At 33.8% G+C, this 57,196-nt stretch carries 68 protein-coding genes, 1 other RNA gene, 2 pseudogenes and 1 riboswitch (2 of these 72 only partly in view); of the genes and pseudogenes, 13 read left to right on the top strand and 58 right to left on the bottom strand.

Features of this window, described 5'->3' with window-relative positions; translation table 11 throughout:
* Positions 1-319, bottom strand: the 5' portion of a protein-coding gene (locus JJJ02_RS06260; RefSeq protein WP_240838052.1) for a DUF86 domain-containing protein. The gene continues 119 nt to the left of window position 1, outside the view; only the first 319 of its 438 coding nucleotides appear in the window; the start codon lies at positions 317-319; the stop codon falls past the left edge of the window.
* A gap of 81 nt (positions 320-400) precedes the next feature.
* On the opposite strand from JJJ02_RS06260, the gene JJJ02_RS06255 reads away from it, so the two are divergent.
* On the top strand, positions 401-664 hold the full coding sequence (locus JJJ02_RS06255) for a DUF3055 domain-containing protein (RefSeq protein WP_133422729.1): 264 nt from the start codon (positions 401-403) through the stop codon (positions 662-664).
* A 153-nt stretch (positions 665-817) separates the two neighbouring features.
* On the opposite strand, the pseudogene JJJ02_RS06250 reads toward JJJ02_RS06255, so the two are convergent.
* The 5 genes and pseudogenes from JJJ02_RS06250 to JJJ02_RS06230 form a co-directional block, all read right to left on the bottom strand.
* Positions 818-1,195, bottom strand: a pseudogene (locus JJJ02_RS06250) (YutD family protein); the annotation flags it as partial.
* A 10-nt stretch (positions 1,196-1,205) separates the two neighbouring features.
* Complete coding sequence (gene lipA, locus JJJ02_RS06245; RefSeq protein ID WP_240838050.1) at positions 1,206-2,120, bottom strand: lipoyl synthase; 915 nt, start codon at positions 2,118-2,120, stop codon at positions 1,206-1,208.
* Between the two features lie 73 nt (positions 2,121-2,193).
* Entirely contained in the window at positions 2,194-3,522 is a 1,329-nt protein-coding gene (locus tag JJJ02_RS06240) for a bifunctional metallophosphatase/5'-nucleotidase (RefSeq protein ID WP_240838041.1), read from the bottom strand.
* Positions 3,523-3,537: 15 nt separating this feature from the next.
* Positions 3,538-4,371 (bottom strand): sulfite exporter TauE/SafE family protein, encoded by an 834-nt coding sequence (locus JJJ02_RS06235; RefSeq protein ID WP_240838033.1) that lies wholly within the window; start codon positions 4,369-4,371, stop codon positions 3,538-3,540.
* An 11-nt stretch (positions 4,372-4,382) separates the two neighbouring features.
* The gene (locus JJJ02_RS06230) at positions 4,383-5,231 is read right to left on the bottom strand and encodes a DUF72 domain-containing protein (protein ID WP_240838031.1); all 849 of its coding nucleotides are present in this window, start codon (positions 5,229-5,231) and stop codon (positions 4,383-4,385) included.
* A gap of 57 nt (positions 5,232-5,288) precedes the next feature.
* On the opposite strand from JJJ02_RS06230, the gene JJJ02_RS06225 reads away from it, so the two are divergent.
* Positions 5,289-6,005 carry an ABC transporter ATP-binding protein gene (locus JJJ02_RS06225; protein WP_240838029.1) on the top strand — a complete coding sequence of 239 codons (717 nt, stop codon included), beginning with the start codon at positions 5,289-5,291 and terminating at the stop codon, positions 6,003-6,005.
* Complete coding sequence (locus JJJ02_RS06220; protein WP_240838027.1) at positions 6,002-6,775, top strand: ABC transporter permease; 774 nt, start codon at positions 6,002-6,004, stop codon at positions 6,773-6,775. The genes JJJ02_RS06225 and JJJ02_RS06220 overlap by 4 nt, the downstream gene beginning before the upstream one ends.
* A gap of 30 nt (positions 6,776-6,805) precedes the next feature.
* On the opposite strand, the gene sufB is transcribed toward JJJ02_RS06220, so the two are convergent.
* The 5 genes from sufB to sufC are packed head-to-tail and all read right to left on the bottom strand — an operon-like array spanning position 6,806 to position 12,018.
* Positions 6,806-8,203, bottom strand: a complete 1,398-nt coding sequence (sufB, locus tag JJJ02_RS06215) for a Fe-S cluster assembly protein SufB (protein WP_111714332.1) — start codon at positions 8,201-8,203, stop codon at positions 6,806-6,808.
* A gap of 14 nt (positions 8,204-8,217) precedes the next feature.
* Positions 8,218-8,652, bottom strand: a complete 435-nt coding sequence (gene sufU, locus JJJ02_RS06210) for a Fe-S cluster assembly sulfur transfer protein SufU (RefSeq protein WP_111714331.1) — start codon at positions 8,650-8,652, stop codon at positions 8,218-8,220.
* Positions 8,642-9,877 (bottom strand): cysteine desulfurase, encoded by a 1,236-nt coding sequence (locus tag JJJ02_RS06205; protein ID WP_111714330.1) that lies wholly within the window; start codon positions 9,875-9,877, stop codon positions 8,642-8,644. Before JJJ02_RS06205 ends, sufU begins: the two co-directional genes overlap by 11 nt.
* Before the next feature lie 29 nt (positions 9,878-9,906).
* Positions 9,907-11,211, bottom strand: coding sequence for a Fe-S cluster assembly protein SufD (gene sufD, locus JJJ02_RS06200; protein WP_240838026.1), 1,305 nt, complete (start codon positions 11,209-11,211; stop codon positions 9,907-9,909).
* Positions 11,212-11,241: 30 nt separating this feature from the next.
* Positions 11,242-12,018 (bottom strand): Fe-S cluster assembly ATPase SufC, encoded by a 777-nt coding sequence (gene sufC / locus JJJ02_RS06195; protein ID WP_239242314.1) that lies wholly within the window; start codon positions 12,016-12,018, stop codon positions 11,242-11,244.
* Between the two features lie 238 nt (positions 12,019-12,256).
* Here sufC and JJJ02_RS06190 point away from each other — a divergent pair, with 238 nt between their 5' ends.
* The gene (locus JJJ02_RS06190) at positions 12,257-12,640 is read left to right on the top strand and encodes a DUF1304 domain-containing protein (RefSeq protein ID WP_240838024.1); all 384 of its coding nucleotides are present in this window, start codon (positions 12,257-12,259) and stop codon (positions 12,638-12,640) included.
* Positions 12,641-12,663: 23 nt separating this feature from the next.
* Here JJJ02_RS06190 and JJJ02_RS06185 read toward each other — a convergent pair whose 3' ends face one another.
* The 7 genes from JJJ02_RS06185 to JJJ02_RS06155 form a co-directional block, all read right to left on the bottom strand.
* Positions 12,664-13,482 carry a MetQ/NlpA family ABC transporter substrate-binding protein gene (locus JJJ02_RS06185; protein WP_240838022.1) on the bottom strand — a complete coding sequence of 273 codons (819 nt, stop codon included), beginning with the start codon at positions 13,480-13,482 and terminating at the stop codon, positions 12,664-12,666.
* A gap of 12 nt (positions 13,483-13,494) precedes the next feature.
* On the bottom strand, positions 13,495-14,187 hold the full coding sequence (locus JJJ02_RS06180; protein WP_240838014.1) for a methionine ABC transporter permease: 693 nt from the start codon (positions 14,185-14,187) through the stop codon (positions 13,495-13,497).
* The gene (locus tag JJJ02_RS06175; protein WP_240838012.1) at positions 14,180-15,205 is read right to left on the bottom strand and encodes a methionine ABC transporter ATP-binding protein; all 1,026 of its coding nucleotides are present in this window, start codon (positions 15,203-15,205) and stop codon (positions 14,180-14,182) included. The genes JJJ02_RS06180 and JJJ02_RS06175 overlap by 8 nt, the downstream gene beginning before the upstream one ends.
* Before the next feature lie 79 nt (positions 15,206-15,284).
* Positions 15,285-15,388, bottom strand: a riboswitch (SAM riboswitch).
* Between the two features lie 39 nt (positions 15,389-15,427).
* On the bottom strand, positions 15,428-15,739 hold the full coding sequence (locus JJJ02_RS06170) for a thioredoxin family protein (RefSeq protein WP_396614724.1): 312 nt from the start codon (positions 15,737-15,739) through the stop codon (positions 15,428-15,430).
* Positions 15,711-16,100, bottom strand: a complete 390-nt coding sequence (locus tag JJJ02_RS06165) for a toprim domain-containing protein (protein ID WP_099580397.1) — start codon at positions 16,098-16,100, stop codon at positions 15,711-15,713. The genes JJJ02_RS06170 and JJJ02_RS06165 overlap by 29 nt, the downstream gene beginning before the upstream one ends.
* 92 nt (positions 16,101-16,192) lie before the next feature.
* Positions 16,193-16,561, bottom strand: a complete 369-nt coding sequence (gcvH, locus tag JJJ02_RS06160) for a glycine cleavage system protein GcvH (RefSeq protein WP_111714323.1) — start codon at positions 16,559-16,561, stop codon at positions 16,193-16,195.
* Between the two features lie 72 nt (positions 16,562-16,633).
* Positions 16,634-16,987, bottom strand: coding sequence for a Spx/MgsR family RNA polymerase-binding regulatory protein (locus JJJ02_RS06155; RefSeq protein WP_111714322.1), 354 nt, complete (start codon positions 16,985-16,987; stop codon positions 16,634-16,636).
* 143 nt (positions 16,988-17,130) lie between these two features.
* Between JJJ02_RS06155 and JJJ02_RS06150 the strand changes: the two genes are divergently transcribed.
* Positions 17,131-17,451 carry a thioredoxin family protein gene (locus tag JJJ02_RS06150; RefSeq protein ID WP_096077065.1) on the top strand — a complete coding sequence of 107 codons (321 nt, stop codon included), beginning with the start codon at positions 17,131-17,133 and terminating at the stop codon, positions 17,449-17,451.
* A 45-nt stretch (positions 17,452-17,496) separates the two neighbouring features.
* On the opposite strand, the gene JJJ02_RS06145 is transcribed toward JJJ02_RS06150, so the two are convergent.
* Both JJJ02_RS06145 and aroD read right to left on the bottom strand, forming a co-directional pair.
* Complete coding sequence (locus JJJ02_RS06145) at positions 17,497-18,030, bottom strand: nitroreductase family protein (protein WP_239242318.1); 534 nt, start codon at positions 18,028-18,030, stop codon at positions 17,497-17,499.
* 63 nt (positions 18,031-18,093) lie between these two features.
* Entirely contained in the window at positions 18,094-18,822 is a 729-nt protein-coding gene (gene aroD / locus JJJ02_RS06140; RefSeq protein ID WP_239242319.1) for a type I 3-dehydroquinate dehydratase, read from the bottom strand.
* Positions 18,823-19,016: 194 nt separating this feature from the next.
* Between aroD and JJJ02_RS06135 the strand changes: the two genes are divergently transcribed.
* Complete coding sequence (locus JJJ02_RS06135) at positions 19,017-19,277, top strand: hypothetical protein (protein ID WP_111714320.1); 261 nt, start codon at positions 19,017-19,019, stop codon at positions 19,275-19,277.
* 88 nt (positions 19,278-19,365) lie between these two features.
* Positions 19,366-19,723, top strand: a transfer-messenger RNA (tmRNA) gene (gene ssrA / locus JJJ02_RS06130).
* 117 nt (positions 19,724-19,840) lie between these two features.
* Here the strand turns inward: ssrA and JJJ02_RS06125 are convergent.
* The 18 genes from JJJ02_RS06125 to JJJ02_RS06040 form a co-directional block, all read right to left on the bottom strand.
* Positions 19,841-20,068 carry a hypothetical protein gene (locus tag JJJ02_RS06125; RefSeq protein ID WP_240838008.1) on the bottom strand — a complete coding sequence of 76 codons (228 nt, stop codon included), beginning with the start codon at positions 20,066-20,068 and terminating at the stop codon, positions 19,841-19,843.
* Positions 20,069-20,604: 536 nt separating this feature from the next.
* Entirely contained in the window at positions 20,605-20,811 is a 207-nt protein-coding gene (locus tag JJJ02_RS06120; RefSeq protein WP_240838006.1) for a hypothetical protein, read from the bottom strand.
* A 93-nt stretch (positions 20,812-20,904) separates the two neighbouring features.
* Positions 20,905-21,258, bottom strand: coding sequence for a hypothetical protein (locus tag JJJ02_RS06115; RefSeq protein ID WP_240838003.1), 354 nt, complete (start codon positions 21,256-21,258; stop codon positions 20,905-20,907).
* Entirely contained in the window at positions 21,251-21,760 is a 510-nt protein-coding gene (locus JJJ02_RS06110) for a spore coat protein (protein ID WP_240838001.1), read from the bottom strand. Before JJJ02_RS06110 ends, JJJ02_RS06115 begins: the two co-directional genes overlap by 8 nt.
* A gap of 13 nt (positions 21,761-21,773) precedes the next feature.
* Entirely contained in the window at positions 21,774-22,007 is a 234-nt protein-coding gene (locus JJJ02_RS06105) for a hypothetical protein (protein ID WP_240837999.1), read from the bottom strand.
* Positions 21,994-22,548 carry a terminase small subunit gene (locus JJJ02_RS06100; RefSeq protein WP_240837998.1) on the bottom strand — a complete coding sequence of 185 codons (555 nt, stop codon included), beginning with the start codon at positions 22,546-22,548 and terminating at the stop codon, positions 21,994-21,996. Before JJJ02_RS06100 ends, JJJ02_RS06105 begins: the two co-directional genes overlap by 14 nt.
* A gap of 64 nt (positions 22,549-22,612) precedes the next feature.
* Positions 22,613-22,855 (bottom strand): hypothetical protein, encoded by a 243-nt coding sequence (locus JJJ02_RS06095; RefSeq protein ID WP_240837996.1) that lies wholly within the window; start codon positions 22,853-22,855, stop codon positions 22,613-22,615.
* A 13-nt stretch (positions 22,856-22,868) separates the two neighbouring features.
* Positions 22,869-23,108, bottom strand: coding sequence for a hypothetical protein (locus JJJ02_RS06090; RefSeq protein ID WP_240837994.1), 240 nt, complete (start codon positions 23,106-23,108; stop codon positions 22,869-22,871).
* Between the two features lie 2 nt (positions 23,109-23,110).
* Positions 23,111-23,692: a hypothetical protein gene (locus tag JJJ02_RS06085; protein ID WP_240837992.1), complete on the bottom strand. Its 582-nt coding sequence runs from the start codon at positions 23,690-23,692 to the stop codon at positions 23,111-23,113.
* 140 nt (positions 23,693-23,832) lie between these two features.
* A complete protein-coding gene (locus tag JJJ02_RS06080; RefSeq protein ID WP_240837990.1) occupies positions 23,833-24,186 on the bottom strand; it encodes a hypothetical protein in 354 nt (117 codons plus the stop codon).
* Positions 24,187-24,340: 154 nt separating this feature from the next.
* Positions 24,341-24,574, bottom strand: a complete 234-nt coding sequence (locus JJJ02_RS06075; RefSeq protein ID WP_240837989.1) for a hypothetical protein — start codon at positions 24,572-24,574, stop codon at positions 24,341-24,343.
* Positions 24,575-24,877: 303 nt separating this feature from the next.
* Positions 24,878-26,398, bottom strand: a complete 1,521-nt coding sequence (locus JJJ02_RS06070) for a DNA primase family protein (RefSeq protein WP_240837987.1) — start codon at positions 26,396-26,398, stop codon at positions 24,878-24,880.
* Positions 26,399-26,402: 4 nt separating this feature from the next.
* Positions 26,403-27,269 (bottom strand): primase alpha helix C-terminal domain-containing protein, encoded by an 867-nt coding sequence (locus JJJ02_RS06065; protein ID WP_240837985.1) that lies wholly within the window; start codon positions 27,267-27,269, stop codon positions 26,403-26,405.
* Positions 27,270-27,322: 53 nt separating this feature from the next.
* Positions 27,323-27,628 (bottom strand): hypothetical protein, encoded by a 306-nt coding sequence (locus tag JJJ02_RS06060; protein WP_240837983.1) that lies wholly within the window; start codon positions 27,626-27,628, stop codon positions 27,323-27,325.
* The gene (locus tag JJJ02_RS06055) at positions 27,629-27,928 is read right to left on the bottom strand and encodes a hypothetical protein (RefSeq protein ID WP_240837981.1); all 300 of its coding nucleotides are present in this window, start codon (positions 27,926-27,928) and stop codon (positions 27,629-27,631) included.
* A 1-nt stretch (position 27,929) separates the two neighbouring features.
* Positions 27,930-28,124, bottom strand: a complete 195-nt coding sequence (locus tag JJJ02_RS06050) for a hypothetical protein (protein WP_240837980.1) — start codon at positions 28,122-28,124, stop codon at positions 27,930-27,932.
* A gap of 2 nt (positions 28,125-28,126) precedes the next feature.
* Positions 28,127-28,300 carry a hypothetical protein gene (locus JJJ02_RS06045; RefSeq protein ID WP_240837978.1) on the bottom strand — a complete coding sequence of 58 codons (174 nt, stop codon included), beginning with the start codon at positions 28,298-28,300 and terminating at the stop codon, positions 28,127-28,129.
* A 1-nt stretch (position 28,301) separates the two neighbouring features.
* A complete protein-coding gene (locus JJJ02_RS06040) occupies positions 28,302-28,508 on the bottom strand; it encodes a helix-turn-helix transcriptional regulator (RefSeq protein WP_240837976.1) in 207 nt (68 codons plus the stop codon).
* 246 nt (positions 28,509-28,754) lie between these two features.
* On the opposite strand from JJJ02_RS06040, the gene JJJ02_RS06035 reads away from it, so the two are divergent.
* On the top strand, positions 28,755-29,594 hold the full coding sequence (locus JJJ02_RS06035; protein ID WP_240837974.1) for a helix-turn-helix domain-containing protein: 840 nt from the start codon (positions 28,755-28,757) through the stop codon (positions 29,592-29,594).
* Positions 29,595-29,597: 3 nt separating this feature from the next.
* Positions 29,598-30,680, top strand: a pseudogene (locus tag JJJ02_RS06030) (site-specific integrase); the annotation flags it as partial.
* 532 nt (positions 30,681-31,212) lie between these two features.
* Here the strand turns inward: JJJ02_RS06030 and smpB are convergent.
* The 11 genes from smpB to JJJ02_RS05975 form a co-directional block, all read right to left on the bottom strand.
* Positions 31,213-31,674 (bottom strand): SsrA-binding protein SmpB, encoded by a 462-nt coding sequence (gene smpB, locus JJJ02_RS06025; RefSeq protein ID WP_099580384.1) that lies wholly within the window; start codon positions 31,672-31,674, stop codon positions 31,213-31,215.
* A gap of 10 nt (positions 31,675-31,684) precedes the next feature.
* The gene (rnr, locus tag JJJ02_RS06020; protein ID WP_239242320.1) at positions 31,685-34,021 is read right to left on the bottom strand and encodes a ribonuclease R; all 2,337 of its coding nucleotides are present in this window, start codon (positions 34,019-34,021) and stop codon (positions 31,685-31,687) included.
* 16 nt (positions 34,022-34,037) lie between these two features.
* Positions 34,038-34,778 carry an alpha/beta hydrolase gene (locus JJJ02_RS06015; RefSeq protein WP_111715497.1) on the bottom strand — a complete coding sequence of 247 codons (741 nt, stop codon included), beginning with the start codon at positions 34,776-34,778 and terminating at the stop codon, positions 34,038-34,040.
* Between the two features lie 93 nt (positions 34,779-34,871).
* Entirely contained in the window at positions 34,872-35,105 is a 234-nt protein-coding gene (gene secG / locus JJJ02_RS06010; RefSeq protein WP_096077071.1) for a preprotein translocase subunit SecG, read from the bottom strand.
* A gap of 118 nt (positions 35,106-35,223) precedes the next feature.
* Positions 35,224-36,528, bottom strand: coding sequence for a surface-displayed alpha-enolase (gene eno, locus JJJ02_RS06005; protein WP_096077072.1), 1,305 nt, complete (start codon positions 36,526-36,528; stop codon positions 35,224-35,226).
* A 108-nt stretch (positions 36,529-36,636) separates the two neighbouring features.
* Positions 36,637-38,169 carry a 2,3-bisphosphoglycerate-independent phosphoglycerate mutase gene (gene gpmI, locus JJJ02_RS06000; RefSeq protein ID WP_239242321.1) on the bottom strand — a complete coding sequence of 511 codons (1,533 nt, stop codon included), beginning with the start codon at positions 38,167-38,169 and terminating at the stop codon, positions 36,637-36,639.
* Positions 38,169-38,918 carry a triose-phosphate isomerase gene (tpiA, locus tag JJJ02_RS05995; RefSeq protein ID WP_099580378.1) on the bottom strand — a complete coding sequence of 250 codons (750 nt, stop codon included), beginning with the start codon at positions 38,916-38,918 and terminating at the stop codon, positions 38,169-38,171. Before tpiA ends, gpmI begins: the two co-directional genes overlap by 1 nt.
* Before the next feature lie 16 nt (positions 38,919-38,934).
* Positions 38,935-40,125 carry a phosphoglycerate kinase gene (locus JJJ02_RS05990; RefSeq protein WP_111714315.1) on the bottom strand — a complete coding sequence of 397 codons (1,191 nt, stop codon included), beginning with the start codon at positions 40,123-40,125 and terminating at the stop codon, positions 38,935-38,937.
* A 116-nt stretch (positions 40,126-40,241) separates the two neighbouring features.
* A complete protein-coding gene (gap, locus tag JJJ02_RS05985) occupies positions 40,242-41,255 on the bottom strand; it encodes a type I glyceraldehyde-3-phosphate dehydrogenase (RefSeq protein ID WP_111714314.1) in 1,014 nt (337 codons plus the stop codon).
* A gap of 188 nt (positions 41,256-41,443) precedes the next feature.
* Entirely contained in the window at positions 41,444-42,487 is a 1,044-nt protein-coding gene (locus tag JJJ02_RS05980; protein WP_111714313.1) for a sugar-binding transcriptional regulator, read from the bottom strand.
* 156 nt (positions 42,488-42,643) lie between these two features.
* The gene (locus JJJ02_RS05975) at positions 42,644-42,895 is read right to left on the bottom strand and encodes a glutaredoxin family protein (RefSeq protein WP_240837972.1); all 252 of its coding nucleotides are present in this window, start codon (positions 42,893-42,895) and stop codon (positions 42,644-42,646) included.
* Positions 42,896-43,160: 265 nt separating this feature from the next.
* Here JJJ02_RS05975 and clpP point away from each other — a divergent pair, with 265 nt between their 5' ends.
* From clpP to JJJ02_RS05955, 4 genes are all read left to right on the top strand, one after another.
* Positions 43,161-43,754 (top strand): ATP-dependent Clp endopeptidase proteolytic subunit ClpP, encoded by a 594-nt coding sequence (gene clpP / locus JJJ02_RS05970; protein WP_099580368.1) that lies wholly within the window; start codon positions 43,161-43,163, stop codon positions 43,752-43,754.
* Between the two features lie 244 nt (positions 43,755-43,998).
* Entirely contained in the window at positions 43,999-45,369 is a 1,371-nt protein-coding gene (locus JJJ02_RS05965; RefSeq protein ID WP_111714311.1) for an alkaline phosphatase, read from the top strand.
* A gap of 79 nt (positions 45,370-45,448) precedes the next feature.
* On the top strand, positions 45,449-46,174 hold the full coding sequence (locus JJJ02_RS05960) for a hypothetical protein (protein ID WP_240837971.1): 726 nt from the start codon (positions 45,449-45,451) through the stop codon (positions 46,172-46,174).
* Positions 46,175-46,276: 102 nt separating this feature from the next.
* Positions 46,277-47,680, top strand: coding sequence for an alkaline phosphatase (locus JJJ02_RS05955; RefSeq protein ID WP_240837969.1), 1,404 nt, complete (start codon positions 46,277-46,279; stop codon positions 47,678-47,680).
* Between the two features lie 49 nt (positions 47,681-47,729).
* Here JJJ02_RS05955 and whiA read toward each other — a convergent pair whose 3' ends face one another.
* The 9 genes from whiA to uvrA form a co-directional block, all read right to left on the bottom strand.
* Complete coding sequence (gene whiA / locus JJJ02_RS05950) at positions 47,730-48,680, bottom strand: DNA-binding protein WhiA (RefSeq protein WP_096077083.1); 951 nt, start codon at positions 48,678-48,680, stop codon at positions 47,730-47,732.
* A gap of 2 nt (positions 48,681-48,682) precedes the next feature.
* Positions 48,683-49,675, bottom strand: coding sequence for a gluconeogenesis factor YvcK family protein (locus JJJ02_RS05945; RefSeq protein WP_240837967.1), 993 nt, complete (start codon positions 49,673-49,675; stop codon positions 48,683-48,685).
* Entirely contained in the window at positions 49,662-50,603 is a 942-nt protein-coding gene (rapZ, locus tag JJJ02_RS05940) for an RNase adapter RapZ (protein ID WP_255724805.1), read from the bottom strand. The genes JJJ02_RS05945 and rapZ overlap by 14 nt, the downstream gene beginning before the upstream one ends.
* Before the next feature lie 49 nt (positions 50,604-50,652).
* The gene (gene trxB / locus JJJ02_RS05935) at positions 50,653-51,579 is read right to left on the bottom strand and encodes a thioredoxin-disulfide reductase (RefSeq protein ID WP_240837965.1); all 927 of its coding nucleotides are present in this window, start codon (positions 51,577-51,579) and stop codon (positions 50,653-50,655) included.
* Positions 51,580-51,634: 55 nt separating this feature from the next.
* The gene (locus tag JJJ02_RS05930; RefSeq protein ID WP_240837963.1) at positions 51,635-53,053 is read right to left on the bottom strand and encodes a tetratricopeptide repeat protein; all 1,419 of its coding nucleotides are present in this window, start codon (positions 53,051-53,053) and stop codon (positions 51,635-51,637) included.
* A gap of 32 nt (positions 53,054-53,085) precedes the next feature.
* Positions 53,086-53,568, bottom strand: coding sequence for an acyltransferase (locus JJJ02_RS05925; RefSeq protein ID WP_240837961.1), 483 nt, complete (start codon positions 53,566-53,568; stop codon positions 53,086-53,088).
* Positions 53,546-54,388, bottom strand: coding sequence for a prolipoprotein diacylglyceryl transferase (gene lgt / locus JJJ02_RS05920; protein ID WP_240837959.1), 843 nt, complete (start codon positions 54,386-54,388; stop codon positions 53,546-53,548). Before lgt ends, JJJ02_RS05925 begins: the two co-directional genes overlap by 23 nt.
* A gap of 1 nt (position 54,389) precedes the next feature.
* Positions 54,390-55,319: an HPr(Ser) kinase/phosphatase gene (hprK, locus tag JJJ02_RS05915; protein ID WP_240837957.1), complete on the bottom strand. Its 930-nt coding sequence runs from the start codon at positions 55,317-55,319 to the stop codon at positions 54,390-54,392.
* Between the two features lie 108 nt (positions 55,320-55,427).
* Positions 55,428-57,196: the 3' portion of an excinuclease ABC subunit UvrA gene (gene uvrA, locus JJJ02_RS05910; protein WP_240837955.1), read on the bottom strand. 1,054 nt of this gene lie beyond the right edge of the window; the window shows 1,769 of its 2,823 coding nt (coding positions 1,055-2,823); the start codon falls outside the window, past its right edge; it ends in the stop codon at positions 55,428-55,430.

Raw genomic sequence — 57,196 nt, 5'->3', positions numbered from 1 at the left:
TGCGCTTTACTTCTGCATGGTTAATATCAGTATAGTTTCGAACAAACCATTGACGTGTAGGTAATGTCTTACTAATTTCATCTTTAGATATCGAAGAAATCACCATTTCCATCTCTAAAATATCAATGACATCCTGATAACTACCAGGATCACGCATAACAAATCCATCAATAATCATGTTTCCTACATCAACAACTGCTTCTATAAGCATATGACATACACGTTCTAATGCGAATCCTTCAGAATTTACTACTTCTTTTGATAACTTATCAATATACACGAGTTTTTCTTCTAATTCATCTCTATCTACAAAATACATCTGATCGCCTCCACCACTATTCTATCAAATTTTGAAAAGCAATACACAACATGTATAATAAAATTACTGGAGGAATGCTTAATGATAGATATGTTTTTATACGATGATACTGAAAAGGCAAATATACGATTTGTTAGCTTTGTTGGTGAAAATCGACATGACTTAGCACTGATTCAAACAGATAGACATTATGGCAAAACGATTGTGCTCAATACTCAGTCGAATAAATTCGGTATTATTGGTCGCGATGACCTCGATGAAGAAGGTTATATTGCCCATGTATTTGGCATTAGTGACGCTGATGCTATAGAAATCACTGAATTCCTTAACGAAGTGATCCATTAAAAAATTCCAGCTTACCGAAGTAAGCTGGAATTTTTTTTATTTAATGAAATTACTAAATGTCTTCATATTCTTTTCTTTTAATGCATGATGACTTTCGTCTGCAATTTCATTGTCGGCAGTCGGTTTTGAATCATCAGCAACTTCATCTACAACGCTATCTTCTATTTCCTCTTCAACTATCACTTCAGTAAGATCATCATGTTCATTTGATTCTATATCTGTTATTAATTCTGGTTGTGTTAATTTCACAACTTCACTTTCAGTTAAACGTTTTAACACGAAATAGGCACAACCAAAATTGCAGTATTCTAGTAAGTAATCTTGAATTGCAGAAAATCTCTTACTAATATCTGCACCTTTTTTCTTATCATCAAAGAATCCTTTTAACCTTAATTGTTCAAATCCGATATCTCCTACGATATATGGATATCGGTCTAAAATTTCTGAGTAACGTCCTTCGAACATTTCCTGATTAAATGCATCTTTATGATTTTCTATAATATGAAAGTAATGTTGATTCACGTTAATAATCATAAGTCACCTACTCGCTTGCAGCTTCACCTAGTCTTTGTTTTTCTTTTGCAGCAGCATTAACTTGTTCATCGGCATGGTAAGAACTACGTACCATCGGTCCAGCCTGACAATGTTTAAATCCTTTTTCCATTGCTATTTTACGCAATTTACCGAACTCTAATGGTGTATAATATTTTTGAACTTTTAGATGCTTACGTGAAGGTTGTAAATATTGACCAATTGTCATAATATCAACATCATTTGCACGTAGATCATCCATAACTTCTAAAATTTCTTCCCAAGTTTCACCTAAGCCAACCATTAAGCTTGATTTAGTAGGAATATCTGGTTGCAATTCTTTTGAACGACGTAATACTTCTAATGAACGATCATATTTCGCACGCGCACGAACTCTTGGCGTTAAACGACGCACTGTTTCAATATTATGATTCAAAATATCAGGACGTGCATTCATTAAACGTTCCCAGTTATCAAAACTTCCACCCATATCTGATGGTAAGACTTCTATTGTTGTATAAGGATTTACTTCACGTACTTTACGAATCGTTTCAGCATATACTTCAGAACCGCCATCTTTTAAGTCATCACGTGCAACTGCAGTAATTACAACGTGTTTAAGATTCATTAGACGAACAGATTCTGCAACACGTTCCGGTTCGTTTAAATCAAGTTCATTGGGTAAACCTGTCTTAACGGCACAGAAACGACATGCACGCGTACAAACTGCCCCTAAAATCATAATCGTAGCTGTACGACGTTCACCCCAACATTCATGAATATTAGGACATTTTGCTTCTTCACAAACTGTATTTAAATTATGCTCACGCATCATTTTCTTCAGGCCAGTGTAATTCTTATTTGTATTTAACTTAATTTTAAGCCATTCGGGTTTTCTTAAGATTTCTTCGTTCTTAGTCGCCAATTCAATCCCTCCAATTAATTATTCTACAATTATAACATAAAGTTATTATTTTGAAATTCTAAGATTTTATTGTTCAAAAATTGTACTCATTATTTTCAATTGCTGTTTGCATTAAATCACGCAAAAATTCAGGCATGAAATATTCTTTTTCATTTTGAACAAACTGTGGGAAAAATCGGCCAAAAGTATACATATCTAATGTTGCTAATTTGTAATTTTGATGATTATCAATTTCTTCTGTACCAATAAAATATCTTTGCTGTGATTGTATGTACCCGATATTATGTAATACATACATACCAAATAAATCGCCTCTAAAACCAAACCCTTTAACGATCTCATCTTTATATTCATGTTGTTGACTAACATTTATCACTTCTTTTAACTCACGTCCGGTCAAAGTAATTTTTACAGGATTAATCGGATGTGGCAACATTTTATGCAGTTCATATTTTGTAAATTGATTGCCGGTATATCCATTAACGATAAGTCCGGTATTGATTAACGCACATTCTCCACCAGTAAATTGCATTAGTTTATCCGCTAATATGTATGTCGTATATGATGCACTATATAATCTTCTCGGTAAATCAATTTGCCTTTCTGTAATCGGTTCTGATAATAACGTTTTACCTTGCGCATAATAATCATCTTCAGTATTACGTATATCATCTGTGTTAATTAATCTCGCTTTTTTATTCACAAGCTTCTTACCATCAAAAGACAATGTAACTTCTCCTAAATACTCACCGTATCTTCCTGCAGCTCCGATTAGAACTCCGTTAACTTGCTCACCATGTTCAAAATAATGATGTGTATGTGCACCGAGAATCAAATCGATTTCCGGATGACTTTCTGCAAGCGTTCTATCAAAGAATTTACCTAAATGACTTAAAACGATAACGACATCGACATTCGGTCGTAAATTTTGAATTTCTTCTGAAATAGCCGACATCGGATCAGTAACAATCCATCCTAAAGCCTTATAAAAAGGTGTGAATTCCGCCGTAGCACCAACGATACCAAATTTGATACCATTCTTTTCATAAATCACAGATTTATCAATATTGTTAGGTAAATGTCCAGCTTCATCAAATAAATTACAGCATGTCACTTTAAAATCTGCATTCTGATAAAGTCGATTGAAATCCTCAAAATTTAAAGTAATTCCTTCATTATTACCAAGTGTTACGACATCCACCTGCGCTTCGTTTAACAACTGAACATTTGCCTGACCAAGCGTTGCTTCTGTAAATGGATGACTTCTATCAACATGATCACCTAAATCTAAATAAATCATGTTTTGTGATTCTGACTTTATGTCCAGAATATATCGTGTGATTTTCTTATAGTTTGATAAATAACTATGCATATCATTCGTATGAAATATTTTTATATCCATTCAATTGCCTCCTTATCATCCAGTGAAGCTTTTAATAATTAAATATATTCCTAATAGCATTAATATAATACGTAACATCAGTACAACTGTAGCTGATTTCATGCGCTTATTAATCTGCACACCGATCTTTGCACCAATAAAACTAGCAATAATTAGCATAATTGCATATGACCATATAATATTTCCTTGTATTATATGACTTGTAGCGCCACTGACACTCGATACAAAAATCATAATCATGCTCGTGCCTACTGCAATATGAGGCGGAAATCTAAAGATAATGATCATCAGAGGTGTCATCAAAGCACCTCCTCCGATTCCAAAAAGGCCTGTTAAACATCCTACCAGAAATGTTAATAAAACAGCTGGTATTGGTGCAATACTATAATGATAAGTATCACCTTTTATATCGGTATATGATTTTTCATATTTTTTATTCTGGAAGAATTTAATCGGTTTTATTTTATCTCTTACCATTAAAACAATACTCATAATAATTAAGAAGATACCGAAATAAAGATTAAAGCGGTGAATCGTTAAATACTGACTTAAATGAGCACCTACTAATGCTCCGGGAATAATACCCACCATAAAGATAACAGCATTTTTAAGATCTGCCTGTTTATTTTTTATATAACCAAGAGATGCTGATAAACCTGTTGAAATTAAAATCACAGTAGATGTTCCAATCGCTTTCTGTGGTGTAATACCATCTATTAATCCAATTTCCATACCTAAATATATTAATGCCGGCACAATAATGATACCACCACCGATACCAACGATTGAGCCAATAATACTTGAAAATAAACCTAAAAATATTAAAACAAAAATTGCAGTCATACTCATTTCAACACTTCCTAAAAAAGTTTTAGTTGTTTAAAGTTTAAACCTATATATTCGATATTTAAAATTTCACACATCCGTTTCGCATTGCCGGCTGCATGGCCACCTGAATTATTATTAAATACAACATATACATTTCTGGCTTTTTGATCGAGAATTTGAAGCTCTTTCGCTAAAAATTTTAATTCAGTTTCGTTATAATCATAAAGATAGCGTACATCTCGCCATTCCTGGTCAGACAAATCTTTTTTCGTCCATCCGCCAACATTTCTTCCGTGAAAGCGAACAAGCGCATCCTCATGTGTGATACGATTTACGAATGGTATACTGCCATGACCCGCTTGTGGTTCATCACATACAGAATGGATTAATTGATGTTCATATAGAAAATTAAGTGTATGTTCTTTCATGTCAGTTGTAAACCAGCTATCATTTCTAAATTCAATGCAAATAGGAAATTGTTTAAAATGGTTTTTCAAGTAAATAATATAATTGATATTCACTGTAGTACAATCATACCAAGGTGGAAACTGAATGAGTAAACATCCAAGCTTTCCAGCGTCATATATAGGTTGAAGCATTGTTTTAAATTGTTCAATGAGCTCCATTTTCGATGCAGCAAAATCTTCTACTGCAGCATGTCCTGTGAGTGCTTGATGAATTTTAACGATAAATTTAAAATTATCCGGTGTTTCTTTTATCCATTTTTGAATATTGCGTTCAGGTTGAACAGAATAATACGTAGCGTCCAGTTCAACTATCGGAAAATGCGCACCATAATGATAAAGCTTTTCATTTTTATTTGTGAGATCTGCATATAATAAATCATGATCTCCCCAACCAGTAAGTCCTATATATATCATTTCATCACCTAACTGTTATTTTATCATAAACTTATCAAAATATAGATTGGAGAACTTATGACTACCATTACCCTTAATGATGTAAATTTTTCTGTTAATGATAAACATATTATAAAAAATGTATCGACAAATTTTCATTCCGGTAAGATCACCGCTTTAATCGGTCCCAGTGGTGCCGGCAAAACGACTATTTTAAAAATGATCAACGGATTAATCAGTCCAACTTCCGGTGATATATTAATTGATAATCAATCTATTCAATCACTTGATTTAGTTGAGCTGAAAAAACAAATTGGATTAGCACTTCAAAGTGCACCAATGATACAAGGCACAGTATACGATAATATCAATCTACCTAAGACGCTTTTTAATCAGAAGTTACCCGTTGAAGCAGCATCGAAACTGCTCGACCAGCTAAATTTAGATACAATTGACCTCAATACAAATGTAAAAAGTCTTTCAGGAGGACAACGTCAACGTCTTTCTATCGCACGAACATTAGTTAACCAGCCTAAAGTCTTATTACTCGATGAAATTACATCGAGCTTAGATCCACGAAGTGTACGTGAAGTAGAAGCATTAATCCACAAAATCAATGAAAGATATAACGTCACGGTTATCTGGATAACGCATGACGTTGATCAGGCGAAACGGGCTGCAGACTACTACTGCATGCTTAAAGATGGTGAAGTTGTTACTACAGGTGAAGCAAGTCAATTATTTGAATCCAATAATGAAACCTTGAATGCTTTTCTGAAAGGAGAAATAGAATGACATTAACACAACTGGCATTAACACTTATATTCGTACTGATACCAGTAGTCTTAAGTTATACATTGAAACTCGGGCTTGAAAAAGATATTATCATCGCAACGATTAGAAGTACAATTCAGCTTATTTTCATCGGTTATTTACTAACTTTCGTTTTTGATGGCAATCACCCAATCTACATCCTGCTGATGATATTATTAATGATTACAGCCGCAACGCAAAATATTATAAAAAAAGGAAAAGGAATAAAAGGTATCACCTGGAAGATCGTGCTGACTTTAATCACAGTAGAAGTAGTAACGCAAACCATTCTACTAGGCTTTCATATCATACCATTTGAAGCGCGTTATGTTATACCGATTAGCGGAATGATGATTGGTAATGCAATGGTATTATCATTACTATTTCTCAATCGTTTCTTAAGTGAACTTGATCAAAATGAAGAACAAATCGAATTAATTCTCTCACTTGGAGGAAATCCAAAACAAGCCATTCATAGAGTGCTTATGGCATCTATAAAAAATTCAATGATACCGACAATCGAAAGCCAAAAGACAATGGGGCTCGTGCAACTTCCCGGAATGATGAGCGGACAAATTATCGGTGGGGCAGATCCTATCGTTGCTGCACAATTCCAATTACTTATTCTGTTCTTATTATTGACAGCAGCAACACTTTCAAGTGTGATGGTCGGATTTTTAAGTTATCCGACTTTATTTAACGACAAACAGCAGTTCATTGGTAAATATTACAACACAGAAAAAAATGCCTAAGACATAGCGTCTTAGGCATTTTTTTATATTTTAACCGATAGAACCTTCCATTTCGAATTTAATTAAACGGTTCATTTCAACTGCGTATTCCATTGGTAATTCTTTTGTAAATGGCTCAATGAAGCCCATTACGATCATTTCTGTCGCTTCTTCTTCTGATATACCACGGCTCATTAAGTAGAATAACTGTTCTTCTGATACTTTAGAAACTTTCGCTTCATGCTCTAAAGAAATATTATCATTTAACATTTCGTTATATGGAATAGTATCTGAAGTTGATTCATTGTCCATGATTAATGTATCACATTCAATGTTTGAACGCGCACCAGTCGCTTTACGTCCGAAATGAACAATACCACGGTAAACTACTTTACCACCTTGTTTAGAGATCGATTTAGAGACGATAGTTGAAGAAGTGTTTGGTGCCATGTGCATCATTTTCGCACCAGCATCCTGAACTTGTCCTTTACCTGCTAAGGCGATAGATAATGTCATACCACGTGCACCTTCACCTAATAAGTAACATGCAGGGTATTTCATTGTTAATTTAGAACCGATGTTACCATCAATCCATTCCATCGTTCCATTTTCATAAACGAATGTACGTTTTGTAACTAAGTTGAATACATTATTTGCCCAGTTTTGAATTGTCGTATAACGGCAATATGCATCTTTTTTAACGATGATTTCTACTACAGCTGAGTGTAAAGAATTCGTCGTATAAACTGGAGCTGTACATCCTTCAACGTAGTGTACACTTGCGCCTTCGTCAACGATGATTAATGTTCTTTCAAATTGTCCCATATTCTCAGAGTTAATACGGAAGTACGCTTGTAACGGTGTTTCTAATTTTACACCTTTTGGTACATAGATGAACGATCCACCTGACCAAACTGCGGAGTTTAATGCAGCAAATTTATTATCTGCCGGTGGAATTACTGAAGCAAAATGCTCTTTAAAGATATCTTCATTTTCACGTAATGCAGAATCTGTATCTTTAAAGATAATGCCTTGTTCTTCTAAATCTTCCTGCATATTATGGTATACAACTTCAGATTCATATTGTGCTGATACCCCAGCTAAATATTTTTGTTCCGCTTCAGGGATACCTAATTTATCAAATGTTTGTTTAATCTCTTCAGGAACTTCGTCCCAAGAACGTTCTGTATGTTCAGATGGTTTTACATAGTACGTAATTTCATCGAAGTTTAATTCTGATAAATCCCCACCCCACATCGGCATAGGCATTTTATAGAATTGTTTTAAAGATTTTAAGCGGAAATCTAACATCCACTGTGGCTCTTCCTTCATCTTTGAAATTTCTCTTACGATATCTTCAGTTAGTCCACGTTCTGAACGGAAAATAGAAACGTCTTTATCATGGAAACCATATTTGTAATCACCAACATCGGGTGCTTGTTTAACCATTTCATTCACTCCTTTTAGTTTTCATTCTTTGTGCCACGTTCTAATGCTTTCCAGGCAAGTGTCGCACATTTAATACGCGCCGGAAACTTAGCTACACCAGAAAGTGCTTCAATATCTCCAGCTTCTTCATCTATTTCATAATCTTCACCAAGCATCATCTTAGAGAATTCATCACTCATCTTTAATGCTTCTTCTATTGTCTTACCTTTTATTGCTTCAGTCATCATTGATGCGCTGGACATTGAGATAGAACAACCTTCACCATCAAACTTTGCATCCTGCACAATATCATCAACAATATCAAGTGTAAGACGAATTCTATCTCCACATGTTGGATTGTTCATATCTATTGTTAAGGCACCATCTTCGATAACACCTTTGTTACGAGGATTCTTATAATGATCCATTATGACAGAACGATAAAGTTGATCTAAATTATTAAAACTCATAACTGAAAAACTCCTTTGTTTCTTTCAAGCTTTGAACAAGTTGATCTACTTCTTCTTTTGTGTTGTAGATGTAGAAACTTGCACGTGCTGTAGAGGACTGTCCCAACCATTTCATTAAAGGTTGTGCACAATGATGCCCTGCACGAATCGCAATACCGTGTGAATCTAATGCAGTTGCTAAATCATGCGGATGTACACCTTCTAAATTAAAAGTAATTAATCCTGCACGTTTATCTACAGTTGGACCGTAAATTTCTAAACCTTCAATTTCACTCATCTTTTCATAAGCATATGCCGTAAGCTCATGTTCGTATGCTAGTACATTGTCCATGCCAATGTTACTTAAATAATTAATAGCTTCAGCTAAACCTACTGCTTCAGCGATAAGCGGTGTACCCGCTTCAAATTTAGTCGGTAATTCTGTCCATGTAGAGTCCTGTAAACCTACAAAGTCAATCATATCTCCACCAAATTCAATCGGTTCCATTTGATTTAAATATTCTCTTTTACCATATAAAACTCCGATTCCTGTTGGACCAAGCATCTTGTGTCCACTGAACGCATAGAAGTCACAATTTAAATCAGTCACATCAACATTCATATGAGGTATTGCCTGCGCACCATCAACTACCATCACAGCCCCATTTTCATGTGCAATTTCAGCGATGCTTTTCACATCATTGATTATGCCTAGAACGTTAGAAACATGTGCCATTGCAACAATTTTTGTCTTGCTTGTAACTGTTGCACGTACATTTTCCAGCGTAACCGTGCCATCTGATTCAAGTGGAATATATTTAAGCACAGCTTTCTTACGTTTCGCAAGTTGTTGCCACGGAACTAAATTTGCATGATGTTCCATCTCAGTAATGACAATTTCGTCACCTTCACTAACCGCAATATCACCATAACTGTGTGCTACAGTATTAATTGCTGTTGTCGTACCGCGTGTGAATATAATCTCTTCAAAATATTTCGCGTTGATAAAATTGCGTACTGTTTCGCGTGCATTTTCATACCCATCCGTAGCACGCGTACCTAAAGTATGTACACCACGGTGTACATTCGCATTCATATGCTCATAATAATATTTTGTTTTCTCTATTACACTTGAAGGTTTCTGACTAGTCGCTGATGAATCTAAATAAATGATGTCTTTTCCGTTAACTTGTTCAGTTAGAATCGGAAAATCTTTTCTGATTGCTTCAACATTTAAGCTGGTCATTTTGTATCAAGACCTTTCAAAACTGTATTTTATAATTTACCCATTACTTTTTCTTCAATAACGTCTGTTAATTGACGTTTTACTGCTTCAATTGGTAATTCAGTTACTACTGGAGCTAAGAAACCATGAATGACTAAACGTTCTGCTTCCTGTTTAGAAATACCACGACTCATTAAATAGAATAATTGCATCGGATCCACACGGCCTACAGAAGCTGCATGTCCTGCTGTAACATCATCTTCATCGATTAATAATATCGGGTTAGCGTCTCCACGTGCTTTCTCTGATAACATTAATACACGTGATTCTTGTTGTGCGTCTGCTTTTGTACCACCATGTTTAATGTGGCCGATTCCATTAAAGATTGAAGATGCTGAATCTTTCATTACACCGTGTTTTAAGATATGACCTTCACTAGATTTACCATATTGTATGATTTGAGTTGTGAAGTTTAATTTTTGTTCTCCACGACCTACTACAACAATCTTTAAATTACTCTTAGAATTGTCACCATTTAAGTAAGTCGTATTATCATTGATTGTATCTCCATCATTCATCAAACCTAAAGCCCAGTCAATCGTTGCATCTTTTGCAGCCATACCACGACGAATCACATGTCCTGTAAAACCTTTGTTTAAGAAGTCAACGGCACCGTAAGTGATCTTAGCATTATCTTTTGCGATAACTTCAGAAACTAAATTTAACTGTGCATCTTTTGATTCTACAGTTGATAAATAGTTCTCAACATATGTTACTTCAGCACTATCTTCAGCAACAATGATTAAATGGTTGATGATATTTACATCTGCATTATCATGTAATACTACATATTGAATTGGATTTTCAACAACTACATTACGTGGAACGTATACGAATAGTCCACCATTCATCATAGCAGCATGCAATGCAGTCAGGCGGTGTTCATCTACTTTTACAGCTTCAGTCATATAGTATTGTTTTACTAAATCACTGTTTTCAATTAATGCAGTTTCAATATCTTTTACGATTACACCTTGATCAATTAAAGACTGTTCAACTTTTACTAATGCAGGTGTATTGTTATGTTGCACAATAAGGTTTTCTACATTCTCCATATCCAATAAGTTTTTAACCGCTTCAGGTAAAGCATCCGTTGAAGCATAGACATCACTTTTGATATCTTTATGGTGAACATCAAAGACCCATTTATCAAGTTTTGTTTTATCTGGTTTTGGCATTTCAATTGTATTTAATTTATTAAAAGCGTCAGCACGTAATTCTGCCATCCATGTTGGTTCATTGCGTGATGCTGAGAAATTTTTAATCATATCGTTTGTTACATCGATTGTACTCATCACATTTTCCTCCTATTTAATTATCAGGTATTACGCGTTAATTGTTTCATCTTGAATGTTAAGCTCTTGTTTAATCCAGTCATAACCTTCAGCTTCAAGACGTTTCGCTAACTCTTCTCCACCTGATTTAACAACTTTACCTTGCATCATAACATGTACGAAGTCAGGCGTAATGTAGTTTAATAAACGTTGGTAATGCGTGATAATTAGGCAACCGAAGTTTTCTCCGCGCATTTCGTTAATTCCTTTAGATACAACTTTTAATGCATCGATATCTAAACCTGAATCAATTTCATCTAAGATTGCAAATTTAGGCTCTAGCATCATTAATTGAAGAATTTCGTTACGTTTTTTCTCCCCACCAGAGAATCCTTCGTTTAAATAACGTTGTGCCATATCTAAATCCATTTCTAAAAATTCCATATTTTTGTCTAATTTCTTGATGAACTGCATTAAATTGATTTCATTACCTTCTTCACGTTTAGCATTAATTGCTGAGCGTAAGAAGTCTGCATTCGTAACACCAGAAATTTCTGATGGATATTGCATCGCTAAGAAAAGACCAGCTTGTGCGCGTTCATCAACTTCCATTTCTAATACATTCTCGCCATCAAGTAAAACTTCACCTTGCGTAACTTCATATTTAGGGTGTCCCATGATTGCTGCTGATAAAGTTGATTTACCAGTACCATTAGGTCCCATGATTGCATGAATTTCATTTTGTTTAATCGTTAAATTTACACCTTTTAAAATTTCTTTCCCTTCAATTGAAACGTGTAAATCTTTAATTTCTAAAACTGATACCATATTGAATTCCCTCCGATATATATAATAATTTCATCTTATCTAGTTTATAATAATTTTAATCTGAGGTCAAAGACCTATGACTTAAATCACAGTACTTATTATAACCTAAATAAGATGTTAGTTAAATTAATCGGGCTAAATATTTTAAATTCAATGAGAAAATAAGTCTTTTCATTGAAAATGCTATACGTATTGAGATGTAGGGTGTACAATTTATTTATTATTTAGGGAGGTACTTATGCATATTATTTCTATGATATTAGCAACGATTGTATTTATTGAACATATTTATATTATGATTTTAGAAATGTTCTTTAGTGATTCGAAACGTGCTGCAGAAACATTTGATATTAATTATAATTTCCTACAAGATGACCGCGTCAAAACTTTGTTTAAAAACCAGGGACTATATAATGGTTTTCTGGCAGCAGGATTAGGTTACGGATTATTTGTTAGTCATAACCAAATTGAGATTACAACAATGTTTGTTATATTCGTTATTATTGCTGCCGTATACGGCGCAATGACCAGCAGTAAAGGCATCTTGATCAAGCAGGGCTTACCTGCTACCCTAGCATTGATTGCTATAATAATTTTTAAATTAAATAAGAGCATCCGATGATTTTTTCATCGGATGCTCTTATTTTATTTTGCCGCAATAACTGCGCCATCATATTTCTTATTAATGTAATCTTGCATTTCTTTGGATTGTAAAACTTTGATTAATGCTTTTAATTTTTTACTATTTTTATCCTCTTCGCGAACTGCAATTAAATTTGCATATGGAGAATCTTTACCTTCAACTGCAATTGAATCTTTAACTGGATTTAATTTATTATCAATTGCGAAATTAGAATTGATAATCGTCGCATCCCCTTCATCATTTTTAAATGACTTCGGTAAAAATTCAGCAGATTGTTTGTTGTTAAATTTAAAGTTCTTCTTATTCACTTTAATATCTTTAAATGTTGCAGTAATTGGATCAACGCCAGATTTTAATTCGATTAATCCTGCTTTTGTAAAGAATGATAAGAAGCGTCCTTCTTCAGCTGGGTTATTCGACACATAAATTTCAGCGCCTTCTGGTAAGTCTTTTAATGAACTATATTTATTTGAATACACTGCCATCGGTTCTAAATGTACATTACCTATAGAAGTTATTTTATATTTTTTAGATTTTTTCTCGATGTTTAAATATGGTGTATGCTGGAAAAAGTTTGCATCTAGTTCACCTTCGTTTAATAGTCTGTTTGGTGTTGTGTAGTCATTAATGACTTTAATCTTTAAATTGTAACCCTCTTTTTTCATCATCTTTTTCGCATGTTCCAATATTTGACCGTGAGGTGAAGGTGAGGCACCTACTAGTATCGTTTCATTTTGTTTCGTACTATCTTTACCTTCTAATACTAAACCTAGTATCGCTATGATTAATAAAATACTCGTAATCGTATAAAACTTTTTCATCATGACATCTCCTTATCTTTTGTCAACATGTTTAACAATCATGTCACCAATCCATTGAATTAAGAAGACAATGATTAAGATTGCAATGGTTGCAACTAAAATCACATCATTTTGACTTCTTGTAAATCCGACTAAATAGGCTAAGTTTCCTAGACCACCAGCGCCGATAACACCAGCAATCGCTGTAGATCCGACTAAAGCAATCGCTGTAACTGTGATACCTGAAATCAATGCAGGTAAACTTTCTGGGATTAACACTTTATTAATTAAAGTCCACGTGTTGGCGCCCATTGATTCCACAGCTTCAATAACACCTTTATCAATTTCTTTTAAAGCAATTTCAACGAGTCTTGCGTAGAATGGTGCAGCACCAATGATTAATGCTGGTAAAGCACCTTTCACACCACTAATCGTGTTCATAATAATACTCGTAAACGGAATCAATAAAAGAATTAAAATAATAAACGGTACCGCTCTAAATAGATTTACGATAAAGGCGAGAATTGCATATGATACTTTAGACGCATTTGTCTTACCTCGTGAAGTAAGAAATAATAAAATACCGATGATTAATCCAAAGATAAAAGTAAATACAGTTGAGATATACGTCATGTATAACGTTTCATAAATGGCAGTCCAAACATCTGGCCAAATTACATTTTTAAATGTAAACATCTCTTGTAAGTTCGCTAATAATTTATCCATGTCGTTCCACCTCAATTTCTACACCGTGCTGAATCAGTTCCAGCTCAATTTGTTCAATCGGAATATTATTTTGATTAATATGGACGATTAAGTGACCATATGAACCATTACGAGTATGTTTAACATTTCCTTCTAATATATTCATTTCTAAACCATACTTTTGAATTACTTTACTTACAATAGGTTGACCAGTCGTTGAACCAACGAACTTTAATTTAATAATAGTGCCTTCTGGATATGTCTTATTAATTTCTTGAATAGATGTTTCAACTTCATCCTCATTTAAATCATCACGGACAAAACGTTTCGTAATCGCTGTTTGAGGTCTATTGAAGACGTTAATAACTTCACCAAGCTCAACAATTTTACCGGCTTCCATTACTGCAACACGACTACAAATCTTACGAATAACAGCCATTTCATGCGTAATTAAAATCATAGTAATATTTAAACGTTTATTAATTTCAACGAGTAAATTTAAAATTTCATCAGTCGTTTGTGGATCTAATGCGCTCGTCGCTTCGTCACATAATAATACTTCCGGATCATTACTTAAAGCTCTCGCAATTCCGACACGCTGTTTTTGACCTCCTGATAATTCAGAAGGATATGCTTTCTCCCTCCCTTTTAATCCGACAAGCTCGATTAAAGATTTGACTTTATCATGTTGTTCCGCTTTTGGAACGCCTGCGATTTCTAGAGGTAATGCGACGTTATCGTATACAGTACGTGACCATAATAAATTAAAGTGCTGGAATATCATGCTGATTTTTTGTCGACGCTTAAGTAATTCTTTTTTACTTAAATAGTTAAGTACTTCACCGTTAATTTGCACTTCACCACTCGTCGGTAATTCTAAACCGTTAAACATTCTAATCATTGTACTTTTACCTGCGCCACTGTATCCGATAATACCGAAGATTTCACCTTTCTCTATGTTTAAGTTGACGTTATCAACCGCTTTTATATTGCCCTTTTTTGTGTTGAATATTTTTTCAACATTCGTTAATTGAATCATGACGTTCCTCCTCGAATTTTCCACAAAAAATACGTCTTCCTCACAAAGAGAAAGACGCAAAATAATATATTGTGAATTTCTCTCATCTTCTAAAGTTAAAAAACTTTATGTGAATTGGCACCTTGTCTAAATGACGGTTGCCGGGCTTCAAAGGGCACATCCCTCCACCTCTCTTGATAAGAGCGTATTTAGTTGTTTTATGAATATGTTCTTTATCTTAAGTCAATTTGAAGTATTCGTCAACAGTAAATTTAAATTTTCATACAAAGTTGTGACGGACTCAAATTGATAAGATATATTTTCGACTGTACCGTTACGTACAAACAATAGTACAGGCACACTTTTAATTTCGTAATACTGACTTAAATTTTCATAATAATTTAAATCAATTTTAGTAACTGGTATGTTTAGAGATGCAGCAGTAATATCCAACATCTTTTCTGCGAGCTTACATGTACCACAAAATGGGGTATATCCAAATAGAATAAATGGTTGTTCTGATATTTCAAATTGCAAAAGCTGATTTAAGTTCATATTGCGCGGGCTTACCTTTCCAGACAAATTGTTGTTTTACATCAAACTGATGTTTCATCATCGTTCTTGCTAAATAATCTAGTGGACAATTACCTACCTCACCGTATTTGGGATCAATATGAATATGATTACTTTCACTCAAATGGCGTTTAAACCAGGATCTAATTTTGCGTCCAGCTTTATCGCTATCGGTCATAATGTAAACTTTATGATGATACAGATCTTCAATCATATCATCCAGTTTTCCGATACCCATCGTGCCATTGGTGCATATAATATGTACAGGTTCCGTTAATACTTCTTGTAATCTTAGTTTGTCACGCTTTCCTTCTACAACGATAACTTTAGTAATTACAGACATGTCCATCACCTTTTTATCATATTGTATTCAGTTTTAGCAATTTGATAATAAAAAAATTCCTTGATAAATTATTATCAAGGAAATTATACCATTTATGCGTTAATCATTTCATCATATTGTGCTTGATCCATTAATTCTTCAAGTGCAGCATCGTCAGCTTCAACTTTAATCATCCAAGCTTGATCCATTGCTGATTCGTTTACTAATTCAGGAGAATCTTCTAATTCAGAGTTAACTTCAATAACTTTGCCTGAGATAGGAGCATATAATTCAGATACAGTTTTTACTGACTCAACGCTACCAAAAGGAGCACCAACTTCGATTTCATCTCCAACTTCTGGTAATTCAACGAATACGATATCCCCTAATTCAGATTGTGCGAAATCTGTAATACCGATTGTTTTTACATTATCTTCTGATTTTACCCATTCGTGATCTTTTGAAAATTTTAAGTTTGACATTATAAACCCTCCGTTTAATTAAAGTACTATCACTATAATAATGACACATTGTAAGCGTTTATTCAATCATTTTTATAACCAAGTATCGCTATATTCTTTTTCTTTAAAGCCTAAAGTAATTTTATTGCCATTAACAGCTAACGGTCTTTTAACTAACATACCATCTGAAGCAAGTAATTCAAACTTTTCATCATCTGACTTTTCGCTTAATGTTTCTTTAAGGTTTAATGCTTTAAATTTAGCACCCTGTTTATTGAAAAGCGCATCAATATCAACATTTGTCTGCTCTACAATCGCTTTAAATTCAGCAGCCGTGGGAGTAAGTTCAACGATATGGATAGGTTCAAAACTAACGCCATGTGTTTCTAAATATTTTGCTGCCTTTCTACATGTACTACAATTTGGTAACTGATAAAATTTTATCATCATAGGCCTCCTTCTTAATTTAACCTAATATTAACAATTATTCTTAAAGGTTACAACTGCAATCCTTATCGTTTAATAATTTATTAAAAAGGTATATAATTATCATATAAATAAATTATATAAAACACTGTGAGGGAATAATTATGAGAACAATAAGTCAATATGAAGAATTTAAAGAAATTATAAATCAAGATGAGAAAGTAATCGTAAAATTCTTTGCAGATTGGTGTCCCGATTGTACACGTATGGATTTCTGGATTGATCCTATTGTAGATGAATACAATGATTATACATGGTATAAAATCAACCGTGACCAAGTACCTGAAGCTGCTGATGAGAATGAAGTGATGGGTATCCCAAGTATCCTTATCTTTGAAAAAGGTGAAAAATTAGCACATCTTCATTCTGCTAACGCAAAAACACCTGAATCAGTTAAAGCATTTTTAGCCGAGAACTTAAAATAAAATTTTAAATTTATAAACCATCCATTGATGAAATGGATGGTTTTTTTAATATGTTGAAATTAAATTATTATTCTTTCGTGCCTTATATTCTGATTCCGTTTGAGCTGTTAAATAAACCGCTCCATAAATCATTTCATCAGCCTCGCAACCTAGATGTTTTGATAACTCTGGGTGTAGTAAAGGTGGTTGTGTTTTAATACAGCTCCCTATCTTTTCTTCATATAAAGCTAATGAAAGCGTCTGCATAAAACCGCCAATCGCAAGAATATCTTCTAAATTTTCTTTTTGACGTCGATCGCGTGGACCAACGACTAACAATATACCAGCAAGTATTTTTGTTTTGTCTACATGCTGAATTTTTTTCTCTGCATTATTCTTAAATGCAACGTCAGCAAACGTCTGAGCATAGTTTTCTAATCTTTCTTTTTTCACCCACACAATGCGCCAAGGTTCACGCATACCGTGGTTAGGTGCATATGTCGCTAATTCAATCGCACGTTCTACAGCGCTATCTTCAACAGTTGTATCGACATACTGTTTAATACTTCTTCTATTTTTTATCGCATCTTTTAATTCCAAAAAAATACCTCCTCATAAATGATAACCATTATCAATTATAAAGAAGTATCATTAATTTGTAAATCATGACTTATAAAGTACAATCTGATCATGTAAATCTTTAATATGAATTTGACCTGGTGCAACAGGATTGCCAACATAGCCAAAGGTCATAGATGATCCAAATATCCCACACGCCACTCGTGTAATCTTTCCAATTTCTCCCATTGCTATACCGATAATATTTAAATTACAGTTTTGTTTTGTTTCATAAACTGCTGACATTAAGTTAAGCACATCTTTACCATCATTCGGTTTAACCGCTAGTTTACAGTAATCTGCATCTAGTTTAATCATGCGATTATATATCGCGAGCATATCTTTAATACGTGGAGTGAATTCATATTCATGGTGACTGATTAACACTAAAATATTATTCGCACGTGCCAAAACCAATAATTTATCCATATAGTCTTCGTACATCATCAATTCTAAATCGATAATATCACATAACTTTTTCTCTATCACTTCTTTAATAAGTTCAAAATAAGCATCCATCGTAATTTTTGTCTTGTTATTCATATCTTCTGTGCGATATGTAAATAAAATTTGTTTTGTTGGAAACTTATTCTTTATAAAAGCAATCTCAGATTCATAAAATTCAATTGAACCTTGTGCTAAGTCAGCTCGATATTCAACGACATCGAAATAATCGATATATTCAACCGCTTCTTTAATCACTTTTTCATCTGTGTTCTGTACATCTGATAACGTCAATATTACCTTTGGAATTGCACTACTCTGCTCTGTCAAAATAAGTCCTCCTCTTATTCATCCAATAATTAAAGTGAAAGTATGGTAAAATAGATAAGTGCTGTTAATTATTGAACAATCTCTTAAGTCTATTTTACCTTACTTGATTAATAAATTGTATCAATTATACCCATATTATAAGTTCACAAGAATTTAATTTGGAAAGCATAGTGATTAATATATGGAGGATAATAATGAAAACACTATTTGATTTAAAAACGTTACCAGGATGGAAAATAGATAACCACACGAAGATAGCCATTCGTTTAGTAGAAAACGAAGACTATATCGCGATTACAAAACCCATATACAAAAGCCATAGCATAATGGACGTTATCGAATTCACTAAAGATAGTGAAGATAATATCACTTTTAAAAATATGAACAATAATAATCAGATTATCGTATCTATTGATGAAAATGATAAGACCATTCATATCCATAATAAAGCATAGTACCTATAAGGTATTATGCTTTATTATTGAAATATGTGTTTCAATTTGTTATATTTAAATATGCTAGTTATTTTATTCATACTATCTCGGGGGCGTTACGGATTCGACAGGGGTCACTTGGGTTGGTATAGCGTGTCGGAGGGTTGTCTTCGTTATCAACACAACAGTTATAATAACTGGCAAAACAAACAATTTCGCAGTAGCTGCCTAATCGCACTCTGCACCTCTCTCAAGCATCGCCTATGTGCCTGATGTAGAGGTTCAACTTTAGTAGGATACGACGAACACTTCCGCCTGGAGTCTGTTCGTAAGAGATTAATCGGGCTAGCGATACATTCGGATGTCCGTTTTCAGATGTATCGTGAAATTCAATAACAGGACTACACACGTAGAAGTATCAATTGCAGGATCTTTGGACGCGGGTTCGACTCCCGCCGTCTCCATACATAAACCTTTTAGCCTTGTTGCTAAAGGGTTTTTATTTTTGTTCCCCCAGTATTCCCCCAATATTCCCCCATCACACGTTGATATGTAGCCATTTAGCTGATTGAATTTGTTCTATATTAATAGTGTTCTATGTATTCTTTTAACTCATCCATCAATTCAATACCAGCATCAGTTATGTGATATTTGAAAGATAAATCATTTTCAGTAGAGACAATTAGATCAGTATATCCACCATCACATAATGCATACATAATTTTTCCTATACGTTCAAAGTCTGTTGTCTGTGGCAAACCATATAAGAATACATCTTGAAGTGCTTTCAAAATAAATTCATTATCTGACATGATGACATTACCTCACTTGTAGTATAATTAAGTACAAATATATTATATAATTTTATATGCTAATGTAATAGAAAAATGTTACTGCTAAATATTTGAAATGTATAGAATATTCATTTTAACTTCCGATAATAAATGATTATGTAAACGAAAATATTTTTGAAAACAAATCATATCAACGGTTTGAAGTGTTCGTATATTTTTAGCTTTATACAAAAAATATACATTGTTGATTTAAAGCCTTTTTGAGTGTTCGGTGCTGGTCTTAAAATGAATATTTTATGCATAAGATTTGTGTTTGACCTTATTTGACTAATGACTTATAATTAAATTGTATCTTCCATAGAGATGTAGTCACTCACTTTAATTAGTGGGTGCTTTTTTATGTCTGTAACTGCAATCTACTTAAAATACTACATTTTACTATAATATACCATCTGACATTCCGATTTTAAGCACGATAACTTTTATTTTTTGGGTGATTGTGCGTAAACTCAATTTAAAATGGGCATAAGAAAACCACCTACATCAGTAAGTGGTTAGATTTTATTTTGATCTAGTAAATTATAACCTTTGCTGGTTAGTTTGAATTTTTCTTGTTCATTATTTGTATCTAATTTGATAAACTTGTGTTCAAGTAAATAATTGAACATTTCGATACTTCTTAAATCTTGCCTCGACTTTAAATAATTGTATTCTTCCACTTCAAATAATACTTTTAGTGCAACTTTCTTAGCAGTTAACATGATATGTCACACCTTTTTTAGTTGTCTTAAAATTAACACTACATTAAATTGAAGAATATAAAAGTGAGTTATATCACATTTTGAAATATTTCTTCAGTCTCCCAATAGAACATCTAACAATTTATTTATTTGTACCCTAACCGCCTTATCACTTATACCAAATATATTTCCTATACGTTCAAAGTCCATACCACGTAACAAACACATAAACATGTACTGTTGTTTAATCGTTCCCACTTGATACACTTTATCTAAAATAGCGTTAATACTTACCACATCGCTTAATTGCGTATATTCCTGTAATGCATCATTTATATTCATATCAACAGCACCATTAATATTAAAAAAATCATTATCATCAAGTTCTATATCATCACCAGCATCTATTGAATGTGTTTTATGATAATTCATAATATATCGTCTTAGTTCTGTACGTTCACTACACATCGGGTCGATACCTATAACGCTTGTGTTTATATATATTTAGTAATCTTGCATCATTACGGGCTTTGTTGCGTTTTAAACGTTCATTGTTGGTGTGCTGGTATAAGTCATATCTTAATCGGTCAATTATATCTGTATTGCCATATCTTCCATTGCTAGATAGGTAACTTTTAACCTCTCTTTGTTCGTCTTTAGAGTACGTATATAAGCACCTTTTTAAAAGATGCATATTACTATTAGATTTCTTTTTATAGCGTTCCAGGGCTTGTTTTTGTTCAATTATCCATATTGCTAACCTATCAACATTACATCCCACACTTACTAAGCCTATTGGTGTTGGTGTAGTTGTTGATACTGATAAATAATACATTTCATTAATCTGCATACTCATAAAAGCTATATTAAATCGTATTGATGATGGTGAAAAATCTCTTAATAGTTGGTACTCGGTTAAACGGTCAACTTCTTTAAATCTTAATGCTTTGGTACATCTGATTAACTTCATAGGCTCACCTCAATTATTTAGATGTCATACGTTTTACTTCTTCAATTACTTTGCGAAAAGCCTTTTCTTTTTCTTCAAAGTATTGCAGCTTTAACTCTAAATATTCCGTTCTGTCATATCCTGATGGCTTTGGTGGGAATTTATCAAAGATAGTACCGACTTTAATCATCGGATCAATTATCTTTGCTATCTTATCCATCTGCACTATTTCACTTTTAACTATTTTCTCAAATTCATAGTTCTCCATTTTCAATACCTCCATCATTGTCATTTAATTTGTCTAGTTCATTATTAATATTGTCAAAGAATTGTATTAACTTATGTTCGTTACCTTTGTTGTCGCTTGAAATAACTTTGATACGTTCTTCAATATAGCGTGTTTCTGCAACTGTTTTATCTGTTTTAACCTTATCAGTCCATAGTCCATAGCGTTTACCTAATAACTCGGCTGATTTCACACGTATCGTTGTATCTGCTCTTTTATCGACTTTCTCAATAACTTGTCCATCCCTACCCTTTAATAATGGTATAAGTTCCTCGTCTGTTTGTTCCCCTCGCATTACTGCTGTTAGAAATTCTAATACTTCTTTTTGCTGTGCGACTTTATCAGATTTGATAGCATCTAATCGTTCATCAATATATTCTGAAATGTTAGGTTTTCTAAGGTTTTCATATCCAGTAATTGCAGCAGTCTTTTCACTATATCCAGCTTTGATTGCAGCTTGTGTAGCATTGCCACTAATAATATATTCATCTGCAAACCGTCTTTGTCGTTCCGTTAGTTTCATCTTTTTCACATCCTTTAATAGCATTAAAGACTGATACACCATAAGATGCACCAGTCTAATATTTTTAATATCCGTACGGGTTACCTACAGAGTCAATTTCACTTGCACTTCTACCGTATTTATTAATAGCAGCATCCGTTGATGTATCTGTATCAAATTGAACACCTAATTGCTTTAATAAATCACCATCTTTAACGGATAAAGTACCATTCTTACAATCTTTAGTTATCGCAATAATTAGTTCATGTTTGGTGATTTCATTCGCATTAATTGTCATGATTGCTTTTAATGTATTTTCGTAAGCCATGTTTTGAACCTCCTTACTTAATGATACGGTGTTTCTCTGCTAATTTTCTCATCATGTCGTTACGTTTAGAACGTTGTTCACGTTCTCTTAATTCACGTTGCATAAATTCATTTTGTACTTGTTGACCTAATCCAGCATTGATACCATCTAAGTCTTTTTCTAAAGATTTCAATACATCTATACTGCCAACACTTCCACCACTATTGATTGTTTGTCTTAAATTTTCAAATTGATCATAGTTTACTCTAGTCATAATTATAAATCTCCTTTAAATGTAATAATATTGTTTGCAGCTACATGAATTGAAGGACTCACTAATTTACCATAATAATTAGGTGTGAACCCTCCACCTCTTGCAGCACGTTTTAAATCATCATCTTCTTCAATATATGCTTCATAATAATCTGCAAATAATGTGAATTCATCTTCAAACTTTCCATTTAATTCATTCATCTTTTTAACAACTGCATTTACTTCATCTATCTTGAGTTTGTACTCATGTAATAATTTTTCTTTATCATCCTTATATAATCTCTTCAACTTAGGCTGATTCATAATTAGTGCCATCGCTTTTTCTTTAATAACATCTTTAGATACTGTTTTCTTAGTCGCTAACTTCTTTTCGTTTTTCTTAATATTGATTTCAAGTGCTGCAATTTCTGAATACAATTCATCTGCTTTATCATCATCACCACTAGCAATATGATTTTTATAATCTGTGTTCAGTTGTGTAAATTGCTTTCTATCTTCCTGTAATTGTGTTTCAAGTTTCGTAATGCTTTCTTTATTTTCGTTACGTTCTTTATTGAATTGTTCAAATAATTTTTCATTTTTCATTCTGTATATCCTCCAAATAGTTTTGTTTTTAATTAGTGTGCTAGTGAGCCATAAGACTCACCAGCGTAAAGAGGTCAATAGCCATTCACCAAATAACTACCAGCAGTAAATGTTGCACGTCTCACGACATTCAACGGTGGCTAATTCCCTAACTTTTCTTTCTCAAGTTCTTTTAATACTGACAAGCGTTCACCAATATTCTCTACTCGTGAATATAATGATGCTTTAGCAAAATAAAAATCTACTTCATTTCTACAATAGAAATATCCGTTACGGATTGTAATTGAGCTACTTCCAATAGGTTCTCTAAAAATTGTTACTAATTCATTGATGATGATATTTAATCTTCTAAAATACTTCTCATCTTTACCTAACAATGCAACGATCTGTTTTCTTGTGATTGCTTCAGTTTTATTGTTCTCAATAATATTCTTAACATCTAAATGTTCCTGACTCATTTTTGCTTTAATTTTTAACTCTAATTGTTTTTCCATCTTCTTAATTCCTCCAGTAATTTAAATTACCGACAGAATTAAAAGGAGGTTCCTCAAATGTTTAACACTACTATTACCATGCTTATATTTTTAGTGGTAGCACGTTCACCACAACCATGTTATTTTTAGACTGCTTACAAGTTATGCAGTTGTTTTACTTCTCTTCATACATGATTATTAGATATGTTTTTAAATATCCACTACCATCAGTTATATCTCCATCAAGTTCCGTCTTAATATCAACGACATTAACCGTTTGAAGAAATTCATTTATACGCTGTTCGTACTCATCTTGTGTTTCACTTCTTGAAGTTCGTTCAAAACCAAATGCATCAATTTTCGGTTTATCATAATGAATTCTTGTTCTTCTAAAAATCTTAATTTTCATCCTGCACCTCGATTTAAAATTGCTACACTTTATACCATTACTGTAGTTATTATCATGATACTGTAGCACCTATAAACCCTATAACAACGGTATTTATACGACTTTTTACTACAAAACTACAGAAAATTATAAAGTTAGTTTAATATTTACTTCTCTTCTTTTTATCTAGTGTTATTTTTTAATTAACTTAATAAAATAATGTAGTAATGTAGCAAAAATCTTTCAAAGCCTTGATATGACAATGTTTATTCATGCTACATTACCAGCATTAGAATTGTAGTTTTTCTTTAAAACTGTAGCATTTTAATTAACTGCTTTAATTTTATTGTTCTGATATGAACGATAAGTTTTATCTCGTTTGACATCATAAGTGACATGTTCTCGTTTTGCTAATCGAGATATTGTTGTGATGTGAATATCTGAAGTAATTCTTCTAACATTCCCACCATCCCACTCATCCGGCAAATAGCGTTCAAATTGTTGTTTAAACTTCCGTTCACTTAAAGGTTTATAGTTGTTTCTATCACAGAAATTTTCATAAACCGTATATACAAAATCTTGTGGTAAATACTTAATGCTAAACTCTTTATTCCATTCATCAAATACTGCAATTTTGAAGTCATATACTGGGTCATTGTCTGCCATGAATGATTGCATCTTTTCTTGTGATGCTTTAGGAATAATAAAGTTAGCAAAGTCCATTTTTATCGCTTTAAATAGTGCATATTCCAGCACTGATTTATCTTTAATGTACATGTCTTTGATGTTCCTATTTTCTACTGATCCATTAAAGTCTGCATTGAATGGTACAATCAATATCCGTCTCAAATTACCGTGCGTTTTGTCTTTAAATCGTGGCATACCGTTTGTAGATTGAATGACAGTACAATAAAAGTTAGTGCTGTATGGTTGTTTCCGTTTAAATTCAACAAGAACCGGGTCACCTGATACAACGGACTTAAATGTACTAGAGTCATCAATATATACTCCAACTGGTACATCATCACCAATACAAACAGTTTTACCGAATAGAACGCTTGTCCTAAATTGCTTTTCAAATTCATCTACTTTTAGATATGCTACATTCTCACCACCGACGATATATTTTATAAAGTCTTGATAAGTACCTTTGGAATTGTTCCCCTCACCAACAAGAAATATCGCTTTTTTGCGTGTGTAATTCCCGTTCAGACTGTCATTGACTACCTGCCATAATAGAGTTTCAATTTCATCATCATAACAAGCTATCTCTTTTATCCATTCGTCTACATCCCAGCCATCTATATTAGGCTTAGGGGCGTTTTCAACGTAATTTGTACTGACTTTGGTGGTAAATATATAATCACTGTTAAATGGCTCTAATACGCCTTTATTTCGGTTATAAATACCATTCCCAACCGGTATCAAGTGGGGTTGCTGTGTTTTTTCACGTATCTTTGCACGGTTGCGAATATGGTAAATTACTTCATCGGCTCTATTGTTATTGAGTGATGGTTCTAACCAGGATAAATGTTTTTTAATAATTCCATAGTTTTGTGTGTATATACCATCAGTCTCAAGATACATTGCAATCTTGGTGTGTTCTTCATTATCAAAGAGAACAAAAGGTATCTCTTTCATAATCAGACTGCATACAAGCCATGTTGGTAATGCTTTAGGCTTGTTGCCATTCTTACCGTCACGAGTCCATATATCAATCAAATTATTTAGTTCAACTTCTCTTATCTGTATAAGTCTTTTCCGTAATGATTGTTTCTTAAAATCTATTAGATTCTTTAATTCTTCATCGGCTTGTTGTTGTACTTCTTCCAAAATATTAGTCATATATCTATGTCACCCTCTCCCCCCTGCGAATAGTTTCAGTTTTAACAATAGAATTTATTATTGTTGTTAGTTCGTCATTACTTAAAGGTGGTTGATTACTCATATTCCAGTGTTCAATCAGTGCCACCGTGACTTTCAAAGGTACGTATCTTCTTAAAAGTAAGCCAACCAATGATGTACAAGCTGAATTACGACCTGCACCCTCTGATATTTGACCATAAGCAATATCCCAATGACTATCGTCTTTTCGCTTATATGTTGTGCCTAGCGTAAAATCTGTTGTTTCTGCATCCTTATATGCATCAAGTCCATTAATTAATTTATCGGTATCAAGTGGATATGTTTCTTGATATTCAAATATAAACTCACTCTTTTCAGATTTAAGCACTGTACGAGCCATACAACGACTCCAGTCATAAGCATTTTCATCGGCTTTGATTTGTAGTTGATCTTCAAAAAAATTAATCGCTGGTTTATACCATTCTTTTGAAATTGGTTTACTCAACGGAATGATTAACCGATAACGTGGTGCAGTTGGTACATGATTATGTGTTGAGTAGATAATATAACTAAACCCGAACATATTCTTGATGTCATCAACAATAGTTGTATCTGCTGGTAAATCATCTACATCAATACATATTGCATGACGTTCAATTACGTTATCATCGTTACGCTGGGCATCTTTCATTTTTGCTATTAAATACGTTGTATTACTGAATTTGTCGCTAGAAACGACTGTATGGCGTAAATACTGCACCAACTGATTAAATGTAATATCTTCAGTGCGTAAATGTGTATGTGCTTTCTGATTTTTATATACATTCAAAGTCATTTTTGGTATACTTTTTATATCGGATATATTATTCATATTTTAAATACTTCTCCATATCATATATAATAGAGAAAGGACTGATTAATAAATCAGTCGTTCCCTGCTGGTACTTCATCACTCGCCAAAGTGTTTAATTGTGAAGTATCGGCTTTTTCTTTGCAAAATTCCTCATTTAATCGTTCAATATCTTTTTCAATATCAGATACTACTGTACTAGTCACGTAAACGTCTCTCTGTTGTTCAATTAAGTATCTTCTTGTAATTGGGTTTTCTTTTATCCAATCCTGGTCAATCATTGTCTCAAGTTCGCTTAAATGATTAAAAACCTGGTCAGATAATGCATTTACTTTTAGTTCCAGCATCTCAATTTGAGTTTGTAAGTCTCTTAGATCCATCTAAAACACCTCTTTATCTAATTCTTCATCAGTAAGTTCCGGATGCTCGTCACCTAATTCACCACGCCATAAATCTCCATTAGTGATACGGTATTCATAATTCGATAACGCTTTTTCAAAATCTTCAATAACACCATTTACATAATTTGTAGTGAGTCTATCACATTGATTTTCAATAGAAGATTGAGCGATTTTAAGTCTATTTAAAGTTGACTTGAACCCTTTGTGTACTTGTAAGAATGTTAGGTTATCCATCTCTTCCATGTATTGCTTTAATTGTTCGCTGTATGTCTTTTCCATCTTATTCAACCTCCATCAATTTATTAGTTGTTTTAACCTGGATAATGAATGCATTATCACGTAATAAATCTAATTCAAATTTTAATTCTGCAATATCTTCCTTAGATGTGATTGTGTTTAAATCATTCTCGCTTAACTTTTCTAACTCGTTTGATAATTCCTTAACTGTATTGATTAATTCTTTAGTGTTTTTCATAATTATTTCTCTCCTTTTAAATTTTCATATTTTATTAATTCTACTGATCCGATTATGACTACACCAATCAAAACAAAGTAAAAAGCAAATTGCATTTTGATAATGTCATCAGTCATATTAAAGATGATGAACATAGTTACTAGCAAATAAGCGACAAGTTTTAATATTAGTTTCATATCAACTCACCATACTTTCACTATTGAATAGTTCATCAATAGTCATATCGAATAATTTAGCTAACTTCTGACATTCTTCTAAAGTGAATGATGCTTTTTTTGATTCTTTCAAACCATATCGGCCTTGCGAAATTCCGATTCTTTTTACAACTTCTCGTTGACTCATATTCTTCTCCATTCGAGCAATCCAAAGTTTATAATGTTTCATAATAGTAGCACCTCCTCCTAGTATCTTTTTAAGATACTTACGTATTATTTTTAAGAAGTATCTTTTTAAGATACCTCTTGATTTGATTCTACCACGAATATATTAATCGTTTCAAGTGCAAATATATCTTTTTAAGATACTATATATTGTATTATTACACTTACTATATAAAATGTGTATCTTTTTAAGAAACTTTTTTATCTAATTTACAAAATAAATGATATATTTAAATAGGAAGGTGATAAAATGACATTTGGTGAAAGATTAAAAGAATTAAGGGTTAAAAAAGGATGGACACAAGAACAATTAGGTGAAAAAATTGGAGTTCAAAAAGCAGCTATTAACAAATATGAAAAAGGGTTGATAAAAAATCCTAAAGACAAAACAATTAACAAACTTGCTAAATTATTTAACGTTTCGCCTTCATATATACGAGGATACGAGGATGAAAAATTAAATGTAGGATATTTATATTTCGATATACTATTAAAAAAGTATTCAGAAAATACACAAGAGGGAAAAGCATTAAGATATTTTAACAAAGATCAAAGAGAAAAAATGCTTATATCACAGATTGATAATATCTTAAAAAGCCAACATATTCAAAAAGAGTACCAAGATTTAAAATCAATGGCAGATAAATTGGAATTAGCAGAAATGGTAAATGATTACTTTTCTGATATATATATGAATGAAGTTAAAACTAATAATAATTTAACAGATTTAGTTTTGTCTGAATTATATGGTATAGAAGAATTAGCAAATAATTATAATATATATAAAACTAAAAGAAATTTTGAGAACAATGATTTAGATATTATCGGTAGCGTTAAAGAAATTGAGTTGGGCATTGATTCATCGTTACAGGAAAAAATATTATTATTAACTAGTCAAATTATTTCTGAAATCGAAAAATTAAAAAAAGATTTAGCAGATAATCCTTCACGAAAGGGTCTATCAATAGTAATAAAAGACAAATATTATCAGACGATAAACTATAAAATAATTAATGAAATAAAAACTGATGAAGAAATTAACATGGAAATAGAAGATATGATAAATACAATAAAAAACAAAGGTGACTAGCCTATGCATGATCTAAAAATCTCACATAACATTCATAAGGATGAAAAGCGTGGTACTTACTACTTCCGACTTAAATATTATGATGTGACTGGTAAGCGTAAAGAGATTTCAAGAAGTGGCTTTAAGATGCGTAAGGATGCAGTACAAGAATGTAATAGGTATATTGATGAATTAGAGGGCATTGGTAAGATAAATAAGCTACCCTTTGACGAGTTAGCCAATGAATATCTTGAATGGTATTCTGCTAGACGTAAAGCATCCAGCATCAAAGCACTTAAAACACATTTAAATAATCACTTGCTGCCATTCTTTAATAAGGCTGATGTATTTGAGATAGATACTAAACTCATTATGAAGTTTCAGAATAAGAAGTTAAAAGAGGGCTATAGTGGTGAGTTCCTAAAGAAGATGCATGTATTCTTGGTACAGATATTGAACCATGCTATCACCTATCACGGACTAGAGAAGAATGTAGCATCATTGGTTGGTAACTTTGAGATTGAGTCACACAAAAGATTAAAATACTGGACTCTTGACCAATTCAATATATTTATTGATGCTGTACCATCATTACAACATAGAATGTTCTTCTCACTTCTCTATTGGACTGGATGTCGTAAGGGTGAATGTAGAGCATTGACATGGAATGATATTAATTGGAATGAGGGTTATATCCATATTGATAAGACGGACTATCACGGGACAATTACAACGACTAAAACAAAGGCATCAACTCGTGATGTGTATCTTCCTGACCATGTAATGCAAGAATTAAAGCAGTACCAGGAATGGTATAAGCAACATAACGTATATAAAGACTTCTATGTTTTGTTTGGTACATTTACAAAGCCATTTAGTGAGTCCACTATTGATAGATGGTATAAGACTGTACTCGACTCATTAGGTGATGATATACCACGTATCGTACTTCATGAGTTCAGACACTCACACGCTAGTTTATTAATTAATAATGGTGCTAGTCCAATGATAGTTGCATCTAGGCTTGGTCATTCATCTACTGTAGAGGTAACTACCCGATACGGTCACCTATACCCGTCTACTCAAAAAGAGATAATGCATCTCATGGATAAAAATAGAATTAATAAATTTGATATTGAATACTTTTCAGAATGGAATTTTATAATTAGTGATGTTCAAAATTATGCAGTTGTTCTTGCTGGTGATAATCTAACGATAAAAGAAGATAATAAACCAGTAGCCAAATATCATTTCACACTTGAAGATGGTAAGCCAAATATTAAATATGCTACTGTATTCAAAGAGGGTTTAAAGACTAAATTTGATAACAGTAAAAAAACTATCAATTTAGAGAGCTAATCGTTCCCCCAAATTTGATTAAAACTTATAATTTATACGATATATAGGTATTGTACTATGTATCGAAAACGTTATTATATCAGTGCTTTGAGCATTTTCTAATTACTATCAATATTGTGATAATCGACTCCCGCCGTCTCCATACATAAAGAAGAGCTTATGCCTTAAGGGGTATAAGCTTTTTTATATATTAAATAGAATTTGATTACTTCATTAATTCTTTGCACTGGAAAATATTTATTACTTGCACAACAAAAAAACTACCGAATTTCTCCGGTAGTTAGTATTTCTCTTTCATCGCACGATCCATTTCACGTTTCGCTTCTTTTGCTTTCAATGCATGTCGTTTATCGTAGTCTTTCTTACCTTTGGCAAGTCCTACAAGCATCTTACAGTAACCATTCTTAATATATAACTTAAGTGGCACTAACGCATAACCCTGCTCACGTGTCTGACCAAACAATTTATCGATTTGTTTACGTTTCATAAGCAGTTTACGTGTTCTCAAAGGATCATGATTAAATCGATTTCCTTCTTCATACGGTGCGATATGCATGTTATACACATACATTTCACCGTTATACACTCTTGCGTAAGAATCTTTTAAGTTCGCACTGCCGCGTCTTATCGATTTAATTTCTGTCCCTTGTAACACAATTCCCGCTTCAAATGTTTCTTCAATGGTATAATCATGACTTGCTTTTCTATTTTGTGCTAATGTCTTTCCGTCACCTTTTGGCATAACTTCACCTCTATTTCTTTTTGCCTCTACCTGCATTTTTCACTGCTTTGGATTTATAGAATGGTTTCTTTCCACCATTTTTCTTCGCTGCTTTACTAAACTTTTCGCCAGCCGCTTTACCGCGACCTTTTTTACGTGGTTTTTGGTTATTATTGTTACCACCACTTTTACGTTCAGCTTTAATCTTAACTTCACGTATTTTACTTTCAATTTTAGCCATGTCCATACCAACTATCGCAAAATCAATCATGCGTTCATCAACATTTACATTCACGACTTTTACTTTTACTTTTTGACCGATTTTAAACACTTTACCATGACGTTCACCAATCATCGCCATATGACGTTCATCAAAGTGGTAATAATCATCTGTCATATTAGAGTTATGTACCATACCTTCGATTGTATTCTCAAGTTCTACAAACATACCAAAGTTAGCAACAGAGCTAATAATACCCTCAAACTCTTCACCTAAATGTTGAATCATATATTCTGCTTTTTTCAGATCATCTGTATCACGTTCTGCATCAATCGCACGGCGTTCACGTTTAGAAGTATGTTCACTGATATCAACAAGCTTGTCTTCCCATAATGCTTTTTGTTCTTCATTCATTGAATGTTCGATTAAGTATTTGCGGATTAATCTATGAACAATTAAGTCCGGATAACGTCTGATTGGTGATGTAAAGTGTGTATAGTATTCAGCAGAAAGTCCAAAATGTCCTAAATTCTGTTCAGAGTATTTCGCTTGCTGCATTGAACGTAACATAAGTGTAGAGATAACTAATTCCTCTGGTTTATCTTTAATTTCTTTACCGATATTCTGAAGCGTTTTTGGATGAATATTTTCAGTACCGCCTTTAACGATTAAACCGAAATTTGTAATGAATTCAAAGAATCGCTTTAATCTGTCTGCTTTCGGTTCTTCATGGACTCGATAAATAAATGGTACTTTTAATTTTGCAAAGTGTTCGGCTACGGTTTCATTGGCCATTAGCATAAATGATTCAATTAATCGTTCACCTAATCCGCGCTCGCGAATTACAACTTCTTTAGGCACACCTACTTCATCTACTAAAATCTTAGCTTCTTTAAGGTCGAAATCAATTTCTCCACGATTTACACGCATTTGTTTTAATATATCAGCTAAATCTTTCGCGTGTATCAACATTTCATGAATATGTTTATACTCATGTATTAAGATTTCATCATTATGCTCTAATATCTGATTGACAGCATCATACGTCATTCTTTCATCAGAATGAATAACACTTTGATAAATTTTATGATTTACAACACGTCCTGTATGATCGATTTCCATCTCACAGCTTAACGTCAATCGATCGACTTTAGGATTTAAGGAACAGATTCCATTACTTAATCGGTGTGGAATCATAGGTATTACGCGATCGACTAAATAGACACTCGTCCCACGCTCAAATGCATCCTGATCTAGCATTGATCCTTCAGTAACATAGTGACTGACGTCAGCAATTGAAACGATTAATTTATAATTGCCATTTTCTAACTTTTCTACACTAATCGCATCATCTAAATCTTTGGCATCAGCACCGTCAATTGTAATGGTTAATACGTCACGTAAATCTACACGATCTTTATAATCGTGTGGTTCAATTTCATCCGGCACATTGTTTGCTTCTTCAATAGTTGCAGGATTGAAATCAATATTAATACCATGTGTATAGATAATGGATAATATATCTACACCAGGATCATTTTTATGTCCAAGGATTGCTTTAACCATACCTTCAGGATTGTTCGTGCCATCAGCATATTGTGTCAATTCCACTAATACTTTATGTCCTTCTACAGCACCAAGATTTTTACCTTTAGGAATAAAGATATCTTGTGTAATACGTTTATCATCCGGAAGCACAAACCCAAAATGTCTCGCTTCAGTATAGGTTCCGACAACTTGCGTTATCGCACGTTTCTGTATTGCTTTAACTTCACCTTCGTTACGCCCATCACTTGCTTTTGACACACTCACTAATACTGTATCGCCATCCATCGCTCTGTTGATCTTATTTGGCGGGATAAATACATCTTCTATCGCCTCATTTTCCGGACGAACGAAAGCGAATCCTTTTTTGTGCTGACTTAGAGTACCTTGTACTAAGTCACCCGGACTACCCGGTATATAGTATTTATCATTTTTAGTGCGATTGATCTTGCCTGACTGCTCAAGCGCTACTAAAGTTTTTACAAGTCCAGTAAAGGCATCTGCATCTTTTAAACCAAGATGTTTTTCTATATCTTCTACCGTAATTGCATTCCCTTTTAATGATTGTAAATATGCAATAACTTCTTCTTCAAATAGATGCATATATATTGCCTCCTTTTTAATTTGACCATTCAAGCTTTTCTAAAAATGCTAAAAAGTCATTAAACAATTGTTCTTTCTCAATATCTATTGTAACAACATGACCACTTTTCTCATACCAATGTATCTCTTTTTCTTCACTTTCAGATTCATTATATATAATATTCGCTGAATCAATATCTATCATTGTATCTAAACGTCCTTGTGCAACGAATAAAGGCGCATATACATTATCTAAAGTTGGTCTTATTTCAGCTAATGTCGTCTGTAATTCTTCAAGCATTGATGTTGGATGAAAGGCTGACATCTCGCTCTCAATTTGTTCAGGCGTCTTTCCTTCACGCTTTTTAAATTCACGTGCATATGCAAGCACACCATCAAACATATTCCCTGTCGTCTTTATATGCATTGGTGAACACATCGTCCCAACACCCATTACATCTCGATATTGACTCAATTTTAAACTAAATACGCCTCCCAGTGATACACCAGCTACTGCTATTTCCTCATATCCTTTTGATTTCAGGAAATCATAAGCTTCTATAACCTGACTCCACCAAACATGTGGACTGGACTGTAGCAGCTCCTCTGGAGGTACACCGTGTCCTTCATAATGCGGTGCATAACATGTATACCCTTGTTTCTGTAAAAAACGTCCTAATTGACGCACATCAGAAGAGTTTCCAGTAAAGCCATGTAATAACAACACTGCTCTTGGGCCTTCTTCAAAAAAGAATGGTTTAGGTAATTGAATTTTCATTTTCATCAAAAATATCTCCTTATATATTTATTGTATGTGTTTTAAGTACAAAATAAAAATAAAAAAGCCCGAACAATGTGTCCGGACCCCTTATTAAATACCAAAATAACCGATTGCAATTGTAATTAAGAAAAGTAAAACAGACGCAACAATAGTAATTCTATTTAAAATTAAATCAACACCACGTTGTTTTTGTTTTCCGAATAATTGTTCAGCTCCACCACTAATTGCTCCTGATAAGCCATTACTCTTACCTTCTTGTAATAACACAACAGTGATCAATACAAGACAATCAATAATTAGTAATACTGTAAGTAAAGTATTCATTGATGGTCCTCCTCAATTTCTAATAACTCATATTATATTAACATATTCACTTGTAAAAAGAAACATAAAGAAAAGGAACGTCGTCACGTTCCTTTTCGATGTATAGACTATAAAGTTATTATTTACTGATGTTGTAGAAAGAGTTTAATCCTTCAAATTTAGCAGTTTCAAATAATTCATCTTCAATACGTAATAATTGGTTGTATTTCGCAATACGGTCTGTACGTGATAATGAACCAGTTTTAATTTGACCTGCATTTGTAGCAACTGCGATATCAGCAATTGTAGTATCTTCAGTTTCACCAGAACGGTGAGAAACTACTGCAGTATAACCAGCTTTTTGAGCCATTTCGATTGCTTCAAATGTTTCAGTTAAAGTACCAATTTGGTTAACTTTGATTAAGATTGAGTTACCAACACCTTCGTTGATACCACGCTCTAAAATTTTAGTGTTCGTAACGAACAGGTCATCTCCAACTAATTGAACTTTATCTCCTAAACGTTCAGTTAAAGCTTTCCAACCGTCCCAGTCGTTTTCATCCATACCATCTTCGATAGAGATAATTGGATATTTATTAACTAATTCTTCTAAGTAATCTACTTGTTCAGCTGAAGTACGTTTCGCACCGCCTTCACCTTCGAACTTAGCATAATCATAAGTACCGTTTTCATAGAATTCAGATGAAGCACAGTCGAAACCTAAGAATACATCTTTACCTGGTTCAAGACCTGCTGCTTTAATTGCTTCTAAAATCGTTTCAACTGCATCTTCAGTACCTTCGAATGTTGGAGCGAATCCACCTTCGTCACCTACTGCAGTTACTAATCCACGAGATTTTAAAATTTTCGCTAAGTTATGGAAAATTTCTGCTCCCCAACGTAAAGCTTCTTTAAAGTTAGGTGCGCCAACTGGTAATACCATAAACTCCTGGAATGCGATAGGTGCGTCAGAGTGAGAACCACCGTTAACGATGTTCATCATAGGAACTGGTAATTGTGTACCGTTAAATCCACCTAAGTATTTGTATAAAGGCATACCTAAGTATTCAGCAGCTGCGCGCGCTACAGCGATTGAAACACCTAAAATAGCATTTGCACCTAATTTACCTTTGTTTTCTGTACCGTCTAAAGCGATCATCATTTTGTCGATAGATACTTGGTCTAAAACTGAAAAATCACCTTCGATGATTTCTGGAGCGATAATTTCATTAACGTTCTCAACAGCTTTTAATACACCTTTACCCATGTAACGGTCTTTATCACCATCGCGTAATTCAACAGCTTCATGTTCACCAGTAGAAGCACCAGAAGGTACTAATGCACGACCTAAAGCACCACTTTCTGTAAATACTTCAACTTCAATTGTAGGATTACCTCTTGAATCTAATACTTCGCGTGCATAAACATCTGTAATAATTGGCATGTGTAAAACTCCTTTGTTTGTTTTATTTTCTATTTTATTATTCCCGATTTGTCAGGAATAATCAATTAATTAAATTAATTTTAGTAATACTTTTAATCCAAGTGTGAATTACTTTTGAATTAATGATTCACCGGTCATTTCGACAGGCTTTTCAACACCTAATAAATCAATTAATGTTGGTGCTAAATCAGCTAAACGACCACCACTGCGCAGGGTAACATCTTCACGTGTTACAATTACTGGCACCGGATTAGTTGTATGCGCAGTCATAGGTGTTCCGTCGATTGTTAATACTTCATCTGAGTTGCCATGGTCAGCTGTAATTATTGCAGTGCCTCCCATTTCTATAATCTTATCAACGACAGCACCTAAACATTCATCGACTGCTTCTATAGCTTTAATTGTAGGTTCAAGCATCCCTGAGTGACCTACCATATCAGGATTGGCAAAGTTTAATAAAATTAAATCCAAATCACCTTTATTAAGTTCTGCAAGCAATGCATCTCGTACTTCGTATGCACTCATTTCAGGTTTCAAATCATATGTTGCAACTTTTGGTGAGTCAATTAATACACGACGTTCTCCATCAAACGCTTCATTACGTCCACCACTCATGAAATATGTCACGTGTGGATACTTTTCAGTTTCTGCAATACGTAATTGTTTTAAGCCATTTTTACTTGCAACTTCACCAATGGTATTGACTAAATCCTCTTTAACAAACACAACATCAGCTTTCACTTGATCATTATACTTAGTAAATGTTACAAATTTGATGCCGATTAATCGTTTATCCATTTTAAAACCATCAAATTCCTCATTCGTGTAGACTTCTGATAATTGTGCTGCACGGTCAGGTCTGAAGTTGAAGAAGATCATTGCATCTCCATCATTAACACCTGTATTTTCTGAACCAACTTCTTCGTCTTTTACTACGAATGGTACTACGAACTCATCGTTAACACCTTCAGCATAACTTGCTTCAACACCAGCTTTAGCTGTTTTGTATTCGACACCTTTACCGTATGTCATCGCATCATATGCTAACTGTTCACGATCCCAACGCTTATCTCTATCCATCGCATAATAACGACCTGAAACAGATGCAAATTGTCCAACACCAATTTCTTTAAATTGACGTTCAGTTTCCTCAATGAATTGTAATGCTGTTTGCTGACCAACATCACGACCATCTAAAAATGCATGAACATAAACTTTTTCAACACCTTGTTCTTTTGCAAGCTTTAATAATGCAAACAGATGTTTGTAATGACTGTGTACACCACCGTCAGATAATAATCCCATTAAGTGTAACGCTGAATCGTGTTCTTTTACATGTTTCAGCGCATCTAATAACACTTCATTTGTAAAGAAGTCACCATCTTGGATTGATTTATTGATACGTGTTAATGATTGATACACAATGCGGCCGGCACCAATGTTTAAATGGCCAACTTCTGAATTACCCATTTGTCCTTCTGGTAATCCTACATCAAGTCCACACGCCATTAATTGCTCATGTGGATATTTGTTGTAGTAACGATCAAAATTCGGTTTATTTGCTTGAGCTACTGCATTACCGAATGTCTCTTCTCGGCAAGCAAAGCCATCAAGTATGATTAAAGCAGTTGGGCTTTTCATTACTTAGCACCTTCTAACAATTTTACGAATGAATCTACTTCTAATGACGCTCCGCCTACTAACGCACCGTCAATATTTTCATTTGCCATGTATTCTTTAATGTTTTCAGGTTTAACAGAACCACCATATTGAATACGAACAGCTTGTGCTACTTCTGTATTGAAGTCTTTTTCAACAACTGAACGAACGAATTTACAAGATGACTCAGCATCTTCACTTGTAGCAGATTTACCAGTTCCAATTGCCCAGATTGGTTCATAAGCAATGACAGCAGATTTAACTTGTTCTTCAGTAAATCCTTTTAATGCGTTAGAAACTTGAGAACCAACACGAGCTTCAAATTGACCTGATTCACGTTCTTCATCTGTTTCACCACAGCAGATAATTGGCGTCATACCGTGTTTAAAAACAGCTAATGCTTTTTTATTTACATCTTCATCTGTTTCACCAAAGTACTCACGACGTTCAGAATGCCCTAAAACTACATACTTAACACCTAAGTCTTTTAAAGCAGCTGGTGAAGTTTCTCCAGTATATGCTCCATTATCTTCAAAATAACAGTTTTGCGCGCCGATATTTAAACCTTCAACGTTCGCACTTACTAATGCATCTAATTGAATTGCTGGTGCACAAATAACTGCATCAACGCTATCCGTGCTTGGTAAAGCAGGTAAATTAGCGACAAAATCTTTTGCTTCCTTAACTGTTTTGTTCATTTTCCAGTTTCCTGCGATAATTGGTTTTCTCATTTTAATAGCCACCTTTTTATTTTTCAGAGATTGATTTAATACCAGGTAGTTCTTTACCTTCTAAATATTCTAATGACGCTCCGCCACCTGTTGAAATATGTGTAAATTTATCTGCAAATCCAAGATCCATAGCAGCTGCAGCTGAATCTCCACCACCGATAATTGTAGTCGCACCATCTAAATGTGCAATCGCTTCACAAACACCGATTGTACCTTTAGCGAAGTTGCTCATTTCAAATACACCCATTGGTCCGTTCCAAACTACTGTTTTAGCGCCTTCTAATTCTTTTTTGAATAATTCAATCGTAGCTGGTCCAATATCTAACGATTGTAAATCTTGAGGAATTTCATCAACTGAAACAGTTGAAATTTCTCCATCATTTGAGAATTCTTTCGTTACAACTGCATCAACTGGTAATACAATCTTACCTTCTCCTCGTGCTAATAAATCATTCGCTAGTTCAATCTTATCTTCTTCTAATAATGATTGACCGATTTCTTTACCTTGAGCTTTTAAGAAAGTATAAGCCATACCTCCACCGATTAATACTTTATCAGCTACTTTTAATAAGTTTTCGATAACGCCAATTTTGTCAGAGACTTTCGCGCCACCTAAAATTGCTACAAATGGGCGCTCAGGATTTTCTACTACGCCACCGATGAATTTAATTTCTTTCTCCATCAGGAATCCAGCAGCAGTTTCTAAATGTGTAGCTACTCCTACGTTTGATGCATGCTCACGATGAGCTGTACCAAAAGCATCATTGACAAACACATCTCCTAAAGAAGCCCAGTACTTACCTAATTCAGGATCGTTTTTACTTTCTTTCTTACCATCTACATCTTCAAAACGTGTGTTTTCAAATAATAAAACATCTCCCGCAGCTAATGCATCAATTGCTGATTCTAATGCTTGTCCACGTGTTTCAGCTACAAATTTAACATCTTTTCCTAATAGTTCAGTTAATCGTGTTGCTACAGGTTGTAATGATAACTTCGCTTTATCCTCTTCTGCTTTCACTTTACCTAAGTGAGAGAATAAAATAACCTTACCACCTTGTTCAATAATATATTTAATAGTAGGTAATGCTTCTACGATACGATTATCATTAGTAATCGCACCATCTTTCATAGGTACGTTAAAATCTGCACGTACTAAAACCTTTTTATCTTTTAAGTCTAAATCTGAAACAATTTTTTTAACCATCTTTGTGGCCTCCTATAAAATATTAGTGTTTACGATGTTAATTATAACAATGAACCCCTAATAATAAAATAAGCAGGAGAAGCGAAATCTTCCCCCGCTTACGCGTGAATAAAATGTTATTTAGATTGTGCTTGTTCAGCTAAGAATTCTAAAGTACGTACTAATTGAGCAGTATAACTCATTTCGTTATCGTACCAAGCTACTGTTTTAACCATTTGGTGTTCACCAACAGTCATTACACGTGTTTGTGTTGCATCGAATAATGAACCATAAGTAATACCGATAATATCAGAAGAAACGATTTCATCTTCAGTGTAACCGAATGATTCGTTAGAAGCAGCTTTCATTGCAGCGTTAACTTCTTCAACTGAAACTTCTTTTTCTAAAATTGTAGTTAACTCAGTTACAGAGCCAGTTGGAACTGGAACACGTTGTGCTGATCCATCTAATTTACCTTTTAATTCTGGAATTACTAAACCGATTGCTTTTGCAGCACCTGTTGAGTTAGGTACGATGTTGTTTGCTGCTGCACGTGCACGACGGAAGTCACCTTTAGCATGTGGTGCATCTAATGTATTTTGGTCACCTGTGAATGCGTGAACTGTCATCATTAATCCTTCGATAATTCCGAATTCATCGTTTAATACTTTAGCCATTGGTGCTAAACAGTTAGTCGTACATGAAGCACCTGAAACGATTTCTTCTGAACCGTCTAATACGTCATGGTTAACGTTGTACACTACAGTTTTTAAGTCACCTTTTGCCGGTGCTGAAATTAATACTTTTTTAGCACCTGCTTCGATATGCGCTTGTGCTTTTTCTTTATCAGTGAAGAAACCAGTACATTCTAAAACAACATCGATTCCAAGTTCGCCCCATGGTAATTCAGCAGGGTTTGGATTTTCGAATGATTTGATTTCGCGACCGTTTACACGGAATCCACCTTCAATTACTTCTACTTCTTCTTTGAAACGACCTTGCGTTGTATCATATTTTAATAAATGCGCTAACATTTTATCGTCTGTTAAATCGTTAACTGCTACTACTTCAATACCTTCTACTTCTTGTAATCTTCTGAATGCTAAACGTCCAATTCTACCAAATCCGTTAATTGCTACTTTTACTGCCATGAGTAATGGCCTCCTTTGTATATCATATATATTTTATTAGGGGATACCCCTAAGTGAATCCAATTCTTTTAACACATTAATCAAATACACAATTTGTATACTTTCACTAATTATTTCACGTTATACAACATAATTTAATTATAACCATAAAAGTCATTAAAACAAAAATATTACGCATATAACTTAAATTATGTAACTGGTAAAGTCTGTTGTTTAATTTGTTTCACCAGCCAATGCGCTACAGTTGAATCAATAATTAAAATCGTATGTTTGGGTGCAACATTTAAATATGCTTCAATCGCATATTGTTTAGTACTTCCACCTGCAACTGCGATAATTTTCATAGATTCATTTAAATCTTCTAGTTGAATACCGACCGTTCTAACTTTATGGACGACTTCACCAGCTGCATCAAAGTAATAACCGAATGCTTCTGCGACAGCATTCTTTTGTTTTAAAATTTCGAAATCATTACTAGATGAATGTCTACGCTTTGCCATCTTCATCGCATCCCCGATACCATGAATTAAAATGTTTGCATTTTTAATATGGTCGAGTACCCGCTTTACAGATGGTTCATTGACAAGTGTATTATATGCTTCTTCACTTACCTGGTCAGGTACATATAATACTTCAAATTGACATTTCCCGTGTTCAGCCATTTGCTGAACAATTGCATTCGCTTGAAAAGACAAGTCTTCACCTAATCCACCTCGGGCAGGTGTGAAGATAACGCGTTTATTGAGCGGTTTTAACTGATTCGCTACGCTTAGCATCGTTGAACCACCAGTTACAGATACGATATCACCGTTAATCACTAATCTTTGTAAAACATTACTAGCTGCTTCACCAAGTCTGTTCTTAACAACTTCATCAGTATCTACATTACCATTCACTACAATCACTTCTTCTAAACCATAATATTGTTTGATTTGTTGAGATAAACTTTCTAATGCTGCATAACCTTCCATTAGAGATTGAAGATCTGCAAGTACGTCTATCCCTTCATCAGTAATTGTCATACCTTTAGATGAAATATTAACTAAACCTTGTACTTTCAATAAATCAATCTCAGTTCGGAGTACTCTTTCAGTAATCAAAAGTATATCACTTAAAGATCTACGACCAATCGGCTGATGAAGATGAATCGTATCTAAGATTAAATAACGGCGATACATCTTTTCAATTAAATCGGGAATCAGTAATTGTTGAACCTTTAATAAATGATTCATATGACTCCTCCTTTAATCGATAACAATTAGTTGGACTAAATACGACCCACATGGGTCAAAAATTAACTAACGTTACAAAGCAATAATAGCAAGACTAAAAAAGTTTTGCAAGTAATTAGAAAACTTAAAAACGTTTACATTTTATATTATTTTAATTTATTTATATTTACTTTGAAAATAATCAATAATTGTTACAAAATCGACATTACCTTCCTGTATTGTTGCACCAGTATCTTTATCGATCAACACAGGTACACTTAAACAATATAATTCATTAAGCTTATCATCTTGCTGAATATTAACTTCAGTCACTTTAATATCGATATCTTCCTTTGCAAATGAAATCTGAAACTTTGCATCATCACATAAATTACAGTTTGGTTGTGTATAAAAAATAATATGTTCCATAATGACCTACCTTTATATTTTAATAAGCGTCTTTTATTGTTATTTAATGTTTATTATTTAATATTCATTTTTTCGATTCATTTTTTATTATTTATTATTTGTATATTAATAAACCTCATAGCACTTCACTATCAATATGTAATATCTACTATTATAATGAATAACAAGTAAATTAAAAAATTTTATAATACAGTTTCAAATCTTTGACTATATTTGACGTTATAGTGTATATTATTTTTAACAGTAAACAAGGAGGCAATAAATTATGAATTTAATTCCAACAGTTATCGAATCAACTAACAGAGGTGAGCGTGCTTATGACATTTATTCTCGCTTACTTAAAGATAGAATCATTATGCTAGGATCTGCTATTGATGATAATGTAGCAAATTCAATTATTTCTCAGTTATTATTCTTACAAGCACAGGACGCTGAGAAAGACATCTACCTATACATCAATTCACCAGGTGGAAGTGTCACTGCTGGTATGGCAATCTATGATACGATGCAACATATTAAACCAGATGTTCAAACGATTTGTATTGGCATGGCTGCATCAATGGGTTCATTCTTATTAGCAGCAGGTGCAAAAGGGAAACGTTTTGCATTACCTAATGCAGAAGTAATGATTCATCAACCTTTAGGCGGTGCGCAAGGTCAAGCAACTGAAATTGAAATTGCAGCACGTCATATTTTAAAAACACGTGAAAAACTGAATCGTATTCTTTCTGAACGTACAGGTCAACCTGTTGAAAAAATTGAAAAAGATACTGATCGAGATAATTTCTTATCTGCTGATGAAGCTAAAGAATATGGATTAATTGATGAAGTTATGCATCCTATTGATGAGAAGAAATAATCAGAATATAGGTACAGATTATTAACTGAATAAATTATTTATACTAAGCACTTAGACATTTGTATGTCTAAGTGCTTTTTCATTTTTACGTGAATCTATTTATTATATTAAAATAATAAATAGATTAAAAAGATTAACACAAATAGTAATTTACAAAACTTTTACACAATCACACTCATTTATTTACAAAGTTTTGATAAATTTAGATTGCATTAAAAAACTATTAACTTTTTGGAGGATTATCATGAAGAAAATCAACAAAGTATTAGCTACAACTTTAACTGCTGGTTTATTAGCAACTTCTCTGCCAGTAACTGATGCATCACACACTGCAAAGGCTGCAACAAAAGTATGTAAGCCAAGTTCAACACCTAAAAACGTTATCTTTATGATCGGAGACGGAATGGGTCCATCTTTCGTTGCTGCTCATAGATATATGCGTGACAATGCTGCTACTAAGAAGTTAGACAGAATTTCATTTGATGACTATTTATTAGGTGCTCAAACTACAATTGCAGATGATGAACATCAAAATATTACGGATTCTGCTTCTGCTGCAACAGCAATGAGTGCTGGTGTTAAAACTTACAATAGTGCAATCGCAGTAGACGTTAATAAGAAAGAAGTTAAAACAGTATTAGAGCAAGCTAAAGCAAAAGGTAAATCAACTGGTTTAGTTGCAACAAGTGAAGTAACACATGCAACTCCAGCTGCATTTGGTGCGCATGATGAGTCTCGTAAAAACATGGCTGCAATCGCTGATGACTACTTTGATGAAATGATTAACAAACAACACAAAGTTGATGTTATCTTAGGCGGCGGAAGAGATTATTTCGAACGTGAAGATCGTAACTTAATTAAAGAATTCCAAAAAGATGGATACAAATTCGTATCAAACAAAAAATGGTTAAAGAAAGTTTCAAGTAACTCTAAGCAAAAGAAAGTTATCGGTTTATTCTCTCCTGGTGGAATGCCAAAAATGATTGACCGTGATAAAAATATGCCATCATTAAAAGATATGACAAATACAGCACTTAAAAAATTAGGTTCTAACAAAAAAGGATTCTTCTTAATGGTAGAAGGTTCTCAAATTGACTGGGCTGGTCATGCAAATGATATCACTGGTGCAATGAGTGAAATGCAAGATTTCGATGCTGCATTCCAGGAAGCAATTAAATACGCTAAAACTGACTGTAATACATTAGTAATCGCAACAGCTGACCACTCTACTGGTGGTTTATCAATGGGACAAGGTGGAGAATATAACTTCTTCGTAGATCCAATCAAAAAGATGAAACATACACCTGAATATTTACGTGCTCAAATGATGAAAGATGGCGCTGACATCGATGCTATCATTAAAGACAATATCGGTTTCGAATTAGAAGCTGAAGAAATTCAAGCTATTAAAGATGCAGTAGCTTCTAAAGAAGCTGTGAAGATTGAAGACGCTATCGAAAAACCTGTAAACAAAAGAAGTTTTACTGGTTGGACAACTGGCGGACACACTGGTGAAGACGTATACATTTACGGATATGGACCAGGAAGTGAACAATGGCGCGGTAGCATGGATAATACAGATAACGCGAAACGCATCTTCAAATTCTTCAAATAGTCAACTTATTTAAAGAATATCCAGGCATAAATTGTGTCTGGATATATTTTTTTATACTTAAATCAGAAGGAGTTTTAAAATGAAATCCCTATCTACATTATTCTTATCTACTACACTTTTGTTAACTGCATGTAATGCAGATCATTCCTCTCAAGTTAAAAAAGAAACGTCTACAGAAAGTACTACTGATACAAAATCAAATAAAGATAAGTCTAGCAATTCAGCAAATAAAAACATTAAACCTTATACAGAGCAGCAAACTAAAAAAGTATTTGGTTCCGTTGAAAAATTAAGACCAGGAAAAATAAAAAAATATCCGGTTAAAGGTGTAGAATCAAAAACCATTAGTAAAGTGATCAAAGTTAAAGATAATGACACAATCATCTATTCAGAAGATACAGGGCACGGAATTCCAACGATACCTGCAGGTGAAAACCATGAATTTACGGCTATTTCTGAAGTAACATATAAGGATCTAAAAATGTATATGCTGCAGGATGGTCGCTTTATTACTGCTGATCCAAAGCATGTTGAAATTGTTAGTAGCGATAAATCAGCACATTTTTATCCAAAGTTTGAAATGCACGAAGAAGATTATAAATATTTAGATACGCTAAATAAAAATGATAAAGATTATATAGCTTATGAGAATTATGCAAAAAAATTCGGCGCAACGCAATACGACAGTAAACGTGAATTATTAATGTTTACAGCAATTCATCAGGTTAATAATGAAACAGAAGGAAGTTTTGTAATAGAAGATACTCCTTTTAAATCATTTGAAGACTTCAAAAGTTCCAAATAGGAATCTTTACAATTTGTTAATATGAAATTTACTGCTTATAAATAAATCCTTTACATTATACTGATATATTAAAGCTATCAAATATTAGGAGGATTTATCCACATGGTTAATTTCAAGTCAATTGCAGCATCAACTTTAATCGCAACAACAGTAGCTTCAACAGTAATCCCTTTCAATGCACCAACTGCTGACGCAGCGACAGCAAAGAAAGCAACTTGTTCTAAAACACCTAAAAATGTAATCTTATTGATTGGTGATGGTATGGGGATTTCACAACTAGGTGCTTACCGCTACTACAAAGACAATGAAAAAACACCTGGTTTAGACAAAATTTTCTTTGATCAATATTTAGTAGGTTCTCAATTAACAATCAGTGACGATGAAAAATTAAACATCACTGATTCAGGTGCTGCTGGTTCTGCATTAGCAACAGGTGTAAGAACTTACAATGGGGCAATTTCAGTTGATAAAAACAAAAAACCTGTTGAAACTGTATTAGAAGCTTATAAAAAAGCAGGTCGTTCAACTGGTTTAGTTGCAACAAGTGAGTTAACACACGCAACACCTGCAGTATTTGCTGCGCATAATGAATCTCGTAAAAATGAAATGGATATTGCTAAGCAAATGTCTCGTACTGTAAAAGTAGGAAAATACAAACGCCCAATCGTTGATGTCATGCTTGGTGGGGGTGTTGATTTCTTCAAACAAAAAGATGAAAACGGTAAAGTGACTTTAGACTTAGTAAAAACTTTAGAAAAACGTTCTAAATTTAAATACGTTACAACACGTGATGCAATGTTAAAAGAAAAAGCATCTAAATCAAGTCGTTTAATTGGTTTATTCGCTCCATCTGCAATGAGTAAAGACATCGATCGTCCAGCTGAAGAGCCTTCTTTAAAAGAAATGACAGATACTGCAATCAGCAAGTTATCTAAAAACAAAAAAGGTTTCTTCTTAATGGTAGAAGGGTCTCAACCTGACTGGTCAGGTCATGCTAATGACTTAACTGGTATGATGAGTGAAATTGCTGCTTTCGATAAAGCATACCAATCAGCTGTAAATTATGCTAAAAAAGATTGTAATACATTAGTGATTGCTTTAGCTGACCACGCTACTGGTGGTTTATCAGTAGGTACAGGTGATAAATATGAATTCCATCCAAAAATAGTTAACAATATGAAGATGACTGCTGAAGGTTTAACAGCTAAATTAATTGAAGACGGGGCTAATATTGAAAAATTAATCTCTGATAACATCAAATTTGAAGATTTATCTGCTGAAGAGCGTCAAGCAATCGTCAATGCTGCAACAGCAAAAGACGAAACAGCAACATTAAAAGCAATCAATAAAGTTGTAGACGTTCGTGCAAATGCTGGATGGGGATCATTAGTTCATACTGGTGAAGAAATCCATGTTTACGCATATGGCCCAGGTAAAGAGAAATTTGCAGGTGTTCAACATAATATCCAAAATGCAACGAACATCAAATCTTTCTTAAAGAAATAATAATAGAACGAATGAAACCGGATGAGCAACATTGCTCATCCGGTTTATTTTATTTCTTCAATTCAATTGACTCTCCTGAACGTAGTTTATCAGCTATTTCATCTAGTTTTCTTAGACGATGATTCACGCCTGATTTAGATATAACACCTGTAGAAACCATTTCACCTAATTCCTTAAGTGATATGTCCTGATGTAATACCCTTAGACGTGCTATTTCTCTAAGTCGCTCCGGTAATTCATCGATTCCAATTTCCCGGTCGATTAATTTAATATTCTCTACTTGTCTCATCGCTGCGCTGATTGTTTTATTTAAATTTGCTGTTTCACAATTCACAAGACGATTAACAGAGTTACGCATATCTCGTACAATTCTTACATCTTCAAACTTTAATAGCGCCTGATAGCCACCAATGATACTGAGAAATTCAGAAATCTTCTCTGCTTCTTTTAAATATGAAATATAACCTTTTTTACGTTCTAAAGTTTTTGCGTTTAATTCATATTCATTCATTAATGCTGTTAAACCAAGTGAGTGGCTTTCATATAAAGAAAATATTTCAAGATGGTAAGAAGATGTCTCAGGATTATTAACTGATCCCCCTGCCAAAAAAGCACCGCGTAAATAGCTGCGTTTACAGCATTCATCTGATACTAAAGACTTATCGACAATTTGTTTAAATTCACCATCAGTTAATATTTTAAGTTCGTCCAGAATTTCTTTCGTTTTCATTTTTATTCTACAGATATAGACATTATTTTTTTTAAGTTTCATCTTCTTACGAACGAGCAATTCAATATCTACACCAAAGATTTTCTTCGTTAAACTATATACTCGTCTTGCAATCGCAGCATTTTCAGATTGAACATTGATTACCCACTTCATGTTCTGAATGCTCAAATTGCCATTCATACGAATTAGCGCTGATAATTCTGCTTTACTACAGCACATATCTGTTTCTATCCGTGTTAATTCATTTTTCATTTCTGAGGCAAACGACACAATTACTCGCCTTCTTTCTGGTTAAACTCTATTGTACTGATTTCACTTAATGCAAGTTCATATATCATATCAGCAAGGATTTCATTATTATGACGTACAATACCGTCTAAATTGATATCAACAAGTTCGTTATCAGTAATCAGTTCAATGCCCATTTTTCGGATGCTATCATAATCGCAATGAACAAAAGTCGAATTGTTTCGTGCATAGTTATCATGAATTTTATTATCAAATGTAGTATCATTTGCAATAACAAATTGTATAAATGGCTGCCCAACATGCTTATGAATCGCTTCAATATGGTCAGCGACTGTATAATCAATCGTTTCACCGCGTTGTGTCATGATATTAGAGACATAAAGTTTTTTTGCATCACTTTTAACAATCGCTTCAGCAAGTTCATCCAAAACTAAATTCGGGATGATACTTGTATATAGACTACCTGGTCCCATTACAATCAAATCAGATTCAAGTAAAGCTTCTACCGCTTCTTTCATCGGTTTAATGTTTGAAGGTGTCAAAAATACACTTTCAATTTTTTTATCTTTTAAAGGTATTAAAGATTCTCCGACTACAATTTCTCCGTCCTCCATAATTGCATTGAGAATAGGGCTCGTATTTGTAGAAGGTATTACTGTACCTTTAACATTTAATATTTTGCTCAGCTCTTTGACTGCATGCCCAAAATCACTTGTTACATCTGTCATTGCAGCAAGCATCAAATTTCCAACTGGATGCCCACCTAAAGTTTCATCATTAAAACGATACTGAAACAATTTCTCAAGCATCGGCTCCACATCGCTTAATGCTGCAAGTACATTACGCACATCTCCAGGTGCGGGTATATCCATGACATCACGAATTTTACCAGTACTTCCACCATCATCTGCTACTGTTACGATTGCCGTTATTTCTACAGGATAATGCTTTAAACCTCTCGCCATTACGGATAATCCTGTACCACCGCCAATCAGACAAATTTTAAGCCTTCTCATCAATGATTCCTTCTATTAGTGCATCTCTGTGGCGAGTATTCAATTCAAAATCAAAGAAATCTATCAGTTCATTGCTAATACGTTCTGCTAAAGCAACAGAACGGTGTTGACCACCTGTACATCCAATCGCAATTACAACTTGTGACTTTCCTTCACGCATATATCCAGGAATCACAAATTTCAATAAGTCCATCAGCTTCGTATAGAATATTTCAGTTTCTTTCCATTTCATCACATAATCATAAACACGTGCATCCATTCCAGTTAAAGGACGTAGTTCCTCAATATAATAAGGATTCGGTAAAAAACGCACATCAAAGACAATGTCTGCATCGATCGGGACACCATGTTTGAAACCAAAACTCATTACATTGATAGAGAATATATTGTCTTTTCCAGAACCGAATAGTTCAATCACTTTTGAACGTAACTCTTTAGGTTTAAACTCTGAAGAATCAACAATATGCGTTGCTACACCACGTAGATCTGCTAATAATCGACGTTCTTCATTGATTGCTTCTAAAGGTGTCCCTCCTGATGCAATCGGGTGTGTACGACGTGTTGCTTTATAGCGGGACACAAGTACATTATCATTTGCTTCAATAAATAATACCTGCACAAGTATATCCGTTAAATTGGTTATATTTTGAAGTTCTTCACGTAAATTGTCGAAAAAATCTTTACCACGTAAATCTACACCTAATGCAACACGTGAAAGTGACTGATTATTATCCTGCATCAATTCAACAAATTTAGGTAATAATATTGGCGGTAGATTATCAACACAAAAATAACCTAAATCTTCTAAGCATTGAATTGCTACCGACTTTCCGGCTCCACTCATACCAGTTACAACGACTAATTTTTTAAAACTTTCTTCATTATTCACTGAAATCCCCCTCAAGAAGCTATTACTTCTATAATACATGAATTCACAAAAATAGACACGCGAATGCGTATCTATTTTACTCTTATTATTAGTCGTTTAAAGCCTCAATATAATGTTGTGCATTTTGGGCAGCAATACTACCATCACCTGTTGCAGTAACAATTTGTCTTAATTTTTTAACACGTACATCTCCTGCAGCATAAATGCCAGGAATGCTTGTTTCCATTTCATCATTTGTAATAATGTATCCTACTTCATCAGTAATACCTAAATCTAAAAATGGTTTCGTTAATGGCTGCATACCGATATATACGAACACACCGTCTGTTGGTACAGTTGATTCAACACCATCATTATCAACTAACGTTACAGAACTCACTTTCGTATCACCGTTAATTGATTTTAATGTTGAATTCCAGATGAAATCGACTTTTTCATTTTTAAATGCTCTATCCTGTAAGATTTTTTGTGCTCTTAACTTATCTCTGCGATGGACGATTGTAACTTTGTCTGCAAACTTAGTTAAATAAACCCCTTCTTCAACTGCAGAATCTCCACCACCGATAACGATTAAGTGTTTCTGTTTAAAGAATGCTCCGTCACATACAGCACAATATGAAACGCCTCGGCCACCTAATTCCTGTTCACCAGGCACACCGATTTTTTTATATTCAGCACCAGTTGCTATAATCAATGCTTTAGCTTTCAATTGTTTTTCACCAAGATCAATTATCTTCATATCGCCGTCTAATGTTACAGATTTAATATCTCCATATGCATATTCAGCACCAAATTTTTGCGCATGATTAAACATTTTTGTAGATAAATCTGGTCCAGTGATTAAATCAAATCCCGGAAAGTTTTCTACATCTGCTGTGTTTGCCATTTGTCCACCTGGCATACCACGTTCAATCATAATTGTTGATAGATTAGCTCGCGATGCATAAACTGCTGCAGTCATTCCTGCAGGTCCTGCACCAACGATTACTACATCATATTCTTTTATTTCAGTCATTTTCTTACCTCCATTATTTCAATTCGTAAGTTCAATATACAACAACTTATTAATTTTAAATATTATTTTGCTTAAAGGCATCATATACTTTTACAAAATGATAACGCGTCGTATTAAATTTTTCGATAACTTCTCGCTTAGTTATTTTATCATTCGACATCCTCATATATAAAAAGTAACATACTGCAGTGTATGCCTGGATATTTTTCAGATCCATCTTAGCATCAATAATTGCTTCAGCTTTTTCAATCCAATAATCAAATAAAGCAATATCATATACTTCATCGAATAACACTTTCAATCCTTTATGGATAAAATCAAGTTTTATTAGATTAATATTATGAAAGATATATGAAAGGTAGAGCTTTTCAAAGTCAGGCATACCTTCTAGAATTTCCCATACTTTACGATTGATAATAAGTGTCTTATCATTCATCTGCGAAATTAAAAAAATGCCGATCAAACGATGATTGCGATCGATATGTTCAAGAAGCGGTAAAATTTCATCACTCAAATATTGTTGGCCATCATAAATTTGCCTCGGACTAGGTCCTGGATTCTGTACCATTTCAGTAAGATTTGCCCACAATTGATCAGACTGACTGTGATGACCTAAAGCAAAACTATTAAAACTAAGTGCATGTAACATTTGACTATTCACAAATTTACCTTTTTTGTACAAAGGTAAAAGTAAATCTTGAGATGTTTCAAATTTTTTCAGGAAACTTAGCACGATACCTAGCTTAAACTTCTCTTCATCATTAATCGGTACAATTTTTTTAAGACGTTTTAAATATAATTCATACTGTTCTGTTTGATTCGTATTATATAGCAGTAGAGTATAATGACAAAGTGCATGTATATCCGTCGCATCTTCATATAATAGCTGCTCTAATATCGCGCCACTTTCCTTGTATTGTCCGATAAAAAGTAAAGTCATCGCTTTTAAATTACGTATTTCTGAACATTCCTGTATATCAACAGGCTGATAATTAATCCAGTCCAGCGCTAATTCATAATGAAAGTTCTGAAAGAAATTCTGAAAGATATAGTGCACAACAAAACTTTCACTTTCACTTTCAACCTTTGACTGATCTTCGTAAAATACTTCAAACAATGTCTGTAGTTCATCAAGATATGAAATATCATCTGAATGCAAGCAGTAGTACATACCAAATAAAAAAGCCTTATTAGGATCGCGACGTTTTACGAACAGTTGACTGAGTTCATAAAACACATCTATACAATCAAAATCCGTACTTAAATACTTAATTAACGTTTGCTCTGCATCATCAAACTTACCAATCATCTGTAAACATTCTGATAAGCTTTTATTTACTTTCCATTTGTTTTCTTTTTGAAGGGATTTTATATAAAATGAGATGGCTTCATCATATGATTGCTGGCTCTGTTTTTTTAAGCCGATCTTATAAAATTCATCATCATTACTAGGAAATTTTATAATGTTATCCATCCATCACACCCCTTTTTATGTCGATACTTCAATTATACCTTATTTTTAATAATCATTGGATTACCATATGCAAATGAATTTGCCGGCACATCTTTGGACACGAGTGTCATCGCTCCAATGATTGCATTATCACCGATTGTTACGCCGGGTAATACGAGTGCATTAGCACCTATTAATACATTTGATCCGATTTCAATATTTCCAATGCGATACTCGTCGATTAAATATTCGTGTGTTAACAAAGTAGCATTGTAGCCTATTACTGAATTATCACCGATTGTAATTCTTTCAGGAAACATCAAGTCAGGCATCGCTTTATATGCAATTGAAGTTTTATTGCCGATTTTCATACCGAGAAATATGCGATATAAATGACGTTTTAATTTAACTGAAGGACATATTCTGCCACTTTCTATCACAACAAAATTCTTGGCTACTTTAATAAATGAAACTGTGCGATACATATGCCATAAAGGATTAACTCCATTTGATCTAATGCTTGACGTTTTGCGCATCACCTGAACTCCTCATCGGAAAATTAACGTCTTTATATTTAGGCAATTGATATTTAAAATTACGATAAATCCATATCGCAAGTGCAGCAATGATAATCGTAATTGAAATCATCTGAGCAATTCTTAAATGTTCCGTTAACATTAAACTGTCCGTACGCATACCTTCGATGAAAAAACGTCCGATTGAATACCAGATGGCATAGCTAAGTAACGTCTGGCCAATCTTCAAATGTTTGCGGAGTAATAATAAAATAACAAAACCGGTGAAATTCCATATCGATTCATAAAGAAAAGTAGGATGATAATAAACGCCGTCTATCTTCATGTTGTTAATGATGAATTCAGGTATATGAAGTTGCTCTAAGAAACTTCTTGATACTTCTCCGCCATGTGCCTCCTGGTTCATAAAATTGCCCCAGCGACCAATTGCCTGGCCAAGAATTATACTTGGTGCTGCAATGTCACCAAGCTGGAAAAATGATACATGCTTCTTGCGTGTTAAAAAGTAAGCCATCCCAAGTGCTCCAATTAATCCACCATGTATCGCTATACCACCGTTCATTATCATCGGTATCTCTGACAGATGTTCTTTATAATATGACCATTCAAATGCGACATAATAGATTCGCGCACAAATTATGCCGGAAATTACTGAACTGATCACAATATCTATCAGCGTATTTTCAGGAAAATGCTTCTTTTCTGTTTCACGTTGTGCGAGTAGATATCCAAGTAATATACCTACTGCTATAATGACGCCATACCAGCGAATTTGTATCGGACCAAGCTCTAGTGCTATAGGGTTAAGAGTTAACAGCATTTTAAATCTCCTTTAATGATTGATTTTTAATTTGTGCATTTAACCTGTCATTAAAATCTTTTGCAGTATTTGTACCCATCTTATTTAATCGATAATTCATCGCTGCAACTTCGATAATAACAGCTAAGTTACGTCCAGGTCTTACCGGTACAGTTTTCTTTGTAATCTTAGAGTCAAGTATCGTTAATGTTTCTTCTACTAAACCCACACGATCATACGTTTTATCTTTCGCCCAGAATTCAAGATTGACATTTAACATTAGTCTTTTTTCAGGTAATACACTACCAGCTCCAAAAAGTGTCATGACATTGATAATACCTAAGCCACGAATTTCAAGCAGATGTTCAATAAGTTTCGGTGCTTTTCCCATTAAAACATTTCTTGAAATTTCTTTAATTTCAACATTGTCATCAGCAACCAATCTATGTCCACGTTTAACAAGCTCCAATGCCGTTTCACTTTTCCCTACACCAGAATCACCCGTGATGAGTACACCGACTCCGTATACATCAACCAAAACACCATGAAGACTTGTTTCAGGTGCGAGCTCTCTTTCCAGGAATGAAGAAATTTTATTGATTAAACTTGTCGTAACATCACTACTACTTAACAATGGTGTTCCTTTACGGTTACAAGCATCCACTAGTTCTTCAGGCGCATCAATATTTCGCGTTAAAATAATACAAGGTGTTTCTTTTCTACATAGTTTTTGCATACGTTCTCTTCTGTCTTCTTTACTCAATGTTTCAAAAAACGACATTTCAGTTGTTCCGAGCACCTGTATTCTATCAGAAGAATAATGTGAAAAGAATCCTGCCATCTCTAATCCAGGTCTCGATATATTCGTATTGATAATAGGAATTTCTATCGCTACATTACCTGCAATAATTTCTAAGTCAAACTTCTCGATCAATTCTATACTCGTTATCATGTTAAACCTCCATCATCCAATACTTTCATATTAAATAACTTTACGCAATAATACAATTTAAAACGACAAAGAGACACTGACAAATTCATGTCAATGTCTCTTTATTATTTACTGACGTTCTACATGTCGTTTTAAATATCTTCCTGTATAAGATGCGCTTGATTCCATAATTTGTTCCGGGGTACCAATGGCGATAATCTTACCACCATTGTCGCCACCTTCCGGTCCTAAATCAATAATATGATCTGCTGTTTTAATTACATCTAAATTATGTTCGATAATCAGGACAGTATCACCATTTTCTACAAGCTTCTCTAATACTTTAAGTAATCTCGCAATATCATCGACATGAAGACCTGTTGTCGGCTCATCCAGAATATATAAAGTCTTACCGTTACTTCTACGGTGTAACTCACTGGCTAATTTAACACGTTGTGCTTCTCCACCCGATAATGTAGTAGCAGGTTGTCCCAACTTCACATAACCTAAACCAACATCTACTATCGTTTTTAGTTTACGTTTAATTTTAGGAATATTCTCGAAGAAGTGATATGCATCTTCTACTGTCATATTTAATATATCAGCAATATTTTTATCTTTATAGGTTACTTCTAATGTTTCGCGGTTATAGCGTTTTCCGCCACACACTTCACACGGTACATATACATCTGGCAAGAAGTGCATTTCTATCTTGATGATACCATCACCTCGACAAGCTTCACATCTGCCGCCCTTAACATTAAAGCTAAAACGGCCTTTTTGATAGCCGCGTAACTTCGCTTCATTCGTTTGACTGAATACATCGCGTATATCATCAAATAGTCCAGTATATGTGGCTGGATTTGATCGTGGTGTACGTCCGATAGGTGATTGATCAATATCAATAATTTTATCAATATGCTCAATACCTGTCACTGCGTCATGGGAACCAGGTTTTGCTTTTGTTTTATATAATTTTTGAGCAAGTGCTTTATACAACACATCATTAACTAAGCTACTTTTACCTGAACCTGATACACCAGTGACTAAGGTCATCATACCTAATGGAATATTTACAGATACACCTTTTAAGTTATTACTTGTCGCATTTTCGATGGTTATAAAACGTCCATCTGATTTACGACGCGTTTCAGGCATTTCTATTTGTTTTTTACCACTTAAATATTGTCCTGTTAATGACTTTTTATTTTTCATGACTTGATTCGGTGTACCTTGCGCTACAATTTCACCACCATGTACACCCGCGCCTGGTCCGATATCAATTAAATGGTCTGCAGCAAGCATCGTATCTTCATCATGCTCTACAACAATCAATGTATTTCCCATATCACGCATAGACTTCAATGTATCAATTAGCTTATCGTTATCTCGTTGATGTAACCCGATGGATGGTTCATCCAATACGTACATTACACCTGTTAAACGAGAACCAATTTGTGTTGCTAATCTGATACGTTGAGCTTCTCCACCTGAAAGCGTTCCAGCGGCACGGTTTAATGTTAAATATTCAAGACCAACATTGTTTAAGAAACTCAAGCGTTCAGTAATTTCCTTTAATATAAGTTTAGAGATTTGCTGCTCTTTCTCAGTTAATTCAATCGAATCATAATATTTCAATGCTTCACCGATCGAAAATTCTACAACTTGTCCAATGTGTTGGTCTTTTATCTTCACACTCATCGCTTCATTTGAGAGTCGATAGCCATGGCACGTATGACAAGCTTCATCCACCATATATTTACGCATTTGTTCGCGTGTATATTCAGAAGGACTTTCCTTATAACGACGTTCGATATTATTTAATACACCTTCATACTGCATTACACGTTTACGCGTAACTCCATTATCCTGTTTAAATGTAAAAGATATTTCGTCAT

Origin of the sequence: Macrococcus sp. PK (assembly GCF_022501545.1) — a bacterium.
Lineage (GTDB): Bacteria > Bacillota > Bacilli > Staphylococcales > Staphylococcaceae > Macrococcoides > Macrococcoides epidermidis.
This window is presented reverse-complemented; position numbering and strand designations above follow the sequence as displayed.

Excerpts from the sequence above, each read along its gene's own strand:
- JJJ02_RS06255 (WP_133422729.1), top strand. The coding sequence starts at position 401 with ATGATAGATATGTTTTTATACGATGATACTGAAAAGGCAAATATACGA.
- JJJ02_RS06240 (WP_240838041.1), bottom strand. The coding sequence starts at position 3,522 with ATGGATATAAAAATATTTCATACGAATGATATGCATAGTTATTTATCA.
- JJJ02_RS06235 (WP_240838033.1), bottom strand. The coding sequence starts at position 4,371 with ATGAGTATGACTGCAATTTTTGTTTTAATATTTTTAGGTTTATTTTCA.
- JJJ02_RS06230 (WP_240838031.1), bottom strand. The coding sequence starts at position 5,231 with ATGATATATATAGGACTTACTGGTTGGGGAGATCATGATTTATTATAT.
- JJJ02_RS06225 (WP_240838029.1), top strand. The coding sequence starts at position 5,289 with ATGACTACCATTACCCTTAATGATGTAAATTTTTCTGTTAATGATAAA.
- JJJ02_RS06220 (WP_240838027.1), top strand. The coding sequence starts at position 6,002 with ATGACATTAACACAACTGGCATTAACACTTATATTCGTACTGATACCA.
- sufB (WP_111714332.1), bottom strand. The coding sequence starts at position 8,203 with ATGGTTAAACAAGCACCCGATGTTGGTGATTACAAATATGGTTTCCAT.
- sufU (WP_111714331.1), bottom strand. The coding sequence starts at position 8,652 with ATGAGTTTTAATAATTTAGATCAACTTTATCGTTCTGTCATAATGGAT.
- JJJ02_RS06205 (WP_111714330.1), bottom strand. The coding sequence starts at position 9,877 with ATGACCAGCTTAAATGTTGAAGCAATCAGAAAAGATTTTCCGATTCTA.
- sufD (WP_240838026.1), bottom strand. The coding sequence starts at position 11,211 with ATGAGTACAATCGATGTAACAAACGATATGATTAAAAATTTCTCAGCA.
- sufC (WP_239242314.1), bottom strand. The coding sequence starts at position 12,018 with ATGGTATCAGTTTTAGAAATTAAAGATTTACACGTTTCAATTGAAGGG.
- JJJ02_RS06190 (WP_240838024.1), top strand. The coding sequence starts at position 12,257 with ATGCATATTATTTCTATGATATTAGCAACGATTGTATTTATTGAACAT.
- JJJ02_RS06185 (WP_240838022.1), bottom strand. The coding sequence starts at position 13,482 with ATGAAAAAGTTTTATACGATTACGAGTATTTTATTAATCATAGCGATA.
- JJJ02_RS06180 (WP_240838014.1), bottom strand. The coding sequence starts at position 14,187 with ATGGATAAATTATTAGCGAACTTACAAGAGATGTTTACATTTAAAAAT.
- JJJ02_RS06175 (WP_240838012.1), bottom strand. The coding sequence starts at position 15,205 with ATGATTCAATTAACGAATGTTGAAAAAATATTCAACACAAAAAAGGGC.
- JJJ02_RS06170 (WP_396614724.1), bottom strand. The coding sequence starts at position 15,739 with ATGAACTTAAATCAGCTTTTGCAATTTGAAATATCAGAACAACCATTT.
- JJJ02_RS06165 (WP_099580397.1), bottom strand. The coding sequence starts at position 16,100 with ATGTCTGTAATTACTAAAGTTATCGTTGTAGAAGGAAAGCGTGACAAA.
- gcvH (WP_111714323.1), bottom strand. The coding sequence starts at position 16,561 with ATGTCAAACTTAAAATTTTCAAAAGATCACGAATGGGTAAAATCAGAA.
- JJJ02_RS06155 (WP_111714322.1), bottom strand. The coding sequence starts at position 16,987 with ATGATAAAATTTTATCAGTTACCAAATTGTAGTACATGTAGAAAGGCA.
- JJJ02_RS06150 (WP_096077065.1), top strand. The coding sequence starts at position 17,131 with ATGAGAACAATAAGTCAATATGAAGAATTTAAAGAAATTATAAATCAA.
- JJJ02_RS06135 (WP_111714320.1), top strand. The coding sequence starts at position 19,017 with ATGAAAACACTATTTGATTTAAAAACGTTACCAGGATGGAAAATAGAT.
- JJJ02_RS06125 (WP_240838008.1), bottom strand. The coding sequence starts at position 20,068 with ATGTCAGATAATGAATTTATTTTGAAAGCACTTCAAGATGTATTCTTA.
- JJJ02_RS06120 (WP_240838006.1), bottom strand. The coding sequence starts at position 20,811 with ATGTTAACTGCTAAGAAAGTTGCACTAAAAGTATTATTTGAAGTGGAA.
- JJJ02_RS06115 (WP_240838003.1), bottom strand. The coding sequence starts at position 21,258 with ATGTGTAGTGAACGTACAGAACTAAGACGATATATTATGAATTATCAT.
- JJJ02_RS06110 (WP_240838001.1), bottom strand. The coding sequence starts at position 21,760 with ATGAAGTTAATCAGATGTACCAAAGCATTAAGATTTAAAGAAGTTGAC.
- JJJ02_RS06105 (WP_240837999.1), bottom strand. The coding sequence starts at position 22,007 with ATGGAGAACTATGAATTTGAGAAAATAGTTAAAAGTGAAATAGTGCAG.
- JJJ02_RS06100 (WP_240837998.1), bottom strand. The coding sequence starts at position 22,548 with ATGAAACTAACGGAACGACAAAGACGGTTTGCAGATGAATATATTATT.
- JJJ02_RS06095 (WP_240837996.1), bottom strand. The coding sequence starts at position 22,855 with ATGGCTTACGAAAATACATTAAAAGCAATCATGACAATTAATGCGAAT.
- JJJ02_RS06090 (WP_240837994.1), bottom strand. The coding sequence starts at position 23,108 with ATGACTAGAGTAAACTATGATCAATTTGAAAATTTAAGACAAACAATC.
- JJJ02_RS06085 (WP_240837992.1), bottom strand. The coding sequence starts at position 23,692 with ATGAAAAATGAAAAATTATTTGAACAATTCAATAAAGAACGTAACGAA.
- JJJ02_RS06080 (WP_240837990.1), bottom strand. The coding sequence starts at position 24,186 with ATGGAAAAACAATTAGAGTTAAAAATTAAAGCAAAAATGAGTCAGGAA.
- JJJ02_RS06075 (WP_240837989.1), bottom strand. The coding sequence starts at position 24,574 with ATGAAAATTAAGATTTTTAGAAGAACAAGAATTCATTATGATAAACCG.
- JJJ02_RS06070 (WP_240837987.1), bottom strand. The coding sequence starts at position 26,398 with ATGACTAATATTTTGGAAGAAGTACAACAACAAGCCGATGAAGAATTA.
- JJJ02_RS06065 (WP_240837985.1), bottom strand. The coding sequence starts at position 27,269 with ATGAATAATATATCCGATATAAAAAGTATACCAAAAATGACTTTGAAT.
- JJJ02_RS06060 (WP_240837983.1), bottom strand. The coding sequence starts at position 27,628 with ATGGATCTAAGAGACTTACAAACTCAAATTGAGATGCTGGAACTAAAA.
- JJJ02_RS06055 (WP_240837981.1), bottom strand. The coding sequence starts at position 27,928 with ATGGAAAAGACATACAGCGAACAATTAAAGCAATACATGGAAGAGATG.
- JJJ02_RS06050 (WP_240837980.1), bottom strand. The coding sequence starts at position 28,124 with ATGAAAAACACTAAAGAATTAATCAATACAGTTAAGGAATTATCAAAC.
- JJJ02_RS06045 (WP_240837978.1), bottom strand. The coding sequence starts at position 28,300 with ATGAAACTAATATTAAAACTTGTCGCTTATTTGCTAGTAACTATGTTC.
- JJJ02_RS06040 (WP_240837976.1), bottom strand. The coding sequence starts at position 28,508 with ATGAAACATTATAAACTTTGGATTGCTCGAATGGAGAAGAATATGAGT.
- JJJ02_RS06035 (WP_240837974.1), top strand. The coding sequence starts at position 28,755 with ATGACATTTGGTGAAAGATTAAAAGAATTAAGGGTTAAAAAAGGATGG.
- smpB (WP_099580384.1), bottom strand. The coding sequence starts at position 31,674 with ATGCCAAAAGGTGACGGAAAGACATTAGCACAAAATAGAAAAGCAAGT.
- rnr (WP_239242320.1), bottom strand. The coding sequence starts at position 34,021 with ATGCATCTATTTGAAGAAGAAGTTATTGCATATTTACAATCATTAAAA.
- JJJ02_RS06015 (WP_111715497.1), bottom strand. The coding sequence starts at position 34,778 with ATGAAAATTCAATTACCTAAACCATTCTTTTTTGAAGAAGGCCCAAGA.
- secG (WP_096077071.1), bottom strand. The coding sequence starts at position 35,105 with ATGAATACTTTACTTACAGTATTACTAATTATTGATTGTCTTGTATTG.
- eno (WP_096077072.1), bottom strand. The coding sequence starts at position 36,528 with ATGCCAATTATTACAGATGTTTATGCACGCGAAGTATTAGATTCAAGA.
- gpmI (WP_239242321.1), bottom strand. The coding sequence starts at position 38,169 with ATGAAAAGCCCAACTGCTTTAATCATACTTGATGGCTTTGCTTGCCGA.
- tpiA (WP_099580378.1), bottom strand. The coding sequence starts at position 38,918 with ATGAGAAAACCAATTATCGCAGGAAACTGGAAAATGAACAAAACAGTT.
- JJJ02_RS05990 (WP_111714315.1), bottom strand. The coding sequence starts at position 40,125 with ATGGTTAAAAAAATTGTTTCAGATTTAGACTTAAAAGATAAAAAGGTT.
- gap (WP_111714314.1), bottom strand. The coding sequence starts at position 41,255 with ATGGCAGTAAAAGTAGCAATTAACGGATTTGGTAGAATTGGACGTTTA.
- JJJ02_RS05980 (WP_111714313.1), bottom strand. The coding sequence starts at position 42,487 with ATGAATCATTTATTAAAGGTTCAACAATTACTGATTCCCGATTTAATT.
- JJJ02_RS05975 (WP_240837972.1), bottom strand. The coding sequence starts at position 42,895 with ATGGAACATATTATTTTTTATACACAACCAAACTGTAATTTATGTGAT.
- clpP (WP_099580368.1), top strand. The coding sequence starts at position 43,161 with ATGAATTTAATTCCAACAGTTATCGAATCAACTAACAGAGGTGAGCGT.
- JJJ02_RS05965 (WP_111714311.1), top strand. The coding sequence starts at position 43,999 with ATGAAGAAAATCAACAAAGTATTAGCTACAACTTTAACTGCTGGTTTA.
- JJJ02_RS05960 (WP_240837971.1), top strand. The coding sequence starts at position 45,449 with ATGAAATCCCTATCTACATTATTCTTATCTACTACACTTTTGTTAACT.
- JJJ02_RS05955 (WP_240837969.1), top strand. The coding sequence starts at position 46,277 with ATGGTTAATTTCAAGTCAATTGCAGCATCAACTTTAATCGCAACAACA.
- JJJ02_RS05945 (WP_240837967.1), bottom strand. The coding sequence starts at position 49,675 with ATGAGAAGGCTTAAAATTTGTCTGATTGGCGGTGGTACAGGATTATCC.
- rapZ (WP_255724805.1), bottom strand. The coding sequence starts at position 50,603 with ATGTATTATAGAAGTAATAGCTTCTTGAGGGGGATTTCAGTGAATAAT.
- trxB (WP_240837965.1), bottom strand. The coding sequence starts at position 51,579 with ATGACTGAAATAAAAGAATATGATGTAGTAATCGTTGGTGCAGGACCT.
- JJJ02_RS05930 (WP_240837963.1), bottom strand. The coding sequence starts at position 53,053 with ATGGATAACATTATAAAATTTCCTAGTAATGATGATGAATTTTATAAG.
- JJJ02_RS05925 (WP_240837961.1), bottom strand. The coding sequence starts at position 53,568 with ATGCGCAAAACGTCAAGCATTAGATCAAATGGAGTTAATCCTTTATGG.
- lgt (WP_240837959.1), bottom strand. The coding sequence starts at position 54,388 with ATGCTGTTAACTCTTAACCCTATAGCACTAGAGCTTGGTCCGATACAA.
- hprK (WP_240837957.1), bottom strand. The coding sequence starts at position 55,319 with ATGATAACGAGTATAGAATTGATCGAGAAGTTTGACTTAGAAATTATT.